The 56,375-nt window shown below is 64.7% G+C and carries 53 protein-coding genes (2 of these 53 running past the window's edge); 26 read left to right on the forward strand and 27 right to left on the reverse strand.

Features of this window, described 5'->3' with window-relative positions; genetic code table 11:
* On the reverse strand, positions 1-148 hold the start of the coding sequence (locus tag ACMV8A_RS07175; RefSeq protein ID WP_495325078.1) for a UDP-2,3-diacylglucosamine diphosphatase. The gene continues 656 nt to the left of window position 1, outside the view; 148 of the gene's 804 nt are visible here — the first part of the coding sequence; it begins with the start codon at positions 146-148; its stop codon lies beyond the left edge, outside the window.
* Between the two features lie 189 nt (positions 149-337).
* On the opposite strand from ACMV8A_RS07175, the gene ACMV8A_RS07180 reads away from it, so the two are divergent.
* Together ACMV8A_RS07180 and ACMV8A_RS07185 are read left to right on the forward strand one after the other, a co-directional pair.
* Entirely contained in the window at positions 338-2,131 is a 1,794-nt protein-coding gene (locus ACMV8A_RS07180; RefSeq protein WP_495325079.1) for a bifunctional lysophospholipid acyltransferase family protein/GNAT family N-acetyltransferase, read from the forward strand.
* A gap of 330 nt (positions 2,132-2,461) precedes the next feature.
* Positions 2,462-2,878: a hypothetical protein gene (locus tag ACMV8A_RS07185; RefSeq protein ID WP_495325080.1), complete on the forward strand. Its 417-nt coding sequence runs from the start codon at positions 2,462-2,464 to the stop codon at positions 2,876-2,878.
* Between the two features lie 141 nt (positions 2,879-3,019).
* Here ACMV8A_RS07185 and ACMV8A_RS07190 read toward each other — a convergent pair whose 3' ends face one another.
* Both ACMV8A_RS07190 and ACMV8A_RS07195 read right to left on the reverse strand, forming a co-directional pair.
* A complete protein-coding gene (locus ACMV8A_RS07190) occupies positions 3,020-3,217 on the reverse strand; it encodes a transposase (protein WP_495325147.1) in 198 nt (65 codons plus the stop codon).
* A 3-nt stretch (positions 3,218-3,220) separates the two neighbouring features.
* Positions 3,221-3,379 (reverse strand): transposase, encoded by a 159-nt coding sequence (locus ACMV8A_RS07195; RefSeq protein ID WP_495325081.1) that lies wholly within the window; start codon positions 3,377-3,379, stop codon positions 3,221-3,223.
* 39 nt (positions 3,380-3,418) lie between these two features.
* Between ACMV8A_RS07195 and ACMV8A_RS07200 the strand changes: the two genes are divergently transcribed.
* Both ACMV8A_RS07200 and ACMV8A_RS07205 read left to right on the forward strand, forming a co-directional pair.
* The gene (locus ACMV8A_RS07200; protein WP_495325082.1) at positions 3,419-3,646 is read left to right on the forward strand and encodes a hypothetical protein; all 228 of its coding nucleotides are present in this window, start codon (positions 3,419-3,421) and stop codon (positions 3,644-3,646) included.
* 26 nt (positions 3,647-3,672) lie between these two features.
* Positions 3,673-4,479: a hypothetical protein gene (locus ACMV8A_RS07205; protein ID WP_495325083.1), complete on the forward strand. Its 807-nt coding sequence runs from the start codon at positions 3,673-3,675 to the stop codon at positions 4,477-4,479.
* Between the two features lie 459 nt (positions 4,480-4,938).
* On the opposite strand, the gene ACMV8A_RS07210 is transcribed toward ACMV8A_RS07205, so the two are convergent.
* The gene (locus ACMV8A_RS07210; RefSeq protein WP_495325084.1) at positions 4,939-5,961 is read right to left on the reverse strand and encodes a GSU2403 family nucleotidyltransferase fold protein; all 1,023 of its coding nucleotides are present in this window, start codon (positions 5,959-5,961) and stop codon (positions 4,939-4,941) included.
* Between the two features lie 201 nt (positions 5,962-6,162).
* On the opposite strand from ACMV8A_RS07210, the gene ACMV8A_RS07215 reads away from it, so the two are divergent.
* Entirely contained in the window at positions 6,163-6,426 is a 264-nt protein-coding gene (locus ACMV8A_RS07215; RefSeq protein ID WP_495325085.1) for a hypothetical protein, read from the forward strand.
* Positions 6,426-7,907 (forward strand): type II toxin-antitoxin system HipA family toxin, encoded by a 1,482-nt coding sequence (locus ACMV8A_RS07220; protein ID WP_495325086.1) that lies wholly within the window; start codon positions 6,426-6,428, stop codon positions 7,905-7,907. Before ACMV8A_RS07215 ends, ACMV8A_RS07220 begins: the two co-directional genes overlap by 1 nt.
* 90 nt (positions 7,908-7,997) lie before the next feature.
* Here ACMV8A_RS07220 and ACMV8A_RS07225 read toward each other — a convergent pair whose 3' ends face one another.
* The gene (locus ACMV8A_RS07225) at positions 7,998-10,100 is read right to left on the reverse strand and encodes a flagellar assembly protein A (RefSeq protein WP_495325087.1); all 2,103 of its coding nucleotides are present in this window, start codon (positions 10,098-10,100) and stop codon (positions 7,998-8,000) included.
* 107 nt (positions 10,101-10,207) lie between these two features.
* Here ACMV8A_RS07225 and msrB point away from each other — a divergent pair, with 107 nt between their 5' ends.
* Genes msrB through ACMV8A_RS07240 form a run of 3 tightly spaced genes read left to right on the forward strand, consistent with a single transcriptional unit; the run spans position 10,208 to position 11,696 of the window.
* Positions 10,208-10,612, forward strand: a complete 405-nt coding sequence (gene msrB / locus ACMV8A_RS07230) for a peptide-methionine (R)-S-oxide reductase MsrB (RefSeq protein WP_495325088.1) — start codon at positions 10,208-10,210, stop codon at positions 10,610-10,612.
* Complete coding sequence (locus ACMV8A_RS07235) at positions 10,609-11,220, forward strand: TetR family transcriptional regulator (protein ID WP_495325089.1); 612 nt, start codon at positions 10,609-10,611, stop codon at positions 11,218-11,220. Before msrB ends, ACMV8A_RS07235 begins: the two co-directional genes overlap by 4 nt.
* Before the next feature lie 41 nt (positions 11,221-11,261).
* Entirely contained in the window at positions 11,262-11,696 is a 435-nt protein-coding gene (locus ACMV8A_RS07240) for a DUF4426 domain-containing protein (RefSeq protein WP_495325090.1), read from the forward strand.
* Positions 11,697-11,789: 93 nt separating this feature from the next.
* On the opposite strand, the gene ACMV8A_RS07245 is transcribed toward ACMV8A_RS07240, so the two are convergent.
* A complete protein-coding gene (locus ACMV8A_RS07245) occupies positions 11,790-12,398 on the reverse strand; it encodes a hypothetical protein (RefSeq protein WP_495325091.1) in 609 nt (202 codons plus the stop codon).
* Between the two features lie 251 nt (positions 12,399-12,649).
* Between ACMV8A_RS07245 and nosD the strand changes: the two genes are divergently transcribed.
* Positions 12,650-13,864 (forward strand): nitrous oxide reductase family maturation protein NosD, encoded by a 1,215-nt coding sequence (gene nosD / locus ACMV8A_RS07250; protein WP_495325092.1) that lies wholly within the window; start codon positions 12,650-12,652, stop codon positions 13,862-13,864.
* Positions 13,865-13,875: 11 nt separating this feature from the next.
* On the opposite strand, the gene ACMV8A_RS07255 is transcribed toward nosD, so the two are convergent.
* Positions 13,876-14,478 carry an arylesterase gene (locus tag ACMV8A_RS07255; RefSeq protein WP_495325093.1) on the reverse strand — a complete coding sequence of 201 codons (603 nt, stop codon included), beginning with the start codon at positions 14,476-14,478 and terminating at the stop codon, positions 13,876-13,878.
* Between ACMV8A_RS07255 and ACMV8A_RS07260 the strand changes: the two genes are divergently transcribed.
* Both ACMV8A_RS07260 and ACMV8A_RS07265 read left to right on the forward strand, forming a co-directional pair.
* Positions 14,477-15,163, forward strand: a complete 687-nt coding sequence (locus tag ACMV8A_RS07260) for an ABC transporter ATP-binding protein (RefSeq protein WP_495325094.1) — start codon at positions 14,477-14,479, stop codon at positions 15,161-15,163. The genes ACMV8A_RS07255 and ACMV8A_RS07260 overlap by 2 nt on opposite strands.
* Before the next feature lie 3 nt (positions 15,164-15,166).
* Positions 15,167-17,662, forward strand: a complete 2,496-nt coding sequence (locus tag ACMV8A_RS07265) for an ABC transporter permease (protein WP_495325095.1) — start codon at positions 15,167-15,169, stop codon at positions 17,660-17,662.
* A gap of 5 nt (positions 17,663-17,667) precedes the next feature.
* Here ACMV8A_RS07265 and ACMV8A_RS07270 read toward each other — a convergent pair whose 3' ends face one another.
* Both ACMV8A_RS07270 and ACMV8A_RS07275 read right to left on the reverse strand, forming a co-directional pair.
* A complete protein-coding gene (locus tag ACMV8A_RS07270) occupies positions 17,668-18,417 on the reverse strand; it encodes an HPP family protein (protein ID WP_495325096.1) in 750 nt (249 codons plus the stop codon).
* A gap of 14 nt (positions 18,418-18,431) precedes the next feature.
* Positions 18,432-18,770, reverse strand: a complete 339-nt coding sequence (locus tag ACMV8A_RS07275; protein WP_495325097.1) for a TusE/DsrC/DsvC family sulfur relay protein — start codon at positions 18,768-18,770, stop codon at positions 18,432-18,434.
* A 127-nt stretch (positions 18,771-18,897) separates the two neighbouring features.
* On the opposite strand from ACMV8A_RS07275, the gene ACMV8A_RS07280 reads away from it, so the two are divergent.
* Complete coding sequence (locus ACMV8A_RS07280) at positions 18,898-19,755, forward strand: LysR family transcriptional regulator (protein ID WP_495325098.1); 858 nt, start codon at positions 18,898-18,900, stop codon at positions 19,753-19,755.
* A 9-nt stretch (positions 19,756-19,764) separates the two neighbouring features.
* On the opposite strand, the gene ACMV8A_RS07285 is transcribed toward ACMV8A_RS07280, so the two are convergent.
* Genes ACMV8A_RS07285 through soxX form a run of 3 tightly spaced genes read right to left on the reverse strand, consistent with a single transcriptional unit; the run spans position 19,765 to position 21,625 of the window.
* Positions 19,765-20,430, reverse strand: a complete 666-nt coding sequence (locus tag ACMV8A_RS07285) for a hypothetical protein (RefSeq protein WP_495325099.1) — start codon at positions 20,428-20,430, stop codon at positions 19,765-19,767.
* Positions 20,431-20,432: 2 nt separating this feature from the next.
* Complete coding sequence (gene soxA / locus ACMV8A_RS07290) at positions 20,433-21,188, reverse strand: sulfur oxidation c-type cytochrome SoxA (RefSeq protein WP_495325100.1); 756 nt, start codon at positions 21,186-21,188, stop codon at positions 20,433-20,435.
* Entirely contained in the window at positions 21,185-21,625 is a 441-nt protein-coding gene (soxX, locus tag ACMV8A_RS07295) for a sulfur oxidation c-type cytochrome SoxX (protein WP_495325101.1), read from the reverse strand. Before soxX ends, soxA begins: the two co-directional genes overlap by 4 nt.
* Positions 21,626-21,808: 183 nt before the next feature.
* Here soxX and ACMV8A_RS07300 point away from each other — a divergent pair, with 183 nt between their 5' ends.
* Positions 21,809-22,477, forward strand: a complete 669-nt coding sequence (locus ACMV8A_RS07300) for an adenylate kinase (RefSeq protein ID WP_495325102.1) — start codon at positions 21,809-21,811, stop codon at positions 22,475-22,477.
* Between the two features lie 68 nt (positions 22,478-22,545).
* Here ACMV8A_RS07300 and efp read toward each other — a convergent pair whose 3' ends face one another.
* The 5 genes from efp to ACMV8A_RS07325 form a co-directional block, all read right to left on the reverse strand.
* The gene (efp, locus tag ACMV8A_RS07305; RefSeq protein ID WP_495325103.1) at positions 22,546-23,103 is read right to left on the reverse strand and encodes an elongation factor P; all 558 of its coding nucleotides are present in this window, start codon (positions 23,101-23,103) and stop codon (positions 22,546-22,548) included.
* Between the two features lie 36 nt (positions 23,104-23,139).
* On the reverse strand, positions 23,140-24,291 hold the full coding sequence (gene earP / locus ACMV8A_RS07310; RefSeq protein WP_495325104.1) for an elongation factor P maturation arginine rhamnosyltransferase EarP: 1,152 nt from the start codon (positions 24,289-24,291) through the stop codon (positions 23,140-23,142).
* A 2-nt stretch (positions 24,292-24,293) separates the two neighbouring features.
* Positions 24,294-24,611 carry a DUF1840 family protein gene (locus tag ACMV8A_RS07315; RefSeq protein ID WP_495325105.1) on the reverse strand — a complete coding sequence of 106 codons (318 nt, stop codon included), beginning with the start codon at positions 24,609-24,611 and terminating at the stop codon, positions 24,294-24,296.
* Between the two features lie 120 nt (positions 24,612-24,731).
* On the reverse strand, positions 24,732-25,169 hold the full coding sequence (locus tag ACMV8A_RS07320) for a rhodanese-like domain-containing protein (RefSeq protein WP_495325106.1): 438 nt from the start codon (positions 25,167-25,169) through the stop codon (positions 24,732-24,734).
* 358 nt (positions 25,170-25,527) lie between these two features.
* Complete coding sequence (locus ACMV8A_RS07325; RefSeq protein ID WP_495325107.1) at positions 25,528-25,734, reverse strand: hypothetical protein; 207 nt, start codon at positions 25,732-25,734, stop codon at positions 25,528-25,530.
* A 387-nt stretch (positions 25,735-26,121) separates the two neighbouring features.
* Between ACMV8A_RS07325 and ACMV8A_RS07330 the strand changes: the two genes are divergently transcribed.
* A complete protein-coding gene (locus tag ACMV8A_RS07330; protein WP_495325108.1) occupies positions 26,122-27,036 on the forward strand; it encodes a Dyp-type peroxidase in 915 nt (304 codons plus the stop codon).
* A 15-nt stretch (positions 27,037-27,051) separates the two neighbouring features.
* Here ACMV8A_RS07330 and ACMV8A_RS07335 read toward each other — a convergent pair whose 3' ends face one another.
* Positions 27,052-27,822 carry a TSUP family transporter gene (locus tag ACMV8A_RS07335; RefSeq protein ID WP_495325109.1) on the reverse strand — a complete coding sequence of 257 codons (771 nt, stop codon included), beginning with the start codon at positions 27,820-27,822 and terminating at the stop codon, positions 27,052-27,054.
* A gap of 63 nt (positions 27,823-27,885) precedes the next feature.
* The gene (gene metH, locus ACMV8A_RS07340; protein WP_495325110.1) at positions 27,886-31,668 is read right to left on the reverse strand and encodes a methionine synthase; all 3,783 of its coding nucleotides are present in this window, start codon (positions 31,666-31,668) and stop codon (positions 27,886-27,888) included.
* 150 nt (positions 31,669-31,818) lie between these two features.
* Here metH and ACMV8A_RS07345 point away from each other — a divergent pair, with 150 nt between their 5' ends.
* Positions 31,819-34,218, forward strand: coding sequence for a M48 family metallopeptidase (locus ACMV8A_RS07345; RefSeq protein ID WP_495325111.1), 2,400 nt, complete (start codon positions 31,819-31,821; stop codon positions 34,216-34,218).
* Between the two features lie 400 nt (positions 34,219-34,618).
* Positions 34,619-37,126, forward strand: coding sequence for an HD domain-containing phosphohydrolase (locus ACMV8A_RS07350; RefSeq protein ID WP_495325112.1), 2,508 nt, complete (start codon positions 34,619-34,621; stop codon positions 37,124-37,126).
* Between the two features lie 5 nt (positions 37,127-37,131).
* Here the strand turns inward: ACMV8A_RS07350 and ACMV8A_RS07355 are convergent, their stop codons facing one another.
* From ACMV8A_RS07355 to ACMV8A_RS07365, 3 genes are read right to left on the reverse strand one after another with little or no spacing between them, the layout of a single operon-like run.
* Positions 37,132-37,452 carry a DMT family transporter gene (locus ACMV8A_RS07355; RefSeq protein WP_495325113.1) on the reverse strand — a complete coding sequence of 107 codons (321 nt, stop codon included), beginning with the start codon at positions 37,450-37,452 and terminating at the stop codon, positions 37,132-37,134.
* Complete coding sequence (locus tag ACMV8A_RS07360) at positions 37,452-37,898, reverse strand: NfeD family protein (protein WP_495325114.1); 447 nt, start codon at positions 37,896-37,898, stop codon at positions 37,452-37,454. Before ACMV8A_RS07360 ends, ACMV8A_RS07355 begins: the two co-directional genes overlap by 1 nt.
* A gap of 4 nt (positions 37,899-37,902) precedes the next feature.
* Complete coding sequence (locus ACMV8A_RS07365) at positions 37,903-38,835, reverse strand: SPFH domain-containing protein (protein ID WP_495325148.1); 933 nt, start codon at positions 38,833-38,835, stop codon at positions 37,903-37,905.
* A 79-nt stretch (positions 38,836-38,914) separates the two neighbouring features.
* Between ACMV8A_RS07365 and ACMV8A_RS07370 the strand changes: the two genes are divergently transcribed.
* Positions 38,915-39,688: a tRNA 2-thiocytidine biosynthesis TtcA family protein gene (locus ACMV8A_RS07370; RefSeq protein ID WP_495325115.1), complete on the forward strand. Its 774-nt coding sequence runs from the start codon at positions 38,915-38,917 to the stop codon at positions 39,686-39,688.
* Between the two features lie 2 nt (positions 39,689-39,690).
* On the forward strand, positions 39,691-40,563 hold the full coding sequence (locus ACMV8A_RS07375; RefSeq protein ID WP_495325116.1) for a lysophospholipid acyltransferase family protein: 873 nt from the start codon (positions 39,691-39,693) through the stop codon (positions 40,561-40,563).
* Between the two features lie 123 nt (positions 40,564-40,686).
* Here ACMV8A_RS07375 and ACMV8A_RS07380 read toward each other — a convergent pair whose 3' ends face one another.
* From ACMV8A_RS07380 to ACMV8A_RS07390, 3 genes are read right to left on the reverse strand one after another with little or no spacing between them, the layout of a single operon-like run.
* Positions 40,687-41,625 (reverse strand): lysophospholipid acyltransferase family protein, encoded by a 939-nt coding sequence (locus tag ACMV8A_RS07380; RefSeq protein WP_495325117.1) that lies wholly within the window; start codon positions 41,623-41,625, stop codon positions 40,687-40,689.
* A gap of 1 nt (position 41,626) precedes the next feature.
* Positions 41,627-42,508 carry a fructosamine kinase family protein gene (locus ACMV8A_RS07385; protein WP_495325118.1) on the reverse strand — a complete coding sequence of 294 codons (882 nt, stop codon included), beginning with the start codon at positions 42,506-42,508 and terminating at the stop codon, positions 41,627-41,629.
* The gene (locus ACMV8A_RS07390; protein ID WP_495325119.1) at positions 42,505-43,500 is read right to left on the reverse strand and encodes a glycosyltransferase family 9 protein; all 996 of its coding nucleotides are present in this window, start codon (positions 43,498-43,500) and stop codon (positions 42,505-42,507) included. Before ACMV8A_RS07390 ends, ACMV8A_RS07385 begins: the two co-directional genes overlap by 4 nt.
* A 144-nt stretch (positions 43,501-43,644) precedes the next feature.
* Between ACMV8A_RS07390 and ACMV8A_RS07395 the strand changes: the two genes are divergently transcribed.
* The 6 genes from ACMV8A_RS07395 (at position 43,645) to ACMV8A_RS07420 (ending at position 53,095) form a co-directional block, all read left to right on the forward strand.
* Complete coding sequence (locus ACMV8A_RS07395) at positions 43,645-44,196, forward strand: pyridoxamine 5'-phosphate oxidase family protein (protein ID WP_495325120.1); 552 nt, start codon at positions 43,645-43,647, stop codon at positions 44,194-44,196.
* Between the two features lie 102 nt (positions 44,197-44,298).
* Entirely contained in the window at positions 44,299-45,750 is a 1,452-nt protein-coding gene (locus tag ACMV8A_RS07400) for an HDOD domain-containing protein (protein WP_495325121.1), read from the forward strand.
* A 401-nt stretch (positions 45,751-46,151) separates the two neighbouring features.
* A complete protein-coding gene (locus ACMV8A_RS07405; protein ID WP_495325122.1) occupies positions 46,152-48,341 on the forward strand; it encodes a primosomal protein N' in 2,190 nt (729 codons plus the stop codon).
* 101 nt (positions 48,342-48,442) lie between these two features.
* Entirely contained in the window at positions 48,443-50,203 is a 1,761-nt protein-coding gene (argS, locus tag ACMV8A_RS07410; protein WP_495325123.1) for an arginine--tRNA ligase, read from the forward strand.
* 4 nt (positions 50,204-50,207) lie between these two features.
* Positions 50,208-50,822: an SPOR domain-containing protein gene (locus ACMV8A_RS07415; RefSeq protein ID WP_495325124.1), complete on the forward strand. Its 615-nt coding sequence runs from the start codon at positions 50,208-50,210 to the stop codon at positions 50,820-50,822.
* Between the two features lie 251 nt (positions 50,823-51,073).
* Positions 51,074-53,095: a methyl-accepting chemotaxis protein gene (locus ACMV8A_RS07420; protein WP_495325125.1), complete on the forward strand. Its 2,022-nt coding sequence runs from the start codon at positions 51,074-51,076 to the stop codon at positions 53,093-53,095.
* A gap of 44 nt (positions 53,096-53,139) precedes the next feature.
* On the opposite strand, the gene ACMV8A_RS07425 is transcribed toward ACMV8A_RS07420, so the two are convergent.
* On the reverse strand, positions 53,140-53,649 hold the full coding sequence (locus tag ACMV8A_RS07425) for a hypothetical protein (RefSeq protein ID WP_495325126.1): 510 nt from the start codon (positions 53,647-53,649) through the stop codon (positions 53,140-53,142).
* Between the two features lie 2 nt (positions 53,650-53,651).
* Positions 53,652-55,553, reverse strand: coding sequence for a biosynthetic arginine decarboxylase (gene speA, locus ACMV8A_RS07430; protein WP_495325127.1), 1,902 nt, complete (start codon positions 55,551-55,553; stop codon positions 53,652-53,654).
* A gap of 84 nt (positions 55,554-55,637) precedes the next feature.
* Here speA and speE point away from each other — a divergent pair, with 84 nt between their 5' ends.
* Positions 55,638-56,375, forward strand: partial view of a polyamine aminopropyltransferase gene (gene speE, locus ACMV8A_RS07435; protein ID WP_495325128.1) — the 5' portion only. Its footprint extends 123 nt past the window's final position; 738 of the gene's 861 nt are visible here — the first part of the coding sequence; it begins with the start codon at positions 55,638-55,640; its stop codon lies beyond the right edge, outside the window.

Below are 56,375 nucleotides of genomic sequence, written 5' to 3' on the forward strand. Positions count from 1 at the left end.
CCTTCCAGAAGTCAACGATGTCGCCGAGCAGGTAGAGATACTCGCTATCGGTATGGCGCAGAAAATCCAACAGGTGCTCGGCCTGCGCATCACGCGTGCCGAGATGAACATCGGAGATGAAGATGGCACGTAACTGCACTCTGCTCATGGCGGCACTCCCCGTGGCATGCGTTGTGCGCACTGTGCCTGCCGAATGTTGCCGGGAAGCTACGGGTGGGTTAAGAAACGGTTTCGTTTCACGTCTCGATACTCAAAACTGAAGCACTCCCGTCATCCCGTCGTCACACGCCTGCTCTACCGTTACGCCATCGTACTTATATAGCGATGGAGAAACGTCATGACCGCGTGCCCGCGCGCCCACCCCTTCAGCCTCAACGGCAGCCTGCGTCTCACCCACCATGAGCCGTTGAATCGTCTGTTGGAAGGAACCGTGGAACATACCTTCGCCCTGGCACGGCTGGGCCGCATGTATCAGGCCCTGCCCCCCACCATTGACTGCGATCACTTTCTGCAACAGACACTGGATGCATTTCACATCCGCGTACACTGCCCGGAGGAGGCCTTGCAGCGCATACCGGCCAGCGGGCCGCTGGTAGTGGTCGCCAACCATCCCTTCGGCGCGCTCGAGGGCGTGATCCTGGCGCAGCAACTGCGCCGCGTGCGCCCCGACGTGAAGATCCTCGCCAATTACTTTCTGGAACGCATTCCTGAACTGCGTGAACTGTTCATCAGCGTCGACCCGTTCGGCGGCGAGGGCGCCGCCGGTCGCAACCTGCGCCCGCTCAAGCAGGCCATGGCGCATCTGCAGCAGGGCGGACTGCTGGTGATCTTCCCTGCCGGGGAGGTGTCCCGTCGCCGTCTCGATGGTGCCACCATCGATCCGCCGTGGCATAACACTGTGGCGCGGCTGGTGCGCCGCACGGCGGCGCCGGTGGTGCCGGTGTATTTCCCCGGCGGCAACAGCCTGCTGTTCCACTTGGCCGGCCTGCTGCACCCGCGCCTGCGCACGGCCCTTCTGCCACGCGAGCTGCTCAATAAACGCAACCGCACCATCACACCGCGCATCGGCGCAGCGATTCCGTTTGCCAAACTCAAGCCGCTGGATGATGACGTCATGACCGCACAACTGCGGCTACGCTGCTATGCACTGTCTGCGCATACCAAGCGTGCCCCGGAGCGAGTTTCCGGGGGGCAGCCACAGGACGAAATTTCCACTGAGGTGGCAGCGTCCCTGCTCAGCGCCGAGGTCGCAGCCCTGCCACAGGAGCAGCAACTGGATCAAAGCGGCGACTTGCAAGTGTGGTACGCCAAGGCCGACCAGATCCCCTGGCTGCTGCAGGAGATTGGCCGCCTGCGCGAGATCACCTTTCGCGCCGCCGGCGAAGGCACTGGCCGCAGCCGCGATATCGATTTGTACGATGCCTACTACTTACATCTGTTCATCTGGGATCGGGGAAGCAATCAGTTGGTCGGCGCCTATCGTCTCGGGCTGGCGGACGAGATCGTGCGCCACTTCGGCGTCAAGGGGCTCTACACCCACTCGCTGTTCCGCTACCGCGCCCATCTGCTGCAACAGATCGCCCCGGCCATCGAACTGGGCCGCTCCTTTGTGCGTCCCGAATACCAGCGCAGCTACTCGCCGCTGCTGCTGCTGTGGAAGGGCATCGGCCAGTTCGTGGCGCGCCACCCGCACTACCGCACGCTGTTCGGCCCGGTGAGCATCAGCGGCGATTACGCCACACAGTCACAACAGCTGCTGGTGCAATTTCTGCGCGCCAACAATTATCTACCGCAGTTGGCGCGCTATGTGCGGCCACGACGCCCGTTCCGTGCCCCGTGGCGTCCCGGCTGGCTGCATGGTCAGGCGACGCCCGCCGATCTGGAGCAGCTGTCGGAGCTGGTTTCCGCCATGGAAGAGGATCAGAAGGGTGTGCCGGTGTTGCTGCGCCAATATCTGAAGCTGGGCGGCCACATTCTGGGGTTCAACGTGGATCACGCCTTCAATAACGCCCTCGACGGCCTGATCATGGTCGACCTGCGCCAGACCGACGCCAAGGTCCTGGCCAAGTACATGGGCCGGGAGCAGGCAGAACAATTCCGCGCGCTGCATGGCATGGAGAGAGAATCATAAGGAAGGTCTGAATAAGTCCATCCTGGACTTCTAGCCCACGCGAATCGAAAAATGGGCCTACTGGATAGCGCCATGGGCATCATGGTCAGAAAGCTGACCGACTGCTCAAAGCAGCTCGCCGATCGGTTTGTTGCTGGCCTCGGCGAATTGGGGGATGCCATCAACACCTAGAAGGCAGAGCGATACAATCGCGAGCTGGCACGCGCCGCCGAACCCGCCCCTGACGCCTGTTACGCCGCCGCCGTTGCCCGCGCCAACCAGGCCGCCACCGGCAAGGCCCACGAGAACACGGCCGTCGACGCTATCCGCCTCAGTGCTCACTTCGGCAGCATGACCACCAAGGAGTCCGTCAGGGCGCGTCGCGTCCATGCCTCCAAGCTGGTGCATACCTACGGCAAGGGCGCTCCGCGTGAGGGCAAGGACCGCAGCGCCGAGTTCCTCTCCATGACACAGATCGGCAGCTCGCCCGACAGCTCCGACCCCGACGTGCAGGACGCCATGGCATTCATCGAAAATGTCGGTGGCGACACCCTCTACCAGACCCTCGCCGTCGACGAACACACCGCGGGCACCACCAGCACCATCCCCTACGAGTCGGCCCGGGCCACCGATGCTGCCCGCCGCTCCATCGGACTGATGCCCTTCCTGGCCTCCAAGAACGCCCGCCTCGCCGCCAACACCGACACCCCGTCCGAGCGCGACAGCCTCTACGAGGAGGTCGCGCGCACCTACGGCAATGAGAAGTAACTGGAGGGCTACGGCCACGGCAAGCAGCCGGCCGTGGAGGCCTGCAAATTGACCCTGCTGCATAACAAGCTGCTGCTCAAGCAGGTGGAGATGATGGAGCAGGGCAATCTGGTCCTCGCTACCGTCATCCTTGAAGGGGCATCACTGATTCGAGTGGGTTGAATCACCGATCCCCACCTGAGCGTGGTATAGGTCAAGGCCGCCGAGATGGAAGTAGATCGCATTGCGGAAGCGCGCCCGATTACGGAAACCCCGCGCCCGGCTCTTCATGCGCTGGATGCGGCTATTGATGCTCTCGGCATGACCGTTATGTACCTTCAAGACAACGGCATTGATGATGCCCTACAGGTGTTTCTTGATGGTCGCAGCCGTTTTCTTCACTGGCTCCAGCCGGCTGCGTACCGCCCAGGACAGCCAGCGTGTCCAGTCCTTGGCCGCCCAGGTGCGGCTGCTGTAATGCCACAGGCCCATGGCGAATTCCTTGAAGGGGTTGCTCGGCAAGGGATTTGCGCGCAGCGCCGGGCGCGTAGAGAGGCCGCCATGACTGTCGTCGACCTGCCCACCCGCATCCTCGAAGTGCTTGACGAACACCCGGCACTCTCCGATATTGAGGTCAGCCGGGCCATCTTCGGCCCGGACGCCGGCTATCATTACCTGTCGGTCTATGGCGAACTCATCCGCCTGAAGAACGAACAGAAACTGCGTTACCGTGCCAGCGACATCCCCGGCGTCCCGCACTGGTACCGGCCGGATCGGCGTTTCATATAGTACTTAAGCGATACAAGGAGGGCAGCATGAAAGAGCTTTTCATTCCAATGATGTTCGACAACAGCCAGGCACTTCAGGATGCCGAGGAGATCGGCCGGCTGACCGCCCAAGTCCGGAATCTCTCGCACCAGCTGGCCAACCAGCAGGCAATCGCGAACAATCTGCGCAACGATCTGGCCTACTCCCAGCAGGCCGCCCAGAGCTACGCCGAACTCGCCGAGAGCTACCGGTGTCGTCACAACAATCTGTGTGACACGAATAACAAAATGTTCGAGGATCCGCACGGGCTACAGGCCTGGGTGCAGTACAGTCTGCTCAATATGCGCGGCCGGCTCGCCACGAAGCCCGAGAACAACTACACCGACGCCGAGCGCCGCGAGATAAACAAGGGCCTGGTGGCCTTCGCCTACGTCCTGTGGAAGGGCATGACCCGCTTCATGCGCCTCTATGTCGAGGCCGAGGGGCAGCTGCAGGCGCTGCTGGATCGCGTGAAGAAGAAAGAGGACATCCCGGAAGGCGAGCTGGGGCGCATCTTGTTCGACGTGACCCAGTACATGGTTTTGGCCCAGGATCTCCGCCTGCCGAGCTGGCCGGGTCTGGGTTGGAACCCGAGCAGCACCAACCCCACCCTGCGCGAGCGGATCCTACAGGCCCAGCAAACCCTCAAGAATGAAATGGAGGGGGGCGGGACTTGTATGAAGGGAGGGGAGGTCATCTTTGAGCCGAACGGCAACCGCCTGATCCCTGGTCCTGTCAGCACGCGCTGGAAGGGTGGCATCCGCACCATGCTTGAAGAGGACTGGGGCTACATCATGGGCAAGCAGTTCAAGTAACCCCGACGCCCGCGCATATCTACTTGTTTTTTTGTTTGTTGTCCTTTACTTTTCGTTTATCGTAATAGAAAGGACAATTCCCGGTGGATTGCCGCCCCTTGGATGTGGAACACTACCTTGGGCTGTCGTTCGATGATGAGTGCCTGACCGTCTTTCCGGCCAGAATCCGCGCATTGGTACGCGATTTGCGCCCGACAAGGCCCATCTCGACAGTCCCATCATCACTTTCACCGTAACGGTGTGCACAAGCCTCGATATTCTTCCTGTAGAGGAGAGAACGATGCCCCCGAAATCACCTCTCACCCAGCAACGCCCCCAGCGGCCACGGGCACGCCGCATGGCTGCAGTGCCGACACCCCCTGCCGTGGAGCCTGTCCGGGGCGAATGGGGGTGGTCCACCCGGCTTCTATTGAACCAGATTGACCGCCTTCTGCTGACCGAAAGTCGCTAACCGCCTATTCAAGGCGCCAAATCATTGTCCCGTGAAAACACCCGCACAGATTGCGGAAACATGCGCTCTGCGTTTGCATCAAGGTGCATGTGTGGAAACTTGTCTCGCACCAGACTGATCGTCGCCTTCGCCTGCAGTTCGTCGCGGCGCCGTTTGGCAGGCTCCCGATCCGGGCGCTGACTCAGCCACAGTTTGTAGACCGCAAACGCCCGCGGATCAGGGCATACCATAGGTGCCGGAAGCCCGTCCTGCCCGATCACGACAGCATGAAATTTCTCACTGGCGAGCAGCCACTGGATATTCGGCAGCCACGACGGCTTGAGGTCATTGACGGCAAGTTGCGCTGGGTCACCCTGTTTCCAGGGTGGATTTGGTGTAGGCCGAACCAAATCTACGAGAAACCCCGCCTTGTTCACCGCCCTGAAGCTCCCTTTGTCCGACAGAGGAGCGAACGAGCTGTCCACCTTCTTCAGAACCCCCAGTACGCCAGCATCAGCGACCGCCTCGTCAAACAGCGCGAGCTTCAAGCGAGACCCGGCATCCCACAGAAGATCCATGTCTGTCGTGGCCAAGAGCCCCACGTCGAAGTTCACCCCGGCCATCGCCTCGTAGGCGTACATGGCGTTGGTGCCGATCACCATCAGGTTCTTGCCAAGTAGCCCGTAGTCATCGAGCCTGCGCAACGTGGCGGCCACAACCGTTGGGACACGGTTGACCAGCACTCCACGCGCCATACCTCCCAACTCCCGAAGTGATTGCGCGAGAGCCGCCTCACGCTCCTTGGCGCGGGCCTTGCCCGCAACAAACTCCTGGTAAACAACCTCCGTTTCTGGTGACCGCGGCCCCAGACTCTTGGTGCCACCGCGACGATTGATGACTTTGACGAGGTATTCGTGTCCGGCGACCTTTTTCCAGGCCATCCCTCCCGCATATTTGGCTGCGTTGCGTCGCGCCTCACGGTACGCCTCGTAGGTCTGCCTCAGATCAATGGCGACACGCAGCTGATTAAGCGATAACTCTTGGTATTCCATCGCATTTCCTTTCATTTGCCATTTCTTGGCATGGTGAAAGGAAATGTCTCTACTGTCAATCCGTTATAGTGATATGCGCCATTAACGCAACCCAGCGGGGTTGCTGGCCTCCGTGCCGGCACAGAGTCTCGCACTCATTGACTATTTACGCAATCACAACCAGACTTAACCCATGGTTCCTAGTTAATTGCGTATATAGTCATGGCGCGACGCGCTTTTCATGAACCCGAAGCCTTTCAGGGGGTGCTGGAGCAGATCCTCAAGGCCGCCGAAGCGCAGGGCATCGACGAGAGTGCCCTGGCCCGGCGTGCGGGCGCGCGACCGGAAACCCTCTCCCGCATGAAGACCCGCGGCAACGGCGACTTCGGGCTGTTGGCCAAGCTGGCACGCGTCGTCGGCCTGCGCCTGACGGTCGTGCCGGACAGTGAACCGCTCGACGCCCTCCGGCGCGGGGAGTTCTTCTGATGGCCGACTATCACGCCGTCGTCTGGACCCGCCTGCCCACCGGGCCGCTCAAGATGGGCGACCTGGTGGTGACGCCGCAGGAAACCCGCTTCAGCTACACCACCGAGTTCCTGGCCCTCGGGCCACAGGCGGCCGGGCTGTCCCTCCTCTCCTCGTCGCAGCTGTATGGCCGTAACCCGGTGGTCTTCCCTGCCCGGGACACTTTCCCTCTCCACCCGCGCCTCATGGCGCTGATCCCCGGTGAGGGGCGTGGCAACCTGCAGCGGCGACTCTACACCCGTCTCCTCCAGACCCGCCCCGTACCACCTGCCCCCGGATTCGAGACGGACTGGGAGTTGCTGCTGCTCACCGGCCACAACGGCATCGGCCACCTCGATGTGTTCCGCGATGACCGTGCCGTGGTGGAGGCCTACGCGCGCACAACCCCTGCCCCAACCAACCGCGCCGACCGCTCGCGCTTCTGGCAAACCATTCGTGACGACGTGGCCCTGAATGTGGAGTTGATGGATACCGCGGTGGTGGCCGAGCTGCTCGGGCCGACACCCTCCGCCGGCGGCATGATCCCCAAGCTATTGGTGGCCATCCCCGATGCGCCCGACTGGGACGGTACCTTCGCCCGGCCCGGCACTCGCGCGGTAGACGGCCGCCCCTTCGTCGATGTGGTACTCAAGATTGAGCCGGCCGAATACCAGGGTATCGCCGAGCTGGAGGCCCTGTGCCTGCAGCTGCACCGGGAGGCCGGGTTCGAGGTGCCCCGCTTCTGGCGCGTGAGCCTTGATGGCCTGGAGCTGCTGGCCATCGAGCGTTTCGACCGCACACGCGACGGCCTGCCCATCCCGATGGAAACTCTGTTCTCGGTATTTGCCACCGGCAACCGCCGCTTCAGTTCCAACCAGGACACAGACCTTGCCGAGATGGCGCTCTGGCTGGAGAAGCTCGCCACCGTGACGGCGCTCGACGTACGCGCCACCCAGCGGGAAATATACCGGCGGCTGTGTTTCGCGGTCGCCACCGGCAACGGCGACATGCACCTGCAAAACCTGTCCTTCCTGGGAGGGCCGGCCGACGTGCGACTCTCCCCTGTCTACGACCCGGCACCGATGCGGGCCTGGCCGCGGCACGATGTCCGCTTCGCTATCCCTCTGGACTTCGATGATGCCATCGGGGGCTTCCGCGCCAACCTCATCGCCCTGGGAGTTCACTATGGCCTGACACGAACCCAGGCCGAGGAGATGTTGGCGTGGGCATTGGATCAGACCGCTGATTATGTGGACCGGGTGCAGGCCCTGAAAGGCGTCCCCGCAGAACGGCGTGCGCGACTGGTCTCAGTGGTAGCTGCCGAGCGCCAACGCCTCACCGGCGCCAGCCTCTCTCTACCTCCCCCGGCCCCACCATCCTCATCCGGAACTTCGCCTCCTACTTCGAGCACACAAAACAAACCGATAGGCGGCAGGGGCGCGGGTAGCTGTAAGCCGAGATAACAACTAGCAGGTATCTTTTTAATCTATCATCGCTGGAAGACGGCGGCACATCCCTGTGCCGCGGGCGCTCTGAACTTATTCAGAGCGCCCCTAACCCTTGGGCACCAACTGCCAGGCGGTGTCGCCCTGCGCACTGGTCACCTCACGCTCCTCCAACCAGAGCAGCTTTTTGTCTTCCTGCAATTTCGTTTCACTGTGGGGAGCGCGAATGACGGTGCCCTGGTAGGTCGTTTTCTGCACCTTGAGCTCCGCACGCCCGGGCGTTTCCTGCATCCACTCACGCAGGCGCACGATCTCCGCGCGTAGCGCAGCGATCTCCTCCTGCGTTGCCGCCTGCCGCGTCTGTAGCGCGGCCAGGGCGGTTTCCGCGGCATCCTGCTCATCAAACAGCGTGTTGATCTCCTGCTCGGTCACGGCACTCTGCTGCGCCAGCCGTTCCAGTTGCTGCTGTGCCGCGCCATCGCCACGCCGCGCCGCCTTTTCCAATTCGCGTTGCTGCACCAGCGCCTTGTCCTGCACCTGCGCCAGCGCGGCGATACGCGGCTCCAGCGCATTGCGCTGCTGGACCAGCATCGCGTTCTCCTCATCCATGGCGAGCAGGGTCTGCTCCAGCGCGGCGATGGCCGCCTCATGCTGCGTTATCTGATTCAATACGCGCTCATCAATACCGATGCTGATGTGGCAAGGCGGCGATGAAATGGAACCGACCTCCTGCACGATCACACCGCCTTTGGCCGAGACCGTGGAGGCCAGCAGGGTGCAGGTCTCGCCGTGGAATACACCGCTGGTCTCGATGCCAGACTCAACCACCTCGCGCTGCGCCACCACGTCGCCCATCGCCTCCACATGGCTGGTGTGGAAGTATTTCGCCTTCACCACACCGTCGGCGCGTATGCGCGCACCGATGACGCCACCGGCGACGACCACATCGCCTTCGGCTTCGATTTCGCCGCCCTCGATCTCCTTGGCCACCAGTTCGCCGCACTTGACGTGAAAGCCCGGCTGCACGGTGCCATTGACGATGACGCGGCCGGCAAAATTCACATGGCCGGTGTTGTAACCAAGGTCGCCTTCAATGCGGTATTCCGGGTGCACGGCGATCACTCCGGAGGCGGTGAGTACCGGATGACCGGCCACCTGCGCCGCCACCGTCAGGCGATCCGGCTCCAGTTGCGCGCCATTGCCCGCCTGCAGGCGCGCATCCTTGACCTTGGCCACCTTGAGCACCCGGCCATGCACGTCGCGTCCCGGCACACCATCCACCGCCGGCTGCTTGCGCGCCAGTACCGTGCCTACCGCGACTTGGGGTATGTCGCCACGGTCCTTGAAGTCCATCGCATCGTCGCTCTCGCGCCCCGCCTTCAGGGGATGCAGGTCAAACAGGTATTCAACCACGGCATCCTGTCCCGGCTGCGGTGCCTGCCCCTGGGCCAGCGGCAATGCCTTGTTCAGGGGTGCCGCCGGATCGCAGGCCTGTTGCAACGCCGCCTCATCGATGCCGTATTCGATGTGCGCCTTGTGCAAGGCCTCGCGCACGGTATCCGCTGTCGGCCGTTGGGCGGCATTGCGCAGGGTAATGAAGGCGGTGAGATTGTCCGGGGCAATGCTGATGGTATACGCCTCACCCGCCGGCGCGGATTCCGGGGTAAGGGTGGCCGGCGGCGGGGTCGCAGCGGACTCGGTGCCAGCGGGCAATGCCGTAGCCATCGGCGTTGCAGGTGCGGATGCAGGTGCAGGTGCCGAAGCCTGCGCAGCGTGCGCCGTGGTGATCTCCTCCTGCCGCGCCCGGTGCTGCACCTTGAGCAGGATGTCGCGCTGTTCGGCGGTGATGACGTGTTGGCGCACCAACATCTCACCGATGAGCACCTCCTTGTGCTCCTTCATGAACAGGATCTTCTGCACCTCCATAGCGGCATTGATCTGCTCATGGGTGGCCCAGCCACGGGCAATGGCCAGATCACCGAAGCGCTTGTCGCTGATGCGCACCGACTTGAAGCGCCGCACCGTCTCCACATAGTCCAGCTGGGCACGGCTGAGCATCCCTTCTTCCACATAGACCAGGCCCGGATCGTGCTCATCGTCCAGCGGCTTGGCCGCGCGCGCGGCCAGCGCCGCCTGCACCTGCGCCTGCGTCAGCAGGTGCAGGCGTTCGGCCACCTCACCGATCTCGCGTGTCAACTCCAGCGCCGTCATGGGCACACTCCCCCGCATGAATTCCGTACGGTCTTTGCGTCTTATAACAGAAATGCCCCGCGGCCGCCCTTGACCTAAACTTGGGAAAACCAGCGGAGGCGACAGCCATGAATGACAAGGTACACAAGAGCGAAACCGAATGGCAGGCGCAGCTGAGTCCGGAACAGTACCGCGTGCTGCGCCAGGCTGGCACCGAGCGGGCTTTCAGCGGTGCGCTGTATCACCATCACGGCAGCGGTATCTACCACTGCGCCGCCTGCGGCGCCGCGCTGTTCCGCTCGGCGCAGAAATACGACTCCGGCAGCGGCTGGCCCAGCTTCTGGGCGCCCATCGACGGCGCCCTGGAGACGCGCACCGATACCGGCCACGGCATGGTGCGGGTGGAAGTGCGTTGCGCGCGGTGCGAGAGTCATCTTGGCCATGTATTCGAAGACGGCCCCCCGCCCACCGGCCTGCGCTACTGCATCAACTCCCTGGCACTGGCCTTCGAAGAGAAGGAGGACTCACCATGAGCGACGAACTGGCCCGTCACATCATCAACACCGCGCTGGAACTGGCCAACCAGCGTTCGTGGGAGGAGATACGGCTGCACGAAGTCGCGGCGGCGGCCGGCATCAGCCTGGAGGATATCCGCCACCACTTCCGCGAAAAGGATGCGCTCATCGACGCCTGGTTCGATCGTGCCGATGCCGCCATGCTGGCAGAGGCCGCGCAGGCGGACTTCACGCCGCTGCCGGCGCGCCAGCGCATCGAGCGCGCCCTGTTCGCCTGGCTGGGCGCCCTGCAACCCTACCGCCGCGTCACCCGCGAGATGATCCTGTCCAAGTGCGAACCGGGCCATATCCATATCCAGTTTCCCGCCATCATGCGCATCAGCCGCACGGTGCAGTGGCTGCGCGAGGCGGCCGGGGTCAAGGACGCCTTTGCGCGGCGCGCACTGGCCGAGACCGTGCTCACCGGCATCTATCTGACCGTTTTCATCCACTGGTTGAACGACGATTCGGCCGCGGCCGAGCGTACCCGCCGCCTGCTCGCTCGGTTGCTGGCCCAGGCCGAATGGGCGGCCCGCCTGCTGCCCGGCTTCGCTGCCGCAGAACACCCGTTGGCAGGACAGTCCTGAGCTATGGTTGATCGCATGAGTAGGACAAGGGAGGGTTCATCATGCCCAGACTGATCACCGCGGTACTGGGCAGCGCGCTGTTGCTGGCGCTGTTCCCGCTGCAGGCAGACAACGTCGAGCGCTTCGACGGCTACGTGGTCCACTACAACGTCTTCAACGCCGACATGCTGGATCCGCGCGTGGCACAGACCTACCGGCTGCGCCGCGGCTGCGGCGACGGGGCGCTCACCGTCGCCGTGCGCAGCGAAGGCGGTGCGGCGGTGGCCGCCGACATCAAGGCCACGATGATCACGCTGGTGGGACAGCGCACGGTGGTTGCCATGCAGGAGGTGAGGGACGGCCGGAGCGTGTACTACGTTGGCGGCTTCCCCATCACCGCCGACGCGGAACCCCTGAAATTCAGCCTCAGCCTGCGCCCCGAGGGCAGCCCGCGCGAACGCAGTCTCCAATTCAGCCGCCAGCTGTTCCGCTGTTAGGGAAGGTTTGAAGAAGTCGACCCTGGACTGGTCGTTGGAACATGGCGGCACATCCCTGTGCCGCGGAGACTCTGAACTTACTTCAGGGCTTACTTAACGCTTCTTGCTTGGCGCGTAATTGCCATAGCCGCGGCTGACCAACTGACCGTCACGTACCAGCTGATCCAGTACCTTGCTCAAGTCGGTCGCGGCAACGCCGCGGGCACGCAGCTGCTCCTTGAGCAGGCTTTCGCTGATGGACTGGCGGGTGGCCATGATCTCCATCACCACATCGGCCAGCTCGTCCAGCCGCGAGGGCTTGTCGCTGACCCGGCGTACCGGGGCGGGCTTCTCCGGCGCCGGCTCGGGCGCCGCTGCGGCCGGGCGGCTGGCAGGGGCCGGCTTGGGGGCAGACTTGGCCGCGGGGGCTTCACCGCCGCCCATGTCCTGCTCCAGCTCGGTCAGCGTCTTGTCGACCAGGGCCAGAGCCGCCTGATGCTTGGTAATGAGCTGCTCGCGTTGCTTTTGCAGCGCCTGCAACTCCTTGTCGTTGGCCGCCAGCGCCTGCTCATACTCCCGCATCAGTTGCTCGCGGCGCTTGCGCACCTCGCCGATGCGCTCCTGGGCAGCGGCGCGCCTGGCCGCCTCCTCTTCCGCGTGTTTCTTCTTGTTTGCCAGCTCGAACAGCTGTTCGGCCGACATGTCCTCGATATTCACCAGCATATGAACAATCCTTGGTTCCTGGGCCAGCGGCCCGTCCTGCTGGGACCGGCGCCGGCCAAAATGATTCCGGCGGCGATTCTACTCCACTCGCCCGGCCGACAAAACGTGGCAGCGCAAGGCGCGTCGCCGTCGACCCGGGCCAACCGGCTTTGTTCTGGATCAAGGATCAGGGCCGGCAACTAGGGATATAGTAGGCAGCAAATCTGTATCACGCCCTGTGCGTAGGGCCACTTCCGGACGACCCGCCTTCCATGATGAATCGGCTCTGGCTCATGGCCGGACTGCTGACCGGGCTGCTTGCTGCGGTGCCGGCTTATGCCCTGCCGCCGCTGCAGATGTTCATCGACATTACACCGCCCGGCGGCGTAGTGCGACCGCCGCCGGGCAGCTATGCAGGGCCGGTGGTGATCCGCCGCCCCCTCACCCTGGAAGGGGAGGGCCGCATCACCATCGATGCGGGCGGCCGCGGCACCGTGCTCAGCATCCTGGCCGACGGCGTCACCGTGCGCGGCCTGCGCCTCACCGGCTCTGGCGAGTCCCACGACAGCGTGGATGCCGGCCTCCTGGTGGAGGGCAGCGACAACCTCGTCGAGGACATCGCCATCGACAACGCCCTGTTCGGCATCCACCTGCGTCAGGCCCGGCGCAACACCTTGCGCAACAACCGCATCAGCTCCAAGTCCCGCGAGGTGAATCTGCGCGGTGACGGCATCCGCCTGTGGTACAGCAGCGACAACCTCATCGAGGGCAATGTGCTGCGTGACGTGCGCGACATCTTCCTCATCAACTCACCGGACAACCGCATCCTCGGTAATGACGTGCGCGACAGCGGTGTCGGCATCCAGCTGGTCTACGCACCGGGCAATCTGCTGGAGGACAACCGCATCGAGGCCAATACCACTGGCATCGTGCTGGTCTATTCCGACGACAACATCATCCGCCGCAATCGCCTGCACCACCTGCGCAGCGCCTCCGGCTCCGCTCTGGCGGTGAAGGAAAGCTCCGGCATCCTGATTGAAGACAATGACATCCTGCACTGCGCCATCGGCCTCCTCGCCAACGCCCCGATCCATCCGGAGAATACGCTGGAGTTAAGGAACAACCGCTTCGCCTACAACGACGTGGCCATGTATTTCTACGGAGAGAAGGGCGGTCACACCATTCAGGGCAACCGCTTCGAACAAAACCTGCAGGACATCGCCGTCAGCGCCGCCACCAGTGCGCGCGACAATCACTGGCACGGCAACTATTGGGATCAGTACACGGGTTTCGACCGCGACGGCGACGGCACCGGCGACCTGCCGCACGAGATATATCTCTACTCGGATCGTATCTGGATGGACCGCCCCATGACCCGCTTCTTCCGCGGCTCGCTGATGCTCGACCTCATCGACTTCATCGAGCGCCTCGCCCCATTCAGCGAACCGCCGCTGGTGCTGCGCGATCCAGCGCCGCGCGTGCGCTGACCACCGCTCGGTCAGCGCAGCAACGGCTCCAGCACCGGCCACACCGTATCGAGCAGCAAAGGCTGCGCCAGCGCGTTGGGATGCAACTGATCCGCCTGGATCAGCGTGGGGTCGAGGGCCACCCGCTCCATCAGAAACGGCACCAGCGGCAATTGGTGTCTGGCGGCCAGCTCCTGGTAGACGGCGGCGAAGCGCTCGGTGTAGACCCGGCCATAGTTGGGCGGGATCTGCATACCGATGAGTAGCACCTTGATCCCGCGTGTCTTGGCCCGCATCACCATGGCATCGAGGTTGTCGCGCATCGCCTGGAGCGACAGGCCGCGCAGGCCGTCATTGGCGCCCAGCTGCAACAGCAACCAATCGGGGCGGTGCTGGTCCAAGGCCGCATCCAGCCGCGCCAGCCCGCCGGCCGTGGTCTCGCCGCTGATGCTGACATTCACCACCCGGTGCGGCAGGCCGCGCTGTTCCAGCCGCTGCTGCAGCAGCACCACCCAGCCCTGCTCCGGCTCCAAGCCGTAACCGGCGCTGAGGCTGTCGCCCAGCACCAGCAACGTGCCTGCCTGTACATTGCAGGCGACAATGAGCAACAGAATTGAAATCAGGAAATTGCGCATGATGGAACCGATTGTCTCCGCCGAGCAGGTGGGCAAGCAAGTGGAAGTGGCCAGCGGCATGCTCACCATCCTCGAGGCGGTGAGCTTCAGCGTGGCTGCCGGCGAGAGCCTGGCCATTGTCGGCGTCTCCGGCTCGGGCAAGTCCACCCTGCTCGGCCTGCTCGCCGGCCTCGACCTGCCGACGAGCGGCCGCATCCGGCTCGCCGGCAAGGAACTGAGCGCCCTGGACGAGGACGGCCGCGCCCGCCTGCGCGGGCAGAAGGTGGGCTTCGTGTTCCAGACCTTCCAGCTGCTGCCCGGTCTCACCGCGCTGGAGAACGTGATGCTGCCGCTGGAGCTGGCGGGTAACGCGGCAGCCGCCGCCCAGGCGACACAACTGCTGGAGCGTGTCGGCCTGGCGCAGCGCCTCGATCACTATCCCAAGCAGCTGTCCGGCGGCGAACAGCAGCGCGTGGCCATCGCCCGCGCCTTTGCCGGCGGCCCGGCATTGCTGTTCGCCGACGAGCCCACCGGCAACCTGGATGCCGCCACCGGCGGGCGCATCATCGACCTGCTGTTCGCGCTCAACGCCGAACAGGGCACCACCCTGATCCTGGTCACCCACGACGACAAGCTGGCCGCCCGTTGCGGCCGCCGCCTGCACCTGGACGCCGGCCGCGTGGTGGCCGACGAGCGCAAGGACTGACCCATGCCACACCGACTCAAACTGGCGTGGCGTCTGCTACTGCGCGACTGGCGCGCCGGCGAGCTGCGCATCCTGTTCGCCGCCCTAGTGATCGCCGTCGGCGCCACCTCGGCCATCGGCTTCTTCACCGATCGCCTGCAGCGGGCCATGGGCAGCCAGTCGGCGGAACTGCTCGGTGCCGATCTGATCCTGCAAAGCCCGCGGCCCATCGAGGCCGCCTGGCTCAGGCAGGCGCAGGAGGGCGGCCTGCGCCACGGCGAGGCGCTGGAGTTTCCCAGCATGGTGCTGCGCGGCGAGGAGATGCGCCTGGCCGGCATCAAGGCGGTGCAGGAGGGCTATCCGCTGCGCGGCAGTCTGCGCATCAGCGACACCCCCTGGGGCACGGAGCGCGCCGCCGCCGGCATCCCGCCACCGGGCGAGGCCTGGGCGGAGGCGCGCCTGCTGCCCTTGCTCGGCATGGAACTGGGCGAGTCCCTCACCCTGGGCGACCTCGAACTCAAGGTGACCCAGATCGTGGCCTTCGAGCCGGGCAGCGGCGGCAATTTCGCCGCCCTGGCGCCACGCCTGCTCATCAACCAGGCCGACATCGGACGCGCCGGCATCCTCGGCGCCGGCAGCCGCATCACCCGTCACTATCTGTTTGCCGGCGAACCCGCCGCACTGGAGCGCTACAAGCACTGGCTCACGCCGCAGCTGGAGCCCAGCCACCGCCTCATCGACGTGCGCGAGGGCCGGCCCACGGTGGGCGCGGCGCTGGAACGGGCGGAGCGCTATCTCGGCCTCGCCAGCCTGGCCGCCGTGCTGCTCGCCGGCGTCGCCATCGCCATGGGCGCGCGCCGCTACAGCGAGCGCCACTTCGATGTCAGCGCCATGCTGCGCTGCCTGGGCGCCAGCCAGGACGACATCCTCGCCCTCTACCTGCCGCAACTGCTGCTGCTCGGCCTGTTCGGCAGCGGCGTTGGTGTCGCCCTCGGCGCCCTGGTGCAGGCCGGGCTGTTCGCGCTGTTACAGGAGCTGCTGCCTGCGCGCCTGCCGCCGCCCGGCCTGCTGCCCGCCCTGCTGGGCCTGCTCACCGGGCTGGTGGTGCTGGCGGGCTTCGCCCTGCCGCCGATCCTGCGCCTGCGCCAGGTCCCGGCGCTGCGCGTGTTGCGCCGCGAGCTGACGCCGCTGCCGCTGCGCGCCTGGCTGGTGTATGGCGCCGCCATCGGCGCCATGACCCTGCTGATGGGCCGCTACACCGGCAGCGCCACCCTCACCCTCAGCGTGCTGGGCGGCGCCGCCGTGGCCCTGCTGCTGCTGGGCGTGCTGGCCTGGCTGCTGCTGCGCGCCAGCCGTGCCCTGCGCCACGGCGCCGGCGTGGCCTGGCGCTATGGCCTGAACAATCTGTGGCGGCGGCCCTGGGCCGCCAGCGGCCAGATCCTCGCCTTCGGCCTGACCCTGATGGCGATGGCCCTCATCGCCCTGCTGCGCAACGACCTGCTCGCCACCTGGCAGGCGCAGCTGCCGGAACGCGCACCCAATCACTTCGTGGTCAATGTACTGCCGGGCGAGGTGGAACGCTTCGAAGCCTTCCTGCATGACCACGCCATCGCCAGCGCCCAGCTCTATCCCCTGGTGCGCGGCCGCCTCACGGCGGTCAACGCCACGCCGGTGGAACAGGTGCTGACGCCGGGCGACGACGGCGGCGGCGCCGTCAACCGCGAGCTGAATCTCACCTGGAGCAACACCCTGCAGGAGGACAACGCCATCGTTGCCGGCCGCTGGTGGACCGCGCAGGACGCCGGCCAGCCACTGGTGTCGCTGGAGGCCAAACTGGCCGAGCGGCTCGGTGCCCGCGTCGGCGACACATTGGTATTCACCTTCGGCGGCGGCAGTGAACTGGCAGTGCGCGTCACCAGCCTGCGCACGGTGAAGTGGGATTCCTTCAAGCCCAACTTCTTCGTCATCTTCGCCCCCGGCGTGCTGGATGCCCAGCCGGCCACCTGGATGACCAGCCTGTATGCGGCACCGGAGCAGCGCGCGGCCATGGCGCAGATGGTGCGCGAGTTTCCGGCGGTGACGGTGATCGATCTGGAGCGGCTGATGGAACAGGTGCGCCGCATCATGGAGCAGGTGACGCTGGCGGTGGAGTACGTGCTGATCTTCGTGCTGCTGGCCGGCTTTGCCGTGCTCTACGCCGCCCTGCAGGCCAGCCTGGACGAGCGGCTGTATGAAGGCGCGCTGCTGCGCACCCTGGGCGCCAGCCGCTACCAGCTGCGCGCCGGTCACCTGGCTGAATACGCCCTGCTCGGGGCACTGGCCGGCCTGTTTGCCGCCGCCGGCAGCGAACTCATCGCCTGGCAGTTGTATACGCGGGTGTTCCAGCTCGACTATGTCTTCAAATGGCCGCTGTGGCTGCTGCTGCCGCCCATCGGCGCGCTACTGATCGGCGCCGCCGGTTACTGGGGTACGCGCCACGTGGTGCGGCGCAGCCCGCTGGCCGTGCTGCGCGCGCTGTAGTCCCGTCAGGCCTTGCTCCCTGTCGGGGGCAACGCGGTCTCGGGCAGGGAGACCACGGCGGGTTCGCGGGCGTGGCGTACCGCCAGGGCGTAGATCTGCAACAGGTCTTCCTCGCTGACATCGATGTAGGAATCCAGCTCCGACAGGGCATATACCAGGTCGCTGTGGGCGATGACCAGCTTCTCGCCGGCCAGGGCTGGCACCGGCGCGGACCGCGGCGCCGACATCAGCGCGCGGGGATAACGGCGCCAGGGAAAGGCGTAATTGACCAGCACCGCCGCCAGCAACAGCACCAGCACATTCACCAATACCGGCTCGAGCAGAAAGCCATAACCCAGGGCATGGATCGGCGGCCCACCCACCACCGCCACCAGGGCCGTCGCCCCGCCGGGTGGATGCAGGCAACGCAGGTAGTACATCGCGGCGATGGACAGAGCTACCGCCAGCGGCGCGGCGAACAACGGATCGCCCAGCCACTGGGCACAGGTGACGCCCACCGCTGCCGACAACAGGTGCCCGCCGATCACTGGCCACGGTTGCGACAGGCTGCCGTGGGGCACGGCAAACAGCAGCACGGCGCTGGCCCCCATGGAGCCGACCACTAGGGCGGCGCCGTGCCAGTCGAGCACGCGACCGCTGACCCAAAGCACCAGCAGAATGCCGATGAACCCCCCCACGGCGGAGATCAGCTTCTCGCGGTGACTGGCCGGATGCTCATCGGTGACCCACCACTGCAACACAAATTTTTTCCACATCGGCCAATGCATCCTCAACCGGTACTCCAGGCGCGCGGGCGTTTCATGCCGGCGATCTTGCAGGCCTGTTTGACATAGCCATAGGGAAACAGCTTGAACAGATGGTTCTGCGCCTTGCGGCCGTAACCCAGTTCGTCGGCGAGAAATTTGATGGTAAAACGGGCATCGGGCGCGATTTGGTGTTCCTTGTAGTAATCGCGCATGAAGCGGAACACCTGCCAGTGCTCGTCGTTCAGCTCCAGTTGCTCCTGCCAGGCCAGCTGCTGCGCCACATGTTCGTCCCAATGTCCAGGCTCCACCAGATAGCCCTCGTCATCGGTCACCACGGTATAGCCCTCTTTGTCGGCAATCATGCTGCACCTCCTCCAACGCTAGTCACCGCCAGTTATTGACTTGGATCATCATATGGACGGGCAATTAATCGGACAAACGATATTTTTCGCATGTTAATATCTATAAATCCGATACATGGACACGCACATGGACATCGAATTCGCCCGCACCTTTCTCGCCGTCGCCGCCGCCGGCAACTTCGTCGGTGCAGCCAGCCGCCTGCATGTCACCCAATCCACGGTGAGCGCGCGCATCCAGGCACTGGAAGGCCAGCTGGGGGCACGCCTGTTCCGCCGTGGCCGCAGCGGCGCCGAACTCACCCCGGCCGGCAAGCGCTTCCTGCGCCACGCCAAGACCCTGGTGCAGACCCTGGAACAGGCGCGCCACGAGGTCGGCCTGCCGGCCGGTTTCCGCGGCAGCCTGACCGTCGCCGCGCGCATTGCCCTGTGGGAAGGCTATCTGCCGCACTGGGTGGGCTGGATGCGGCAGGAGGCGGCCGACATCTCGCTGCGCATGGAGATCGGCATGGAGGAGGAGATGATGCAGGGGCTGGTGCGCGGCACGGTGGACATCGGTGTGATGTATACGCCGGAAAGCCGCCCCGGCCTCGGCATCGAGCGCCTGTTCGACGAAACGCTGGTACTGGTAAGCACCCACCCGGCGCGCGGCTGGCCGGATCCCGGCTATGTCCACATCGACTGGGGCCAGGAGTTTCACGCCCAGTTCAGCACCCACCACGCGGACATCCCGCCGCTGGCCCTCACCGCCAACATCGGCTGGCTGGCGCTACAGTGCCTGCTGCACAACGGCGGCTCGGCCTATCTGCCGCTGCGTTTCGTGCGCCAGATGCTGCATGAGGAGCACCTGTATCTGGTGCCGGGCAGCCCCCTGTTCGCCATGCCGGCCTACATGGTGTATCCCACCGATCGGCGTGAAACGCATCTGGCCACGGCGCTGCGCGGCCTGCGCCTGCTGGCGGCCGAAGAACAGCGTTGGGCGAAGTGATGGAACGCCTTACCTGGCGTGGAAGCGCACCTCGGTGTGCAAGCGCCCCTCGAACAGGGCGTCTAGCGTAAGCCAACCGGCCGACTGCCGCACCTGAAAGCCGGGTTGCGCCGGCGGCTCGATATGCACCACCTCCAGCCGCTCGGCGGGATACTCCAGTTCGACGGTGACGCGCAGTGGAAAATAGCCGTCGAAAAAACGGCGCTGGAACGGGCCGTTGCGCAACACATAGGCCTCGCCCTCGCGCCGCAGCAGGCGCACCTGGGCGGCGACGCACAATGCGGCACCACGTTCGATATCCTGCAATTGCACCGACTGCCCCTCTACCCAGGCAAGGCCGATGCCGTGCGCCGCCGCCACGCGCAACCCGCGCATCTCGCGGTAGCTGTACACCACCTCGGCCAGCGGCACCGGGTCCAGTTCCTCGTGACATTGCATCAGCTCCAGCCAGCCGTCATCGACGCTGGATGGTGTGACGCGCAGGCGGGTGCGCGAATGGGGAATGCGCTTGTCCGGCGCCACGGCCAGAAACGTCAGCTCGCCGCTGTTGACATTGAAATCGTAGGGATGGCTGCGGCTGTCGTCCTCGAACCAGCGCTCGAGTTCTTCCGGCGTCAGCTCCGCCGCCGCCAGCGGCAGGTTACACAGCAATCCCAGCAGCAGCGGACGCCACATGGTCAGCGCCTTATGCCAGGCGTTTCGATGGCCAGGCCATTGCCGCGGGCGTTGAGGTAGACCTCCAGCGCGATGAACTCCGCCGAACCCACTTCATAGGGCAGGGCGCGCAGGGTGGCGTAACAGTCACGGAATTTGCCGTGCAGGCTGGAAACATTGCCGCTGAGCAGACGGTGGGCGGGAAAGGCATTGCTGTGCCCCTGATTGAGCACCTGATCGCGCAGGTTGAGATCGACATAACGATCGTGGCAATGATGGCATCCCATGTCGAGCTGTCCGATGCGTGTGTGATACAGCACCTTGCCGGTTTCATACCAGGCACGCAGCGGCCCCTGCACGTCGACATTCACCTTCTCGCCGCGAGCCCGATGGCGCACGAAGGTCTCCAGTTTGATCAGTGCCGGGTCATCATAGGTGAGCGGAAACTCATCAAGATGATGTTCGCGGCAATCATTGATGCGTTGCTGCAGGGTGAGCGGGCCTTTGTGCGCAGCGCTGTATACCGGATAGCGCGCAATGGCCTTGACGTCGAGTTTGCTGCCATTGGTACCATGACAATCGGCGCAGGAATGGCCGTTGTAACCGGGTGCGTGAAACAGCGCGCCGCCCTCTTCCACGGTAAACATGCCGGGGTTCTCGAACGGGTCGTCCTGCATCGCCTGTATCTGCTCCGGCAGATAGGCATAGCCCGACACCGGCGTATCCCAGGCAAGGGCAGAGAGCGGCAGCAGCAGACAGGCAAGCGCGAGAGGCCTCATCGCAGCGTCACCAGATAGGCCACCACATCCTCCACCTCCTGCGCGCTGAGGATGGTGGTGGCAAAGTCGGGATGGGGGCGGTGATAGCGCGCCGGATCGCGGTAAAAGGCCGGCATGATGGTCTCGGGATTGATCAGCTTCTCATCCACCACCCGCAGGCGCAGCTCACCGGCGGAAAGGCGCGCACCCACGCCGAACAACGGCGGCGCCAGCGTGCCGTGCAGGGGATGCTCCGGGATGGGCAGCCTATGACATGCAAGACAGTTACCCTTCTCGCGCGCGGCGGCAATCTCCCGCCCGCGTGCCGCATCACCGCGCAGGCCGCCGAGCGGCTCGGCGATGGCGTAATTCTCTGCACGCCAGGACAGATAGGGCTCCTGCGCCGCCAGCGGGGCGGCGAGACAGAGCAGCAGGGAAAACAGCGCAGCGTATTTCATCGGCAGACTTGGACCAAGTACAGGGTCCAGTGTAGTGCATATGGGCAGGCAATGAACCCACTGCAATTCTGCTTATGCGCCGATAACGATTATTTGCCGTCATCTTCGGCCCCCAACCGTTAGAATCCGTGTTCAGCCATCGGCTATACAACAAAATAATTCATACACTCGGAGACCAAACACATGCGATTGATTCTTCTGGGCGCCCCCGGCGCCGGCAAAGGCACCGTGGCCAAGATGCTCACCGCCCTCGACGGTTCGGTACAGATTTCCACCGGCGACATTCTGCGCGGCGCAGTCAAAGATGGCACCGAACTGGGCAAGAAGGCCGACGCCTACATGAAGGCCGGCGATCTGGTGCCCGACGATCTGATCCTCGGCATCATGGCCGAACGCCTGCAGCAGCCGGACTGCGCCAAGGGCTTCCTGCTGGATGGTTTTCCGCGCACCATTCCGCAGGCCGAGGCCTTGGGCGGCATGCTGGCCAAGCTGGGCATCAAGCTGGATTTCGCCGTGAATCTGGATGTGCCGCGTGAGGTGATCCTCGATCGCCTGACCACCCGCCGCACCTGCTCCAACCCGGCCTGCCAGGAGATCTACAATGTCAAGAGCAAGCCGACCAAGGTCGCGGGCAAGTGCGACAAGTGCGGCAGCCCGGTGATCCAGCGCGATGACGAAACCGAAGAGGCCATCAGCAAGCGTCTCGACACCTACAACGAAAAGACCGCGCCGCTGGCCGACTACTACCGCAAGGCCGGCCTGCTGCTCGACGTCAACGCCACCTCCAGCGACACCGTCGTGGCCACCATCAAGAGCAAGCTCGGCGTCGGCTGCTGCGGCAGCTGCGCGTAGGTCCTCTGTACAAACAAAAAGGGGCAGCCTCACGGCTGCCCCTTTTTGTTTGCTGCAACGCGGCGCGCTTACTTGGCGCGGGCGCGGTACTCGTCGGTGCGGGTGTCGATTTCGATCTTGTCACCGATCTCGACGAAGGCCGGCACGGAGATCTCGTAACCGGTATTGAGCTTGGCCATCTTCATCACCTTACCGGAGGTATCGCCCTTGGCAGCCGGTTCGGTGTAGACGATTTCGCGCACCACGGTGGTAGGCAGGTCTACGGAGATCGCCTTGCCGTTGTAGAAGGTCACCTGGCACGCCATACCGTCTTCCAGGTACTTCAGCGCGTCGGTCATGTTCTCGGCTTCGATCTCGTACTGGTTGTACTCCTCGTCCATGAACACATACATGGGGTCGGCGAAGTAGGAGTAGGTGACGTCCTTGGTCTCGAGGATCACGGTCTCGAACTTGTCGTCGGCGCGGTACACGGTCTCCATGCCGGCGTTGGTGAGCAGATTCTTCATCTTCATCTTCACCACGGCGGCGTTGCGGCCCGACTTGTTGAACTCGGCCTTCAGCACGACCATGGGGTCATTGCCAACCATGATGACCTGGCCGGCGCGGATTTCCTGTGCGGTTTTCATAGTAGGGGTACTGTCTGGGTGGAAAAGAGGGCGGGATTATAAAGGTTTTCGGCAAAAGAACACCAGATTTGCCGCCAAATCGCCCAAAGCCGACATTTGCCGCCGCCACAGCTCGGCATGGACCGCATAGGCGGCGCGGTGGGCGAGGAAACCGTCCCAGTGCGCCGCCATGCCCTCCTCGCGGTTCCAGGCCTGCCACAGGTCGCGCAGTGCCGCGGCCTCCGGCGCCCCCAGCCCGGCGCAGTAAAGGTGCAGAAAGGCGTTCAGCTTGCCGGTATGGACGTCCTCTTCCTGGCGGTAGGGCTGCCATACCAGCGGCCGGCCGGCCCACTGCGCGCGCACGAAGGAGTCCTCGCCACGCACGAAATTGATGTCGCAGGCCCACAGCAGGCGGTCGTAGCGATCCTGCTCCAGGAAGGGCAGCACGTGCACCGAAAGTGAGCCGGCGCCGCAGATCGCCCCCGCCCCTGCCGCCACCAGGCCATAGTGAGCGCCGATACGCCGCGCCAACGCCCCCTCCGGCACCAGCACGCGCAGCGGGCGGGCGGCGTGTTCCCAGTGGTGCAGCAGCGGGGCGATGTGGGCGCAGTCGTAGGCGAACAACGACAGGCGCAGTTCATCCTCCCTGGCCGGCGGCAGCCCGAGATCGGCCCAGAAGGCCGCCTGCGCGGCAGCGTCGGCCTGGAAGGCGCGGCGCGCCTCCAGCAGACCCTGCTCGCAGGGCAGGCCGCCGGTACCGGGCACAAAACCGGGAAAGAAGAAATGCCGGGTCAGCGGCAGACCGGGCTGCGGCGAGGGCAGGCCGTGACAGCCGGCCACCCAGTCTTCCGCGCTCAGGTGCTCCACGTTGACCCAGCGCGGCCTTTCCGCGCAGGCCGCCATGGCGTGTAGATAGGGTTCGGGCAGGGTACAGGCGAAGGTGTCGATGACGACCTCGGCAACGTCACCGGGTGCGACGGCAGGGAACGGCGTGGTCCACTGGCGCACCTCGACGCCGCGGCTGTGCTGTACCGCCTGCGCCGGGTCGATGTCCGGGTTGAGGCGGCGGAAACTGGCCAGGTCATCCACCCACAGACGCACCTGCAAGCCGTGTTCGCCGGCCAGCTGGCGCGCCAGCCGCCAACAGATGCCGATGTCGCCGAAGTTGTCGACCACCGAACAGAAGATGTCCCAACGCGGAGCGAGCACGCTCAGTCCCACATCACATCGCAGCCGGCCCGCGCCGAGGCATCGAGCAGGTCCAGCAGCGGCAGCGCGCGCAGACTGAGCGGTGTGGGCGGTTCCTGTTCTTCATTCTCCTCTGCGTCTTCGTCCCTGGTGTCCGAGGGTGGGGTAGCGTCGTGCGCCGCCAGCGCCGCCTGCAGACGCGCCCGTGCCGTCGGGATATCGGCGGCCAGCAGGGCGCCGGGCACGGTGGCGCTGTGCCCCATCATCTTCAGCAACGTCTGTGCGACATCGCCGAACAGCGTGATGTCGGCATAGGCGCGGCTATGGAAGGTCACCAGCATGAATAAGCGTTCCGGCTATCGGTTAGCGTAGGGCAGGCTGCGGCCCGCCAAGTGATACTACCAAAGATGCGCTACACCTTTTTTCCTCCCCCACAACCGTGGGGGAGGTCGGAGGGGGCGTCAGCAGCGCGTGCACTGCTCCACCGGCAGGCCGCGACGCAGCCAGCCGGGGCCGGCGGCGCTGCCGGCCATGCCTTCCTTGATGTTGTAGACCTGGGTGAAGCCCTGCGCCTCGAGAAATTTCTGCACCTGGGTGGTGCGGTTGCCGGTACGGCAAATCAGGCCGATGGGTGCATTCCTGTCGCCACCCACCCGCTGCAGCACGTCGCGGAGAAAGCCCTGCGCACCTTGCGGGTGGCGCATGTCGATCAGGCTGGCACCCTGCGCCACGCCCGTCTGCCGCCATTCCGGCGGGGTGCGGATGTCGATGATGGTGAGCCGGCCTGCGGCCGCAGCGGCCTGGGCCTCGGGCGCCGTCAGCGTTTCCCCGGCCGCCTGTGCCGCCCAGGGAACGAAGAAACTGACCAGCGACAACACCATGAATGCAAAACGCTTCATCGCCGATACCTCATGCATCTCGTTGCCGACTAAAGACTGTATCCATCCGAGCGAGTTCCCCTGCCCCACAAACAGCAAGGGGGCTTGCGCCCCCTTCTGTCGACACTCAGTCCTGTGAATTGCAGGTCTTCATCAACCGCGTAATCTTCACGCCGAGAAACGTGAACACGATGATCGAGCCGACGACAGAAAGAATGGCTCCGATGGCGGTGGCATCCATAATAAGACCTCTAGAGTAATTATAAGCAGGGTGTAGGGTGGATTTACCTTGAACGGCGGGCCGCAATCTATAGCAATGACCACACCCTGTAAACCTCAGGTTTTTTGCGTGTTCTCACCGTGCGGCTGCGCTGAAACATCAGCTGGCAGAGTCGAGCAGCGGCCGCAACACCTGTTCGTAACACTGCCGCTGTTTCGGCGACAAACTGGCGAGATTGCCATCATTGGCCAGTAACAACTTGGCCACGCCGATAACCTGCACCGGATCGAGGCCGCATTCGCAGGCCAGGGCACGGATCGCCGCCGGATCGTCGTCATGTAACAAATTGAGTTGGCGCAAATTCATGATCGATAGCCGCAAGAGAGATGCCGCAGCGTAACCGGTGGTTTTTTATCGTGCAAGCAATCGGTAAGCTGACCGTTGCAATTGATCATCGGGAGAACGCCATGTTTGAAAATCCTGAAGGTCTGCAGGTCCCCTTTGTCGCACTCCGTACCCACCGCAGCCACCAGTGGGGCGAGCTCACCAGCGACCATATCTGCAAGGACAAGACGGTCATCGTGTTCTCCCCGCCCGGCGCACCTGTTCCTCCTCGCATGTGCTGTGTTACAACGAGCTGGCGCCGGTGTTTCGTGAACACGCCGGCGGCTCCGACTAGCCGGAGGCGTGGCTGGCCCGCCACAACTGAATCCATCGGCCCCACAACCATCGTACCCACTTACGGAACCCACCATGCCCACGCCACAATCTGCCATCCTCGCCCTGGACGGTCCGCTCGGCCTGTTCCTGGTCTTGCATCTCAAGCCCGGCGCCGACGAGGCCGTGCGCCAGTCTGCCACCGCCTTCCCTGCCTTGCTGGACGATATTTCTTCTTCGGTACCGGAGGCGCAACTGGTCGGCACGCTGGCCTTTGGTCCGCAGCAATGGGATCGCCTGAGCAGAACGCGGCCGCAACGGCTCAAGCCCTTCGGCCCGCTCGACGGCGGCACGCTGCGCGCCCCGGCCACCGGCGGTGATCTGCTGCTGCACCTGCACTCGGCGCGCGCCGATCTCAACTATCTGGTGGCCAATCGCTTCGTCGCGGCACTCAAGCCCTGGATCGCTCGCGCCGAAGAAACTTCGGCCTTTCGCTATCTCGATGCGCGTGACCTCACCGGCTTCATCGACGGCACGGAAAACCCGCAGGAGCGGGACGAACGCAGCAAGGTGGCGCTGATCGGCGCCGAGGATGCAGAATTCGCCGGCGGCAGCTACGTCATCGCCCAGCGCTTTGTGCATCACCTGGAGCGTTGGAACACCATGTCGCAGCAGGAACAGGAAGGCATCATCGGCCGCAGCAAGCCCGACTCGGTGGAGCTGGACGACGACGTCAAACCGCCCACTGCCCACATCGCCCGCGTGGTGATCGAGGAAGATGGCGAGGAACTGGAGATCGTGCGCCACAGCCTGCCCTACGGTGACGTCACCGGCGAAAGCGGCCTGTTCTTCCTCGCCTACGCCCGCGACCTGACCATCTACGACAAGATGCTGCGCAACATGTTCGGCCTCAGTGGCGACGGCCTGCATGATCGGCTGATGGAATTCACCGCAGCGGTGAGCGGCGGTTATTTCTTTGCGCCGTCGGTGGAGCAACTACAGAAGCTGTGAATGCAGACGCGGCTACTACAGCAAGCTGCCGCTGTCCGCCAGCACCACCTTCAAGGTCAGCAGCAGCGACACCACCACCAACATCGGCTTCACCACCCGCGCCCCGGCGCCGATCACCACGCCGGCACCGAGCCGCCCGCCGATGAACTGCCCCACGGCCATGGGTAGCCCCACGGCCCATACCACCTTGCCGCCGAGGATGAACAACAGCAGCGCAGCAAAATTGCTGGTGAAGTTGAGGATCTTGGTGCGTGCCGTGGCAACACGCGCCGACAAACCAAGCAAGGCGATGCAGGCCAGCACGAAGAGCGATCCGGTGCCCGGCCCGAAGAAGCCGTCGTAGAAGCCGACGCACGTTCCGATCAGGAGTGCAAACGATCCATCGCTGATGCGACGCGCACCGTGGACATCGCCGACGCGCGGTGAGAACACAAAATACAGCGTTGCCAACATCAGCAACACCGGTACCACACTCCCCAGTAGCTCCCGCTCCAACACCTGCACCGCCAGCGCACCCGCCGCCGCGCCGACGAAGGTGCAGATGATGGCCAGGCGCATCTCGCGCCAGGTCACCAATCCGGCGCGCACAAAGTGCAACGCCGCGGCGAGACTGCCGAAACTCCCCTGCAGCTTGTTGGTAGCCAGCGCCTGTGCCGGTGGCAGTCCAGCCGCCAGCAGGGCGGGAACGGTAAGCAGCCCGCCGCCGCCGGCAATGGCGTCGACGAAACCGGCGATAAAAGCGACGACCGTCAGCAGCGCAAGGGCATCAACAGAAACGAAGTCCACGGGAATCACCGTGTCAAAGATCACGTGTACTGCATGGAAGCTGTGCGTCCCTGCACAGCCTCATCAGCGCTCGTAGCCGAGGATCGGTGCCAGCCAGTATTCAGCCTGTTCGATACTCATGCCCTTGCGCCTGGCGTAATCCTCCACCTGATCCTTCTGGATCTTGCCGACAGTGAAGTAGCTGCTGTCCGGGTGACTGAAATACCAGCCGCTCACCGAGGCGGTGGGGACCATGGCCTTGCTCTCGGTGAGACGGACGCCGGTGTTTTTCTCGGCATCGAGCAACTGCCACAGCAGGTCCTTCTCGGTGTGTTCCGGGCAGGCGGGATAGCCGGGGGCCGGGCGGATGCCCTGGTAGCGTTCGTTGACCAGCGCAGCGCCATCGAAGTGTTTGTTGTCGAGGCCATTGCGCGGGGTCCAGCGGCACTTGCCGTCGCCGCCTTTGGTGCGGCTGCGCGCGGTGGTCATCTGGCCGCTGATCTCATAGCCCCAGTTGAGGTGACGCACACGGTCGTGCATGTGCTCGGCAAAGGCCTCAGCCAGGCGATCGGCCAGGGCCTTGAGCATGATGGCGTGGTAGTCATCGTGCGTTCGCTCGAAGCGCTGCACGTGCTCGTCGATACCGATGCCGGCGGTGACCACGAAGGCGCCGATGTAGTCCCGCTTGCCACTTGCCTTGGGCGCGACAAAGTCGGCCAGACACAGGTTGGCTTTGCCTTCAGGCTTCACGGTCTGCTGACGCAGGTGGTGCAGGGTGGTGCGGACCTTCTTGCGGCTGTTGTCGGTGTAGACCTCGATGTCGTCGTCATTGACGCTGTTGGCCGGAAACAGGCCGACCACGGCGCGGGCACCTAGCCACTTCTCCGCGATGATCTGCTGCAGCATCCGCTGCGCATCGGCGAACAGCTTGCGCGCCTCCTCGCCTTTTTCCACATCGTCGAGGATCTTCGGGTAACTGCCCTTCATCTCCCAGGCGTGGAAGAACGGCGTCCAGTCGATGTAGGGTACCAAGAACTCCAGCGGCATGTCGTCGAACACCTGCACCAGCAGGTCGTTGGGCTTGGGCGGCGTGTAATGCTCCCAGTCCAGTTGCAGCCGGTTGGCGCGCGCCTGTTCCAACGTCAGGTACTTCGCCTCTTTCTGACGGCCGAGATATTCGTCACGCACCTGGGCGTATTCGGCGCGCAGCTGCGCCATGTAGGCGTCGCGGCCGCCGCTGGCGGAGATAAGGTTCTGCGCCACGCCGACGGCGCGGCTGGCGTCCTTTACCCATACCACGGCGCCGTCGTAACTGGGCGCGATCTTGACTGCGGTATGCGCCTTCGAGGTGGTGGCACCGCCGATGAGTAGCGGCTGCTGCATGCCTAGGCGCTGCATCTCCTTGGCCACATGGGCCATCTCCTCCAGCGACGGCGTGATCAGGCCGGACAGTCCGATAATGTCGGCATTATGCTTTTGTGCCTCTTCCAGGATGGTGACGGTCGGCACCATCACGCCCAGATCGATGACCTCGAAGTTGTTACACTGCAACACCACGCCGACGATGTTCTTGCCGATGTCGTGCACATCGCCCTTGACCGTCGCCATCAGGATGCGGCCGGCGGCGCGGCTGTCGGCATGTTTCTCTGCCTCGATGTAGGGCAGCAGGTAGGCCACTGCCTTCTTCATCACGCGCGCCGACTTCACCACCTGGGGCAGGAACATCTTGCCGTCGCCGAACAGATCGCCGACCACGTTCATGCCGTCCATCAGCGGGCCTTCGATCACCTCGATGGGACGGGCGAACTGCTGACGCGCCTCTTCGGTGTCGGCCTCAACGTAGGCATCGATGCCCTTGACCAGGGCGTGAGCCAGGCGCTGGGCCACCGGCCAGCCGCGCCATTCCTCGGTCTGTCTCTCCACTGCGGCGGTGCCGACGTTGTACTTGGGCGCGATTTCCAGCAGGCGGTCGGTAGCGCCGGGGTCGCGATTCAGCACCACATCTTCCACCGCCTGGCGCAACTCCTCCGGCAGGTCCTGGTACACCGCCAGCATGCCGGCGTTGACGATGCCCATGGTCATGCCGGCGTGGATGGCGTGGTAGAGGAATACCGAGTGGATCGCCTCGCGCACCGGGTTGTTGCCACGGAAGGAGAACGACACATTGGACACGCCGCCCGATACCATGGCATGCGGCAGATTGGTTTTGATCCAGCGCGTGGCCTCGATGAAGTCCACCGCGTAGTTGTTGTGCTCCTCGATACCGGTGGCGACGGCGAAGATGTTGGGGTCGAAGATGATGTCTTCTGCCGGAAAGCCTACCTTATTTACCAGAATGTCGTAGGAGCGCTTGCAGATGTCGATCTTGCGCTGATAGGTGTCGGCCTGGCCCTTTTCGTCAAAGGCCATCACCACCACCGCTGCGCCATACTTGCGCAGCTTTTGTGCGTGCTCGATGAAGGCCGCCTCGCCCTCCTTGATGGAGATGGAGTTGACGATGCCCTTGCCCTGCACGCACTTGAGGCCGGCTTCGATAATCTCCCACTTGGAGGAGTCGATCATCACCGGCACCTTGGCGATGTCCGGCTCCGAGGCGATGAGATTGAGAAAGGTGACCATGGCCTGCTTGCCATCGAGCATGGCGTCGTCCATATTCACGTCGATCACCTGCGCACCGCTCTCCACCTGCTCGCGGCACACATCCAGCGCCTCGCTGTACTTGCCCTCCAGCACCAGCTTCTTGAACTTGGCAGAACCCGCCACGTTGGCGCGCTCGCCGACGTTGACAAACAGCGAGTCCCTGGTGATGTTGCACGGCTCCAGGCCGGACAGGCGGCAGGCGGGCTCGATCACAGGCCGCGCACGCGGTTTGACGCCCTGCATCGCTGCAGCGATGGCCTGGATGTGCGGCGGCTTGGTGCCGCAGCAGCCACCGATGATGTTGAGGAAGCCGGAGCGGGCCCATTCGCCGATCTCGGCGGCCATCTGCGCCGGAGTTTCATCATAGCCACCGAAGGCGTTGGGCAGCCCGGCATTGGGATGGGCGCTGACGCCGCACTCGGCGATGCGCGCCATCTCTTCCACGTACTGGCGCAGCTCCTTGGCACCCAGCGCGCAGTTGAGGCCGATGGTGATCGGCTTGGCGTGGCGCAGCGAGTTGTAGAAGGCCTCGGTCACCTGGCCGGTGAGGGTGCGGCCGGAGGCATCGGTGATGGTGCCGGAGATCATCACCGGCAGGCGGATGTCGTGCTGCTCGAAATAGGTCTCCACCGCGAACACCGCCGCCTTGGCGTTCAGCGTGTCGAAGATGGTTTCGATCATCAGGATGTCGGCCCCGCCCTCCACCAGGCCGTTGGTAGCCTCCATATAGGCCGCCACCAGGTCATCGAAGCCGATGGCGCGGAAGCCCGGGTTGTTCACGTCGGGAGAGATGGAGGCGGTCTTGCCGGTGGGGCCGAGCACGCCGGCGACGAAGCGCGGCTTGCCGTCCCGTGCGGTGAACTCGTCTGCCACCGCGCGCGCCAGGCGCGCGCCCTCGACGTTCAGCTCGTGCACCAGGGCCTGCATGCCGTAGTCGGCCATGGATACGGCATTGGCGTTGAAGGTGTTGGTCTCGACGATGTCGGCACCGACCTCGAAATAGGCGCGGTGGATCGCCTGCACGATGTCGGGCCGGGTCAGCACCAGTAGGTCGTTGTTGCCCTTGAGGTCCGAGGGCCAGTCCCTGAAACGCTCGCCGCGGTAGTCAGCCTCCTGCAGCTGATAACCCTGGATCATGGTGCCGGTGGCGCCGTCGAGGATCAGGATGCGTTCCTGGAGGGACTGGACGAGCTGGGCGCTGCGCGCGCCGGTGTAGGTGTTAGGCATGGAATTTTGCGGTATATCTTATCAAAGGAGTGCGCAATTCTATCACGGGCCGGTCTCGGCAATAGGTGCAAGTTTGACCGTGTCGGCAGTATGCTTGTCTCTCGGTCGCTAGTATTTGTGCCCCTGCAGAATAAGGAGTTGGTGTCGCACATGGATAACAGCCACGCCTATCGCGTCGTTTTCTCCGGCCGCCTGCTGGATGGCTTCGAGCCCGCCGAAGTCAAACGCGGCCTGGCCAGCCAGTTGAATCTCACCCCGGAAAAAATCGAGGCCTTTTTCTCCGGCGAGAAACAGGTGCTGAAGCACGCCGACTCACTGGAGCACGCCACGCGCTACGTGCAGATGTTCGCCCGTGCCGGACTGGTGACCCTGGTGGAGCGGCCGCAGGACAAGGCACAGCGCAAACCCGCCCGCAAGGCCAAACCAGCCAAGGTCACCGCTGCGGCATTGCCACCGCTCAATCCGTGGCAGCGCACCTGGTTGTACCGCCCCGCCCTGACGCTCCTCGCTGTGTTCGAGGCCGGCACGATCCTGGCCTGGCTGGGGCTGACCCTCGGCCTGCTGGTGGTGCTGTTCCACCCGCAATTGCTGTCCGCGCTGATGCTCGGCTTCATCCCCTTCGCCCCCGTCGCCGCCTTTGCCTTCGCCTTCATCCTGGTGTTCGGCCTGCTGCTTATTACCCTGTTGCTCAAGCCCTTGCTGGCGGTACGCGTGGCCGATCACCCCACCATCGCACTGACCCCGGCCCAGGAGCCGGACCTGTACGCCTTCGTCGAGGACGTATGCGAGCGCGTCGAGGTGCCGCCGCCGGTGGAGATCATGCTGAGCCACGACGCCACCCTGGCGGTGCGCTTCCACCACGACATCAAGCGCGGCCTGATCAAGGGCCAGACCGTGCTGGTGCTGGGCCTGCCGCTGCTGGCCAGCCTCAACGTCCGCCAGCTGGCCGGTGCCGTGGCCCAGGCCATGCATGGCTTTGCGCCACGCGAGGCGCCGCGCACCGCGCGGCTCATCGAACATATCACCGGCTGGATGCAGCGCGCCGCCCATGAACCCGATCCCATGGATCGCTGGCTGGAGAAGCGGCGTGAACAGGCCACCCACAACGCCCACCTGTTCGCTGCCATGCGGCGTTTCATCACGCTGTCGCGCCTGCCCTTGTATATGAACCTGCGCCTGGCCCAACTGCTCGGCACACGGCTGTTCCAGCGCCGCGTCACCGCGGCCGACGCCGCCGCCCGGCGCCTGGCCGGCAATGATGATTTCCGCCGCATGCTGGAACAAAGCCGCGTCCTGGCCTATGCGGCGCACAAGACCCTGCCCACCCTGGCGCGCATGTGGCGCGACCGCAACGAGCTGCCGGACAACATCGCCATGGCGGTAGTGGCCCAGGCCTCGCACCTGCCCGATTCGGTGCATGGGCAACTGCGCGAACGCCAGACACATCACCTGGCACGTACCCGCGCCCTGCTGCCCAGCGACGACCAGCGCCTGAACTGGCTGGATCGGCAGCAGGAACAGGGCAGCTATTCCTGCACTTCCGACAGCGCGCTGCTGTTCCGCCGCTTCGGCAAGCTGATGCACAACATCACCATGCGCTATTACCACCACCATCTGCGCCTGCCGGTGACCACCAACCACCTGATCCGTACGCCGGCCAAGGGCAGTCGTGAATACGAGGCCAATCACTTCATCGCCTGCTATTTCGGCAGCCTATACGCCGACTTCACCCCACTCGGCTTCGAAACACGCTTCAGCCAGATGCCCGCCGACACCGAGGCCGCCATACAACACTGGACGCTGTCACTGGCGCTGATCGAAAAGGAGGGGCCCAAGGCACGCGCCGCGATGACCACACTGCACCAGTGTGACGACGACCTGATCACCGTCAGCAATCGTGAGGTGATGCATCGCGCCGGCTACGGCAGCTACCTGGGCGAGCTGCCGTTGCTGAAAAAACAGCATGAGGAGATCCACGAAACCTGCCGTGAGTACGAGGCCAAATACGAAGCGGCACTGGAAGATGCCGGCAAGGCGGTCACGCCCTATATCGGCCGCCTCGCCGCCACGCTGGCCCTGCTCACCATCCCGCAGGGGCAGGCCCGTATCGACAACGGTGCCCAGCTGCACACGGAGGCGGAGGCACTGGTGATCAAGGCCGGCGCCCGCATCGAGCACGTCTTCCCGCAATTGCGCGCCCTGCGCCTGCAAACCCTGCTGCTGGAGTCGCTGCTGAGCCACGACTCACCCCGTGCCAAGCGCAAACTGCGCGACCTCATCATCGAAAAGACCGATGACATCAACCGCACGCTGAAGGGCATCGAAGTCGCCCTGCGCGCCGTGCCTTTCCCCTTGCCCAGCAAACATAAGTACCGCAACGTGATGGAATGGGTTCTGCGCAACGCCCTGCCTGAAGGCGGTGCCAATGCGGCGCTGGATCGCGGCACCGACGCGGTGCAAAACCTCGCGCTGCTGCAGCGTCTGGTGGTCGGCCGCCTCTGCGCCATCGCCTTGCAGGTGGAGAAGGCCTTCGACCTCAAGGCGCCGTAATCCCCGCCACGCCATGGCGGGTGGGGGGGCTCCAATCTCCTTACGCTTGTCGCCCCTCGTTCCTTGCAATGCCTGGCGTACGCGTCAGCTTTAAGGAAGGTCTGAATAAGTCCATCCTGGACTTCTCAGCCCACGCGAATCGAAAAGTGTGATTTTCGATTCGCTTCATTTTCCAACGACTTATCGTCGTCGGAAAATGGCGGCACATCCCTGTGCCGCGGAAGCACTGAATTAATTCAGCGCTCTTTAAGAGTTTCTTCGTACCCCCGACCTCATGCCTAAGCATCCCGCTTGGTAGATATCCTTCCCCTGGGTAGCCACACTTGGTATAAGGGTGTGGCGCACCACGCTAAAACCATAATTAAAACAAGGATATATTGGCACAGGATGGGGCCACGGCATGCGACTGCAACACCAATGGCTTAGGAAGGGCGTGCTGCTGCCGGTGGCACTGGCGGTGATCGTCTCCAGCGTCATCCTGCTGGTGCTGCTCCTGGCGGTGCTGTCCCAGAGCGCCAAACAGGAGTTTGCGCGCGACTTTGCCGTGGTCAACAACCACTGGGACAGCCAGCTCACCCGCCACGCCACCAAGCTGCGCACCGTGGGGGAACTGGTGATCGCCGATATCCCCTTGCGCGCGGCACTCACCGCGGCCGACAGCGTCAGTCTTGGCCAGATTGCCCCACCCCTGTACGCGCGCTTGCAACGGGATTACCGCATCACCAGCCTCAGCCTGCTCACTGCTGACGGTGTCGTATTGCTCGGCCTGCACCACCCCACCCCTGCCGGCGAACGCCTGCAGTCCGCCGTGTTGCAGAATGCCATGGCCAGCGGCCTACCGCAGACCGGCCTGGAAATCGATCATTGGAACAATCTGCGCCTGTTCAGTGCCATCCCCTGGCGCCAGGATGGACATCTGCTGGGTTATATCGTGCTGGGCGAGGCGTTTGAAGAGCTGGCCGGTGAACTGGACAAATTGTTCACCATGCAGCATCTCGTGGCCCTGCGCATGCCGCATTCCATCACCATCCTGCCGGCCACCGTCAGCGCGCCACCGGGCGCATTACTGCAACTGCTCCACGCGGGCCGTATGCAGGAGCTGGAACAGGGCGTGGCGCTGGAACGGGCCGAAAAATGGTATTTCGCCGGCGCCATCCCGCTGGCCGATGCGGCCAATACTCCACTGGGCTGGCTGGTAACGCTGCGTGATGTCAGCGATGTGCGCGCCACCCTGCTGTTGAGCGCTGCGGTCATCGCTCTGGTCACCTGCGCCATCCTCGTCGTGCTGTTGTTCTTCCTCCACCACGTCACCCGTCACGCCGAGGGCTTGATGGCAGAGTCGGAACGCGAGCTGCAGCAGGCGATGGAGCAACTGGAAACAGCCCACGCCGAGTGGGTCGAATCCTTTGACGCCATCGAGCAACCGATCTTCATCCACGACGATCAGTTCCGCGTCATTCGCGCCAACCGCACCTATGCCGAACGGGCCGGCATGAACTTCCATGACCTGATCGGAAGACCCTACTGGCAGGTCTTCCCGCGCAACGGCGGCCCCTTGCCGGGCTGCGCCCGTGCCATGGGCAACGGCGGCGACCGCAACGAAGAAGAGGTGCGCCTGGACGACGGCAGCGTGTACATCTCCCGCGCCTTTCCCATCCGGGACGACAACGGCGACTACCGTTTTTCCATCCACGTCATGCAGGACGTCACCCAACTGGAACAAACCATGTCGGCCCTGCAACATGAGATGCGCGCGCGGCGCACCATCAGCGCCAGCAACCAGGCGCTTATCCACGCCGACAATGAAGAGGGACTGCTACAGGAGGTGTGTCGCATCGCCGTCGAGGAAGGCGGTTATCGCCTGGCATGGGCGGCGTACACCGGTAGCGCCGAGAATCACAGCCTGCGGCCCGTCGGCGCCTCCGGCATCGCGTTAGAGGAACTGCAGCACTGGCCGATGAGCGGGTCGGAACAGCCTGCGCAGCAACTGCTCTCGGCTCGCGCCATCCGCCACGGCGAGATACAGGTCGCACAGGACATTCAGCACGACGATGCCGCACCGGAGAATGCCGCCTTGGCGCGCAAGTACGGTTACGCCGCCGCCGCGGCCTTTCCCCTGCGCACCGGCACTGACACGCTGGGGGTGTTGTTCATTGCTGCCGACGCACCCCACGCCTTCACTGCCGCGGAGATCGACATACTGCACGAACTGGCCGGCGACCTGGCCTATGGCATCGACGCGCTGCGTGGGCGCCAGGAACGTGTCCGCATCGAGCATGCGCACGCCAGCACTCTGGAGCGGCTGAAAAACCTGCTCAGCAATACCGTGCTGGCCTTGTCCACCGCCGTGGAGGCCCGCGACCCCTACACTGCCGGCCATCAGCAACGCGTCATGGATCTGGCGATGGGCATCGCCCGCGAGCTGAGGTGGGAAGAAGAACGCGTGGAAGCGCTCGGCATCGCCGCCCTGGTGCACGACGTGGGGAACATCTACGTGCCGGCGGAGATCCTCAGCAAGCCCGGCAAGCTGTCGGCGGTGGAATTCGAGCTGGTGAAGAATCACCCGCACATCGGCTACAAGATTCTCAGCACCATCGACTTCCCCTGGCCCATCGCCGAAATGGTGCTGCAGCATCATGAAACCATCGACGGCGCCGGCTATCCCTCGGGCCTGAAGGACGGCGCCATCCTGCTCGAATCGCAGATCATCGGCATTGCCGGCATGGTGGAGGCCATGGCCTCACACCGGCCCTACCGGCCCGCCGTCGGCGTTGCCGCCGCACTGGAAGAGTTGCAGCGCGTGCGTGGCGTGAAGTTCGATGCGCGGCTGGTCGACACCTGCCTGCACCTGTTTCACCACAAGGGCTACCGCCTGGTGCACAGCGCCGATCACCCGCCCCTGGGCTAGGGCACTCAATCGTGGGCGATGAATTTCAGACCCGCGATGGAGCCGATGAGCGTGCAGAGAAAGAACGCGCGCCAGAAGGTGAGCGGATCCTTGAAGAACAGGATACCGATGATGGCGGTGCCGAAGGCGCCGATGCCGGTCCACACCGCATAGGCGGTGCCCAGCGGTATGGTCTGCATCGCCTTGGACAGCAGCCAGAAGCTGATGCCGCCGAACAGCAGGGTCGACAGTGTCGGCCCGAGGCGGGTGAACTGTTCCGACATCTTGAGGCTGGTGGTAAATCCCAGCTCGAAGAGGCCGGCCAGCAGAAGATAATTCCAGCCCATCAGACCACTTCCACCTGCAATACCGTGCCGTCCACACCGGTGACCTTCACCCGGCTGCCCGCCGCGCAATCGGCGCCGTTGATCTTCCAGGTCGAATCGTCCACGTGGATCTTGCCCTGGCCGTTGACGATGGGCTCTTCCAGGGTGAAGGTGCGGCCGACATACTGGGCGCCGCGGCGATTGAGCGTGGGCCGGTCGGTATGGATGGGACGCCTCTTCAGGTAATTACGCCCCAGCACGGTGGCGACCACGGCCAGCACGGCAAAACCCAGTACCTGATACTCCCAGCCCAACCCCGGCGCGATGAGCGCCACGCCGCCGATGACGGCGGCGGAGATGGCCATGAACAGGAAGAAGGTGCCGGGGGTGAACACCTCCAACACCACGAACAGCACGGCGAGGATCCACCAGTGCCAGTGATTGAGCTGCTGGAACATGTCGTCCATGGCCTCAGCCCCGCTTGGTCTGCTGCTGCGCCAACGAGTTCTTGGCCAGCTCGGCGATGCCGCCGATGGCGCCGATCACGCCGGAGGCCTCCAGCGGCATGAATACCACCTTCTGGTTGTCGGCCGCGGCGATGTGTTGCAGGGCCTCCACATACTTCGTGGCAACGAAATAATTGATGGCGTTGATATCGCCCTTGGCGATGGCCTCGGACACCATGAAGGTGGCCTTGGCCTCGGCCTGCGCCAGGCGCTCGCGCGCCTCCGCCTCGCGGTAGGCCGCCTCGCGCTTGCCCTCCGCTTCGAGGATGGCCGACTGCTTCTCGCCCTCGGCGCGCAGGATCGCCGCCTGGCGGTGGCCCTCGGCCTCCAGGATCGAGGCGCGCTTTTCGCGCTCGGCCTTCATCTGCCGCGCCATGGAATCCACCAGGTCGCGCGGTGGCGAGATATCCTTGATCTCGATGCGCGTCACCTTCACACCCCACGGCGTGGTGGCGTCATCCACCACATGCAGCAGTTGAGCGTTGATCTTGTCGCGCTGCGACAGCAATTCGTCCAGATCCATGGAACCCATCACGGTACGGATGTTGGTCATGGTGAGGTTGAGGATGGCGAGCTGCAGCTGGTTCACCTCATAGGCGGCCTTGGCGGCATCGAGCACCTGGAAGAACACCACACCGTCCACCCGCACCATGGCGTTGTCCTTGGTGATCACCTCCTGCGACGGCACATCGAGCACCGTCTCCATCATGTTCATCTTGGCGCCCAGGCGGTCGATCACCGGCACGATGAAGTGCAGCCCCGGCTCCAGCGTGCGGGTGTAACGGCCGAAGCGCTCCACCGTGTACTCCATGCCCTGTGGCACCGACTTGACGCCGAGGAACACCAGCACCACGGCCAGCGCGAGCAGGAACAGCACGAATGTGGCGAAACCTTCCATGGGGGACTCCTTGATGGTTATGGGATGCGCCATCCTAGCACCTGCCCGCGCCGGGCGGGAATGGCGTAAAATCCGCGCCATGAACATCAAGCCCCCCAAATCCCTGTTGCGCCTGGTCGGCCAGGCCATCGCCCACTACGGCATGATCCGCGAGGGCGACCGCATCCTGCTCGGCCTGTCCGGCGGCAAGGACTCGCTGTCGCTGCTGCATGTGCTGCGCCACCTGCAACGCGCTGCGCCGGTACACTTCGAGGTGGGCGCCATCACCGTCGACCCGCAGATTCCGGCCTTCAATCCGGCGGCCCTGAAACCCTACCTGGCGGAGCTGAGCGTACCCTACTTCTTCCAGGAACAGCCGATCATGGACGACGCCACCAAGCACGCCAGCGATCCCGGCTTTTCCTTCTGCGCCTTCTGCGCGCGCATGAAGCGCGGCATCATCTACAGCACCGCGCGGCGCGAGGGCTACAACGTCATCGCCCTGGGCCAGCACCTGGACGACCTGGCGCAGAGCTTCCTGATGTCGGCCATGCACCGTGGCCAGCTGCGCACCATGAAGGCCCACTACACCATCGACGCCGGCGACCTGCGCGTGATCCGGCCGCTGGTCTACGTGCGCGAGCGGCAGACCGCCGCCTTTGCGGCCGCCGCGGAACTGCCCATCGTGCCGGAGAACTGCCCGGCCTGTTTCGACATGCCCACCGAGCGCGAACACATGAAACAGTTGTTGCTTGGTGAAGAGGCTCGCTTCAAGCACCTGTTCCGCAACCTGCTGCACACCATGCGCCCGCTGATGGGCGAGCGTGTCGATGGCCGCGATGCCGTCGAGGACGGCGACACGGACGGCATGTAGTCGTGCATCCGCTTGCACTATTCCTGCTGCGCCTGGTGGTGCGACTGCCGCTGCCTTGGCTGCATGGCATCGGCGCCTTTCTCGGCTGGCTGTCCTGGCTCGTGCCCAATCCGAACAAGGCCGTTACGCTGCGCAATCTGGAACTGTGCTTTCCGCAATGGGATCGCGCAGCGCGCAATGCGCTGGCGCGGAGCACCCTGATCGAAACCGGCAAGGCGCTGCTGGAGACACCGCTACTGTGGTTGGCGCCGGGGGAACGCGTGCTAGGGCTGGTGCGCGAGGTGCGCGGGCTGGAACTGATGGAACAAGCGCTGGCTGGCGGCAGGGGGGTCATCGCGGTATCGCCACATTTGGGTAGTTGGGAACTGTGCGGCTTGTACCTGACGCGCTATGGCATCACCAGCCTGTACCGCCCGCCGCGCAAGCAGGCACTGGAAGAACTGATCCGCGGTGCCCGCGAACGCCTCGGCGCCACCCTGGTGCCCACCGACGCCCGCGGCGTGCGCGCCCTGTATCAGGCGTTGTCGCGCGGTGGCCTAATCGGCATCCTGCCGGATCAGGATCCGCGCGACGAGGCCGGTGCCTTCGCCCCCTTCTTCGGCATCCCGGCCAAGACCATGACCCTGCTGCCGCGTCTGGCGCACAAAAGCAGTGCCCCGGTGGTGTACACCTTCGCCGAACGTCTGCCCCGCGGCCGCGGCTTTTGCCTGCACTTTCTGCCGGCGCCGACAGGCATCGCCAGCGACGATATGATTACCGCCGTCACCGCGCTCAATCAGGGGGTGGAACAGTGCGTGCGCATCGCGCCGGAACAGTATCAGTGGGCCTACAAACGCTTCCGCACCCGGCCGGAGGGCGAGGCACCACTGTATTGAGGCAGCGATCTCAGTAAACTGCCGACGGCCACAGACTGGCTACGATCATGATGGTCATGGCGGCTCGGTAATGCATGGGTATGTCCTTTCGGACGGTTCATACCCCTTAATACCTTTCCGACTTCAGTACGGCCGCTCGCCCCCATCCGGCCGCGTCTGAAACAGGCGCTGGCCCCACATATATTGCTCCGGCGCCAGCATCACCAGCTCCTCGAAGGCCGCGTTGAGTCGCCCGGCATCGGCGACGTGATCGCCGCTCGGCACGCCGTGCAGCGGCGGCAGGATCTGCACCACATAACGCTTGTCGCTGGCGCGGTAATAAGTGGTGCAGGGAATGAGCTGCGCGTTGCACAACCGCGCCAGACGGAACGGCGCGGTGAGCGTGCACTTGGGCACGCCGAAAAAGGGCGCGAACACCGCCTCGCCGCCGTGGCCGTCCTCGTCCACCGGGTAGAAGAACACCCGCCCCGCCTTCACCTCGCGGATCACCGGGCGCATGCCCTCTTCGCGGGTATACAGCCGGCAACCGAAACGGGTGCGCCGGTGCGCCATCAGCCATTCGATGAGCGGATTGCGCATGCGGTTGGCGTAGGTCACCAGCGGCCAGCGACCGGATAGGGCGATGCCGCCGAAGTCCATGCCGTGGGAGTGCACCGTCACCAGGATCGCCCGGCCACCTTCGCTGAGCACCTGCGCCAGATGCTCTTCACCCTCGATGACGATGCGGGAAAAAAATCGCTGCCGGCTGGCCCACCAGAACAGGCCGAAATCCGCCAGCGCGGCGCCCTGGGAGCGGAAGCTCGCGCGCAGCACGGCCTCGCGCCGCGCAGCATCCCAGTGATTGAACGACCAGGCCAGATTGAGGCGGGCGATGCCGCTGCGCTTGGCGTTGCGGCGGTATGACTGCGTACCCAGCCATGCGCCGAGGCCGCGCCGCAACAGCGTCGGCAGCATGCCCAACAGCGCATGCAGACCCAGGCCCAGCCAGATGCCCCAATAGCGCGGCGCAAGAAACTCGCGCGGCAACGGCGGCGGATACATGTGGGAGGTGTCGTTGGCCATGTCAGCGCAGCTCACTGAGCAGTTGGTCGATCATGCGTTCCGCCTGGTTGCCATAGCTGCCGCCGAACATGTGATAGTGATTGAGCACGTGGTACAGGTTGTACAGCGTCTTGCGCACCCGGTAGCCCGCATCCAGCGGCCAGGCCGCGTTGTAGGCGGCATAAAAGCCGGGACCAAAGCCACCGAACAGCTCCGTCATGGCGATATCCGCCTCGCGGTCGCCATAGTACACCGCCGGGTCGAAGATCACCGGCTCGCCGGTGGCGGTCACGGCGTAGTTACCCGACCACAGATCGCCGTGCAGCAGCGACGCCTGCGGCGTGTAGCCGCTGAACAGGTCGGGCATGCGATCGAGCAGTTCCTCGCCGCGCCGGTGCAGCCGCCTGTTGCCGCCCTTTACCGCCAGGTCAAGCTGATGGCCCAGGCGCCGTTCGCACATGAACTCCATCCAGTCCATGCTCTGTTCGTTGGGCTGCGGCGTGGAGCCGATGGTGCTGTCGCGCCACCAGCCGTATTCCTCACGCACCACCCGGTGCATGGCCGCCAGTTGTCGCCCCAGCGTCTCCTGCGCACCCTGTCCCGACAGATCCAGCCACTCCAACACCAGAAACGCCTGCCCCGCAGCAACGCCATGACACAGCGGCTGCGGTACGCGCACCGTATGCGTGGCCGCGATCTCGTTCAGCCCATCCGCCTCGGCGGCGAACATGTCGTGCCGGTCGGCCGCATTGAGTTTGACGAACCAGCGGCGCGCGCCGTCATCGACCTCATAGGCGCTGTTGATGCAACCGCCGCCGACACTGCGCTGGCCGCGCAACACGCACGGCGCACCACTGGCGCGGCCGATGGCAGAGGCTATGCCCTCCCACAATGCCGCACTCATGCAGCCGCCTGCCAGCGCCGCAGCACCGCGTCGAACACCTCGTCCACCGTGATGAGTTGCATGCAGCGGTTGTCGGTGCAGGTCTTGTGGCGCGGGGTGCCGTAGCAGGGGCCGCACTCGATGTCGTGACGAATCAGCTGCACCTGCCCCGGCGCGCCATAGGGCGCTGTCTGTGTCGGCCGTGTCGGGCCGTACAGACCGAGCACGACGGTGCCGACAGCGGCGGCGATGTGGACCGGACCGGTATCGGTGCACACCAACAATTCGGCCCGCGCCATCACCCCGGCCATGGCCGGCAGGTCGGTGCGGCCGGCGAGGTTCAGGCCGCCGCCCGCCGCCACCTCGGCGGCCAGCGCCGCCTCGGTGGGCGCACCGGTGATCACCGTGGCAATGCCGGCGGCAGTCAGGCGGCGGTTCAGCTCCACCCAGCGCGCCGTGGGCCAGGCGCGGATGTTCACCCGACTGCCGCCGCTGTGGCTGTTGCCCGGATGCAGCACCACGAAACGGACGGGCAGGCCGGCGGGCGGCGCGGCCGGAACCAGATGCGGCAGGGCACCCGCGGCTTCGAAGCCGGCGACCGCCAGCACGGCGCGATGATTCTCCACCCCGTGCCGGTCCTGCCACTCGGCGCCATCGCCATAGCCCACCACCCGCTCTGCCCGCAACGCATGGGCGAAGCGGTGCATGTAGGCAGCGCACTCCAGATTGAGCACCAGGGCATAAGGGTCACGGCGCGAACTGCGCACCAGGGCGCGTTTCACCGACGACAGCCAGAGGGGCAGCTTGCGGTATTTGAGGCAATGCACCCGGGCAATGCGCCGGTCGGCGCCGAACAAGGCCGCCGAGCCCGGCGTGGCCAGCCATTCGATACGGGCATCGGGCCAGCGCGCCAGGATCGGATCGAGCACGCAGCTGGCCAGCACGGTGTCGCCCACCGCGCCGCAGCGGATCACCAGTACCCGTGGTCCCGTCGAATTTTCTGCCTTGGCCATCGTGCCCGCCCCAAACAAAGCGGCGATTATACGGCGAAACGCGTTGAGCCACGGCGGGCACGCAGAAAAGCCGCTCTGCCCATGCAGTACGATTGTGTGGTAACAATGACCCCGTACCCTCCGTCTCCTCCGTGGTTAAACAACATGGCCAAAGTACTGCCTGAAATCGACGCCGAGCTCGCCGCCTGGATGGCGGCCCAGCCCCTGTTCTTCAACGCCACCGCGCCGCTGGCCGCCGACGGCCACGTCAACCTGTCACCGCGCGGCCTGGACACCTTCCGCGTGCTCGGCCCGCTGGAGGTGGCCTGGCTCGACCTCACCGGCAGCGGCAATGAAAGCGCCGCCCACCTGGCGGAGAATGGCCGCCTGACGGTGATGTTCTGTGCCTTCAGCGGCCCGCCGCGCATCCTGCGCCTGTACGGCCACGGCGAGGTGGTGCTGCCCGGCAGCCCCGCCTGGGCGGAACTACGGCCGCGCTTTGGGGACTTCCCCGGCGTACGTCAGATCGTGCGCCTGGCGGTAGAACGGGTGCAGACCTCCTGCGGTGCCGGCGTGCCGCTGCTGGACTATCGCGGCCAACGCGAGGAGCTGCTGGCCTGGGCGCGCAACAAGGGCGAGGACGGCATGGCGGAGTACCGGCGGCAGAAGAATGCGCTCAGCATCGACGGCCTGCCGGCGCCGGGCACGGAGCGCTAAAGCCCCGCATCGGCCGTCGATGGCCACCGGAAGGCGGTCCTCTGCGGCGGGGTTTCCTTGTGTATACTGCATGACAAATCTCAACCTTTCCGGACACCCTCTTTGAAATCCGCCAAACGCAGCTCCCTGGACGAATGGGTCCGTCGCATCAGCGAAGAGGAGATGCCCATCTTCGGGCACACCGTGCAACAGGTGGTGAGCGTGGCCGAAAATGAGAACGCCTCCACCGCCGAACTGGCCCGCGTCATCCTGCAGGACGCCTCCATGACGGCACGCGTGCTCAAACTGGCCAACAGCGTCTACTACAACCCCCACATCCAGCAAATCAGCACCATCAGCCGCGCCGTGGTGGTGCTGGGCTTTACCACCGTGCGCAGCATGTGCCTGTCCATCGCCCTGGTGGACTCCTTCGTACAGGGCGCACCGCGCGACCGCCTCACCCGCGAACTGGCCCGCGCCATCCATGCCGCCGTGCAGGCCCGCACCATCGCCATGGCGCGCGAGGACGAGTCGCCGGAAGAGGTATTCATCGCCGCCCTGCTCTACCGCCTGGGCGACCTGGCCTTCTGGTGCTTCGGCGGCCCGGCCGGCGACCGCCTGGATACCCTGCTGCGTCAGCCCGGCATCACACCGGAACAGGCCGAAATGGAGGTGCTCGGCTTCCACCTGCGCCAGCTTACCGCCAGCCTGGTCAAGGAGTGGCGCATCAACGACCTGCTCATTGCCACCCTGAAAAATCCCGACAGCCAGGACGCGCGCATCCGCAACATCACCCTCTGCCACCAGTTGGCGCGGGCGGCGGAAAAGGGCTGGGAGAGCCCCAAGGTCCTGCAACTCACCCTGGACCTGGCCAAGATGACCGGCCAGAGCGACAAGGCCGTGAGCACCAACCTGCATCAGAATGCCCGTGACGCGGCCCGCATCGCCGGCTATTACGGTGCCGCCGCCGCCGCTGCGGTGATCCCCCTGCCGCGCGGCGAACAGGTGGTGAGCGAGGAGGAACTCAACGTCCCGGAGTACCCGGAGCCGGACGGCATGCTGCAACTGCGCATCCTGCGCGAGCTGGCCCTGCTGCTGGACGACCCCAAATCGGACTTCAACCTGGTGCTGGAGCTGGTACTGGAAGGCATCTACCGCGGCGCCGGCATGGATCGCACCCTGTTCGCCCTGTACACACCGGAGCGGCGCGGCCTGCGCGCCAAGTTCGCCCTGGGCGGCGAACGGGAGGCCCTCATGGGCGCCTTCCACTTCGATCGCCGCCCGCAGGAGGAGAACCTCTTCTTGCACCTGCTGGAAAAGCCGGTCGCCCTTTGGTTCGACCCTGCCAAACGGGCCGAACAGCGCCGCTGGCAGACACCCCAGCTGGCCGAGGCAGTGGGGCGGGCCCCGTTTTTCGTTGCCCCCATCATGGTCAACGGCAGTGCCATCGGCCTGTTTTATTGCGACCGCGCCCTCAGCGAGCGCCCCCTGGACGAGGAGAGCTTCGAGAGCTTCAAACACTTCGTCCAGCAGGCGGGACTGGGGCTGGGCCACCTGTCGCAGCGACGCCGATAACACAGCCACCCCCGCCCGACAAGCCCCGTTTCAGGCCCATGCAGAATTTTTATGCACAGTCAACAGGGCGGTAACAACAGCCCCCGCATCTTTTCCTGCTTACTCCATAAGCACCCGGCAATAACAAGTAACGCATTGATATCAATACATTTTTGTGGACGGTCAAATTCTCGCCAGTTTAACAAAACTGTAGCAGTGGCGCGGCCTAGGACCCATTTACCCCAACTCATCCACAAAGTTATCCACAGGTTTTGTGGATAATCCGTCTTCCGCTGGCGGCACAAGGAGTTAGCCGATATTTCGCAGATTCCCCCTCAAACAGCGCCGCTAACTACAGCCGCCTTTCGCGTGGCGATGCAATCCGTCTGCTTTCCCCGCCCCGCCTTCGGTAAACTCCGCCCATGCCCCGCCCCGTGCTCCACATCGCCATCCCGTCGCCATTGCGGCGCCGCTTCGACTACCTCGCCCCAGCCGCGACCGTGGCACCCGGCTGCCGGGTACGTGTCCGTTTTGGCAACCGTCCGCTGGTGGGCGTGGTCCTCGGCGCCGCCGAGCACAGCAACGTGTCCAGCGACAAGCTGCGGCCGGTGGCGGAGGTGCTGGACAGCGAGGCGCTGTTGCCTGCCGACATCCTGGAGCTGCTCGACTGGGCGAGCACTTACTATCACCATCCCATCGGTGAGGTCCTGGCAGCCGCCCTGCCCGTGGCCCTGCGCCAGGGCGAGCCGGCGCAGCCGCGCAGCCTGCGCCGCTACGCCCTGACCGAGGCCGGCCGCAGCGCCGATCCCGCCCAGCTCAGGCGCGCTCCGCGCCAGGCGGCCCTGCTCGCGCATCTGCAACGCCTCGCCGCCCCGGCGGGAGGCGACCAGCTGGCCGAGGTGGAGGGCTGGCAAGGGGCCATGGCGGGACTGGAGAAAAAGGGCTGGGTGGCCGTGGCGGAAACCCCGGCCCTGCCGCAGGCGGGCGCGGCCACGGATACCCCGCCGCCGCTGGGCGCGGCGCAACAGAGGGCGGTGGACACCGTCGCCGCCGCCTTCGGCCGGTATGTCGGCTTCCTGCTCGACGGTGTCACCGGCAGCGGCAAGACCGAGGTCTATCTGCGCCTCATCGAGCAGGCTCTCGCCACCGGCCGCCAGACCCTGGTGCTGGTGCCGGAGATCGGCCTCACTCCGCAGTTGCTGGAACGCTTCCGCCATCGCTTCGCAGTCCCCATCGCCGTGCTGCACTCGGGCCTGGCCGATGGCGAGCGTCTCAACGCCTGGCTCGCCGCCCGCGCCGGACTGGCGCCCATCGTCATCGGCACCCGCTCGGCGGTGTTCACGCCCCTGCCCCATCTCGGTCTCGTCATCGTGGATGAGGAGCACGACCCCTCATTCAAACAGCAGGACGGCTTCCGCTACTCGGCGCGCGACGTGGCGGTGGTGCGGGCGCAGAAGGCGGGCGTACCCATCGTGCTCGGCTCCGCCACGCCGGCCCTGGAGAGCCTGGCCAACGCCGCCACCGGCCGCTACATCCGGCTGGAACTTCCCGAGCGCGCCGGCAGCGCCATCCATCCGCAGCTGCGCCTGCTCGACATCCGCCACCAGCGCCTGGACGGCGGCGTCAGCGAGCCGCTGTACGGCCTGATGGCGCGCCACCTGGAGCGCGGCGGCCAGGTACTGCTGTTCCTCAACCGGCGCGGCTACGCCCCGGTGCTGCTGTGCCACGACTGCGGCTGGGTGGCGAGCTGCCTCCGCTGCGACGCCCACCTCACCTACCACGCCGGTCAGAAACGCATCCGCTGCCACCACTGCGGCACCGAGCGGGCCGTGCCGCAGCGGTGCGGCGGCTGCGGCAGCCACGACCTACGTCCCATCGGCCACGGCACCGAGCGGGTGGAGGAGGCGCTGCGCGCCCGCTTCCCGGACATCGGCATCGAGCGCATCGACCGCGACGCCACCCGCCGCAAGGGCAGCCTGGAGGCCAAGCTGGAACGGGTACACAGCGGGGAGGCGCGCCTCCTCATCGGCACCCAGATGCTGGCCAAGGGCCACCACTTCCCCGACGTCACCCTGGTGGGCATCGTCGACGCCGATCAGGGACTGTTCTCCGCCGACTTCCGCGCCGGCGAGCGCATGGCCCAACTCATCCTGCAGGTGGCGGGACGGGCCGGTCGCGCCGAACGGCCCGGCGAGGTGCTGATTCAGACCCACCACCCGGATCACCCTCTGCTGCGCCTGCTCATCGAGCAAGGCTACGGCGCCTTCGCCGCCGCCGCGCTGGACGAGCGCCGCCAGGCCGAACTGCCGCCCTATTCCTTCCTCGCCCTGCTGCGCGCCGAGGCGCCAGGCGCCGCCGTACCGCTGGCCTTTCTGGAAGAAGCACGGCAACTGGCCGAGGGACTCCAGCCCGCAGGCGTCATGCTGCTCGGCCCGGTCCCGGCGCCGATGGAACGGCGCGCCGGCCGCTACCGCGCCCAGCTGCTGCTACAGGCAGGGAACCGCGCCGCCCTGCACCGTCTGCTCGATCGCTGGCTGCCGCTACTGGAGGAAGCGAAGACCGGGCGCAAGGTGCGCTGGTCGCTGGATGTGGACCCAGGAGAGATGTTCTGAGTACCGCGGCAAACGGGGACAAGAGACAAGGTGAATCTGTATACTTCACCGCGCCGGCCCGTCTTTGATCTCTTTCCTCCTTTGCTCTTGTACCTGACCCCATGAAACACCACCTGCAACAGCTCATCACCGCCGCCCTCGACACCCTGCGCGCCAATGGCACGCTGGACTGCGCGCTGCCCGAGTCCATCGTCATCGAGCACACCCGCGACAAAAGCCACGGCGACTTCGCCTGCAACGTGGCGATGCCGTTGGCCAAGGCTGCCCGACGCAAGCCGCGCGAGCTGGCGGAACTGATCACTGGCGCGCTGCCGGCCTCCGCCAAGGTGAGCAAGGTGGAGATCGCCGGTCCCGGCTTCATCAATTTCTTCATGAGCCCCGCGGCCTTCACCGCCGTGGTGGGCGAGGTGCTGGAACGCGGCGCGGCCTTCGGCCGTTCCACTCTCGGCAATGGCAAGCGGGTGCAGGTGGAGTTCGTCTCCGCCAATCCCACCGGTCCGCTGCATGTGGGCCACGGCCGCGGCGCGGCCTACGGCGCCACCGTCGCCGACCTGCTCGCGGCGGTCGGCTTCAACGTGCACCGCGAGTACTACGTCAATGATGCCGGCCGCCAGATGGACATCCTCGGCACCTCGGTGTGGCTGCGCTATCTGGACCTGTGCGGCGAGGCCATCCCCTTCCCGGTCAACGGCTACAAGGGCGACTACGTGTGGGACATCGCCGCCACCCTGCACCGCGACCATGGCGATGCCTTCCGCCATCCCGCGAGTGCGGTGTTCCAGGACATCTCCCCCGACGAACCGGCCGGTGGTGACAAGGAAGTGCACATCGACGAACTCATCGCCCGCGCCAAGACGCTGCTCGGCGCGACGGCCTATCGCCAGGTGTTCGACCTCGGCCTCAACGTGATCCTGGCCGACATCAGGCAGGATCTGGAGGAGTTCGGCGTCGCTTACGAGGAGTGGTATTCCGAGCGCACGCTGGTGGAAAGCGGCAAGGTGGACGAGGCGATCCGTCGCCTGCAGGCCGCCGGCCATGTCTACGAGCAGGAGGGCGCCCTGTGGTTCCGCTCCACCGCCTTCGGCGACGAGAAGGACCGCGTGGTGGTACGCGACAACGGCGTGAAGACCTACTTCGCCTCCGACATCGCCTATCACATGGAAAAGCTGGAGCGCGGCTTCGAGCGCGTCATCGACGTGTGGGGCGCCGACCATCACGGCTACGTGCCGCGTGTGAAGGCTGCATTGCAGGCCATGGGCGACGACCCGTCCAAGCTGGATGTGCTGTTGGTGCAGTTCGCCATCCTCTACCGCGGCGGCGAGCGCGTGCAGATGTCCACCCGCTCCGGTTCCTTCGTCACCCTGCGCGAGCTGCGCGACGAGGTGGGCAACGACGCGGCGCGCTTCTTCTACGTGCTACGCAAGTGCGAACAGCACATGGACTTCGATCTGGATCTCGCCAAGTCACAGTCGGCCGACAATCCCGTCTACTACATCCAGTATGCCCATGCCCGTGTCTGTTCCGTGATGCGCCAGCTGGGCGAGAAGGGCCTGTCCTACGATCAGGCTGCCGGACTGAAACACCTGCACCTGCTCAGCGAGCCGCACGAACAGGAGTTGATTCAGGCGCTGACCCGCTACCCCGAGGTGGTGGAGGCGGCGGCACTCAGCCACGAGCCGCACCAGCTGGCCCACTACCTGCGCGAACTGGCCAACGGCTTCCATACCTACTACAACGCACACCAGTTCCTGGTGGACGACAGCGGCCTGCGCGATGCGCGCCTGGCCCTGATCAGCGCCGTGCGCCAGGTGATCGGCAACGGTCTGTCCCTGCTCGGCGTGTCCGCACCGGAGACCATGTAGCTTCATGGCCACCCGCGACTACAAGAAACGCTCCCAGGCCAAGCGCGCCCCCGCCAAAAAGGGCGGCGGCGCCCCCGGCTGGCTGTGGCTGCTGGCCGGCCTCGCCGTCGGTCTGCTGGTGGCCTTCCTCATCTGGCTGGAGAAGCTGCCCACGCCCAAGCCGGCGCCGGCCAAGACGGCGGTGGAAAAACCCGCACCGGCCAGGACCGAGACCAAGGACACGCGCAGCGTAAAGAAGGAGGCCGCGCCCAAGGCCCCGGACGCCCCGGCCAAGGACGAGCGCAAGCTGGCCTACGACTTCTACACCCTGCTGCCAGAGATGGAAGTGCCGGTACCCGACAACGAACCCACGGCGCGCGGCCTGCCGCCCGCCCCGGTGGCCCCCGGCAGCTATGTGGTGCAGGTGGGCGCCTTCCGCACCCTGAAGGACGCCGATGCCCGCAAGGCGGAGCTGGCCCTGCTCGGCATCGTCTCCTCCATCCAGGTGATCACCATCGACAACAACACCCTGCACCGCGTGCGCGTCGGTCCCCTCAGCGACATGAACCGCCTGGATCAGGTGCGCAGCACCCTCAAGCAGCACGACATCCCCTTCATGCTGTTGCGCGAGAAGAGCTGACCTGCCGTGGCCAAAACGGTACAGAGAATCGACGGGTCACAAAAAATTCATGCCCCCCCTTGGTGCGAACACCGTCACATTTTCTCCTAACCTTTTGATTTATTGATATTTATCAATTTTCTCCCCTTGCCCCTATTCCCGATTGGAGCTATAAAGAATCCGCTTATCCCGCCGTCCACCAGAAGACGTACACCATCGGGATAGCGGCATTCGGCGCCTGCGCCGGCGCTGTTGAACAAGGAGAGGGGAATATGGACATGGTCTTCAAGCCCGGCATCGGGCTGCTCAATCGTTTGCGTTACCCCCACAAATTCCTGCTCATCGGCGTGATCTTCCTCGCGCCGCTGGTGGTGATGGGCTATTTCCTCATCAACGAGGTAAACCAGCGCATCCGCTTCATGGAGCAGGAGCGGCTCGGCATCGAGTACATCGCCCAGTTACGCAAGCCGATCCAGGATATCCAGCAGCACCGTGGCATGAGTGCGGCCTTTCTCAACGGCGACGCCAGCTTCCGCGAGCGCATGGAGCAGCGCCAGGCGACCGTCGACAGCCAGTTCGCCAACCTGCGCAGCGTCGATCAGCGTCTGGGCGGCGCCCTCAAGACCGGCGACAAACTCGCCACCCTGGAGCGCGAGTGGGCCACACTGAAACGCGAGGTGACCGGTTATACCGCACCGCAAAGCTTCGAGCGCCACACCGCTCTCATCGATGGCCTGCGCGATTTCATCACCTATGTCGCCGACACCTCCAACTTGATCCTCGATCCGGAACTGGACAGCTACTACCTGATGGACCTGATGGTGGCGCGCCTGCCGGCACTCACCGAAGGCATGGGTCAGTCGCGCGCCATCGGCTCCGGTGTCGCGGCGCGGCATGCCTTCACGCCGCAATCCTGGGCACAACTGGCGATCCGCGTCGATCGCATCCGCGAGGCGGAAAAGGCCTTGGCATATAATCTGGACACTGCGATGCGGGAGAATCCGGCCCTGACGGGCAAGCTGAAACAGGCCGGCGCAGCGGCCACGGGGACCGTGGCCAGCTATGCCAGCCTCATCAGCGGCATGCTGGAAAAGGATCAGGTCACCGTCACCGCCGCCGAGATATTCGACCAAAGCACCCGCGCCATCGATGCCGTCTTCGGGCTGTTCGATATCATCGTCCCCACGTTGGATGAGCTGCTGACCCAACGCATCACCGACTACAACAACATCAAAACTCTGACCCTGGCCGTCATGCTATCGGTACTGCTGGCGATGGTGTACATCTTCTCGGCCTTCTATATGGCGGTGCTGCGCTCCATTGCCGATCTGAAGGACGCCATCCATCGCATGGCCGGTGGCGACCTGACCGTCCAGCTGACGCTGCATACGCGCGACGAGATCCGCCACATTGCCGATCAGATCAATGCCATGGGCAGCCGCTTCCGTGAACTGGTAGGTAACGTATTGCGCTCCACTCACCAGGTGGCGACTGCGGCAGAAGAGTTGTCTGCCGTCAGCGAGCAGACCAACCAGGGCATCAACGAACAACTGGCGCAGACCGATCAGGTGGCTACCGCCGTCAACCAGATGAGCGCCACCGTGCAGGAAGTGGCGCGCAGCGCCGCCTCCACCTCCGACGCCACCCGCAATGCGCAGGAAGAATCGCACACCGGCCACGGCGTGGTGCGCGACACCGTCCGCACCATCAACACCCTGGCGGAAGAGATCCGCAGCGCCGCCGCCGCCGTACGCAAGCTGGGTGATGACAGCGAGGAGATCGGCAAGGTACTCGACGTCATCCGCACCATCGCCGAACAGACCAACCTGCTCGCCCTGAATGCCGCCATCGAGGCCGCCCGTGCCGGTGAACAGGGCCGCGGCTTTGCCGTGGTGGCCGACGAGGTGCGCACCCTGGCCGGACGCACCCAGCAGTCGACCCAGGAGATCCAGGCGATGATCGAGCGCCTGCAATCGGGCGCACGTCAGGCCGTGCAGGCCATGGTGGCCAGCGAGAGCAAGACCGAGGAGGGCGTGGCCATGGCGGCCCGCGCCGGCAATGCGCTGGAATCCATCACTCGCTCAGTGGCCACCATCGCCGACATGAGCGCGCAGATCGCCGCCGCCGCCGAGGAACAGTCCACGGTCGCCGAGGAGATCAACCGCAACGTGACACAAATCGCCTCGGTATCGGATCAGAATGCCGCCGCCTCCACCCAGACCGCCTCGTCCAGCACTGAGCTGGCGCGCCTGGCCGAGGAACTGAGCGGCATGGTGGCGGTATTCAAGGTTTGAATTTTGCTACACCTGCCACGCTTGCGCGGCGGCTGACGACAGCGTCAGCCGCCGCGAAACGCGATGATGCCGAACAACACTGCCAGCACCACAATGACCGCTACACCGCCCACGGCCACGGAGTTGTAGGTCTGCGCCAGCTTGCGTTGCAGCCTTGCCACCTCCTGCCCCTGCATGACCAGTTCGGCTTCCAGTTCGTGCTCCCGTTGTGCCGCACGCTTCAGGTGCCGGCGTAGATCCGCGGCCTCTTCCTCCAGCTTTCTGCGCTCCTCATCCTGAGCAGCGGTAGCGACGTCATTCTCAGCCCCATCCTTGGCATCGCCCAGGATCACCATGCCTGGCTCCTGTTTCTTCAGAACGAAGTTGAGAGCGTGCTCATGGGCCCGCAGCTCGGCATACAGCCGCGCCGGCACCAGATTCATGTCGTGCATCCGGTCCTGAAGACGCTCCTTGGCCGCAGTGATCTCGCCTGGCGTATGCATGATCAGGCGCCGGTAGGTATCGATATAGGCCACGGCGTCGGCGGCCATGAATTTACGTACGGCGTCGGCCATGCTCACTCTTCCAGATAGGTGTAGCCGGCGAGACCGGCCTCCAGGGCATCGGTAAAGCTTGTGCGTTCGCTCGCGCTCAACTCGGCGGCCTCCAGCTTGGCCTGATAGGCGCTGCGCAACAATGCCGTATCGTAATTCACATAGCGCAATACCTTATCCACAGTATCGCCATGCTGTGGCGCGGACAGCCGGTAACTGCCGTCGGGCAGCAATTCGACATTTACCGAATCGGTATCGCCGAACAGGTTGTGCAGATCGCCAAGAATCTCCTGATAGGCGCCGAGCAGGAACATACCCATGACATAGGGTTCGCCCGGACGCAGGCCGTGCACCGGCAGCGTGGTCTCCAGGCTGTCGTGATCGATGTAGTGGTCGATACGGCCGTCGGAATCGCAGGTGATGTCCTGCAGCACGGCGCGGCGTACCGGCTGTTCATTCAGGCGATGCAGCGGCAGCACGGGGAATACCTGTTCGATGCCCCAGGCATCGGGCAGCGACTGGAACAGGGAAAAATTGCAGAAATATTTGTCGGCCAGTTTCTCGTTCAGGTCGTCCAACACCTCACGGTGGGCGCGCACGCCAGGCTGTAACCGGGCGCGCACCTGCTGGCAGATGGCGAAGTACAGCTCCTCGATGCGCGCGCGCTGCTCCAGCGTGATGACGCCGTGCTGGTACATACTGTGCGCCTCGGCCAGCCAGTACACCGCATCGTGGTAGCCCTCGACCAACGAGCGCGCGCTGCCACCATCACGCACATTGCACAGTCCCTGCCACAGGTTGTGGATGATTACCGGTTCGTCCGTCGCCGCCGGGGGCACGTCGCGCGGTGCGGGGGCCCGCTCCTGGTCGATTACCTGGGTGAACAAGGCGGCATGATGCGCCGTCATGGCGCGGCCCGATTCGGTGATGATGTGCGGATGGGGCAGGCTCTGTTCCTCGCAGATTTCCCACAGGGCATGCACCACGTCGTTGGCGTATTCCTGCACGCCATAATTCATCGAACAATCGCTGCGTGAGCGGCTACCTTCGTAATCTATACCCAGTCCGCCGCCCACATCGACATAGCGGATATCCACATCCATGGCGCGCAATTCCGCGTAGTGCCGCGCACACTCGCGCATGCTGCGCTGGATGTCGCGGATATTGGCCACCTGGGAACCCATGTGGAAGTGGATCATCTGCAGGGCGCCGATCATGTCGGCCTCCTGCAGACGCTGCACCACGCGCAGGATCTGCGCCGCCGACAGGCCAAACTTGGCCTTCTCGCCGCCGGTGTTCTGCCACTTGCCGGCGCCGATGGAGGCCAGGCGCACACGCACGCCGAGCAAGGGTGCGATACCGAGCGCCTGCGACTCCTCGATCACCAGCTCCAACTCGGACATTTTTTCCACCACGATGAACACGCGCAGACCGAGGCGAAGACCGATCAGGGCGAGACGGATGTATTCGCGGTCCTTGTAGCCGTTGCACACCACCGTGCCACCTTCTCGATCGGATAAGGCCAGCACGGCCATCAGCTCCGGCTTGGAGCCGGCCTCGAGACCGACGCGGCGCCCACCGTGGCGCAGGATCTCCTCCACCACGCTGCGCTGCTGATTGACCTTGATGGGATATACGGCCGTGTAGCCGCCACGATAGTCATCCTCTACCATGGCACGCTGAAAGGCATGGCACAGCACATCGACCCGATCGCGCAGGATGTCGGTAAAGCGCACCAGGACCGGCAGAGTGAGTCCTTCCTGGCGCAGCTTGCCGACCAGTTCGAAGCAATCGATACCGGCGTGGGCCTGATTGCGATCGGGGCGTGCGATCAGATGGCCGGCGGCATTGACATCGAAATAGCCGCTGCTCCAGTGCGGAATGCCGTAGGTCTCGCGCGCCTTGTCCTGATCCCAATCACTCATGCTGTCGCCGCCGCTGTTGAAGATGTCACGCCACCGGGAGACAATATAGGCGAATACTCACACACTGAATAGCGCGGAACAGCCATGGCCCTCGACGACAAGAACTGGTTCACCGAAAATCCCACCGCGGACGGCTCTACCTTCTCCCTCAGGATCACCGGCAAGCTGCATGAGGAACGGACGGAGTTCCAGCAGATCGAAGTCTACGGCACCGAGGGCTTCGGCAACCTGATGGTCATCGACGGCTACATCATGCTCACGGCGCGCGACAATTTTCTCTATCATGAGATGCTGGCCCATCCGGTGCTGTTCACCCATCCCAATCCGAAACGTGTGCTGATCATCGGCGGCGGTGACTGCGGCACGCTGCGCGAGGTGCTGCGCCATCCGGAGGTAGAAAAGGTGCAGCAGGTGGACATCGATGCCGGCGTCACGCGGGCATCGGAGCTGTTCTTTCCCGAACTGTGCGAGTCCAATGGCGATCCGCGCGCCGAGCTGCACTTCGCCGACGGCATCCAGTGGGTGAAGGACGCCACCCCCGGCAGCTACGACGTGATCATCGTCGACAGCACCGATCCGGTGGGGCCGGCCATCGGCCTGTTTTCCGAACCCTTCTTCCGCGACTGCCACCGGGCCCTGGGCGCGGATGGCATCATCGTGCAGCAGAGTGAGTCACCCTTGCTCAACATGCAAATCCTCACCGACATGCACAAGGCCATGCGTGGCGCCGGCTACGCCGACGTGCAAACCCTGCACTTCCCGCAGCCGGTCTATCCCTCCGGCTGGTGGAGTTGCACCATGGCCGCCAAGCATCCCTTCAAG

This window comes from Sulfurivermis sp. (genome assembly GCF_059410345.1).

Bases quoted from the DNA above. Each gene is read 5' to 3' on its own strand.
- ACMV8A_RS07180 (WP_495325079.1), top strand. From the start codon at position 338: ATGACCGCGTGCCCGCGCGCCCACCCCTTCAGCCTCAACGGCAGCCTG.
- ACMV8A_RS07185 (WP_495325080.1), top strand. From the start codon at position 2,462: ATGACCACCAAGGAGTCCGTCAGGGCGCGTCGCGTCCATGCCTCCAAG.
- ACMV8A_RS07200 (WP_495325082.1), top strand. From the start codon at position 3,419: ATGACTGTCGTCGACCTGCCCACCCGCATCCTCGAAGTGCTTGACGAA.
- ACMV8A_RS07205 (WP_495325083.1), top strand. From the start codon at position 3,673: ATGAAAGAGCTTTTCATTCCAATGATGTTCGACAACAGCCAGGCACTT.
- ACMV8A_RS07210 (WP_495325084.1), bottom strand. From the start codon at position 5,961: ATGGAATACCAAGAGTTATCGCTTAATCAGCTGCGTGTCGCCATTGAT.
- ACMV8A_RS07215 (WP_495325085.1), top strand. From the start codon at position 6,163: ATGGCGCGACGCGCTTTTCATGAACCCGAAGCCTTTCAGGGGGTGCTG.
- ACMV8A_RS07220 (WP_495325086.1), top strand. From the start codon at position 6,426: ATGGCCGACTATCACGCCGTCGTCTGGACCCGCCTGCCCACCGGGCCG.
- ACMV8A_RS07225 (WP_495325087.1), bottom strand. From the start codon at position 10,100: ATGACGGCGCTGGAGTTGACACGCGAGATCGGTGAGGTGGCCGAACGC.
- msrB (WP_495325088.1), top strand. From the start codon at position 10,208: ATGAATGACAAGGTACACAAGAGCGAAACCGAATGGCAGGCGCAGCTG.
- ACMV8A_RS07235 (WP_495325089.1), top strand. From the start codon at position 10,609: ATGAGCGACGAACTGGCCCGTCACATCATCAACACCGCGCTGGAACTG.
- ACMV8A_RS07240 (WP_495325090.1), top strand. From the start codon at position 11,262: ATGCCCAGACTGATCACCGCGGTACTGGGCAGCGCGCTGTTGCTGGCG.
- ACMV8A_RS07245 (WP_495325091.1), bottom strand. From the start codon at position 12,398: ATGCTGGTGAATATCGAGGACATGTCGGCCGAACAGCTGTTCGAGCTG.
- nosD (WP_495325092.1), top strand. From the start codon at position 12,650: ATGATGAATCGGCTCTGGCTCATGGCCGGACTGCTGACCGGGCTGCTT.
- ACMV8A_RS07260 (WP_495325094.1), top strand. From the start codon at position 14,477: ATGATGGAACCGATTGTCTCCGCCGAGCAGGTGGGCAAGCAAGTGGAA.
- ACMV8A_RS07255 (WP_495325093.1), bottom strand. From the start codon at position 14,478: ATGCGCAATTTCCTGATTTCAATTCTGTTGCTCATTGTCGCCTGCAAT.
- ACMV8A_RS07265 (WP_495325095.1), top strand. From the start codon at position 15,167: ATGCCACACCGACTCAAACTGGCGTGGCGTCTGCTACTGCGCGACTGG.
- ACMV8A_RS07270 (WP_495325096.1), bottom strand. From the start codon at position 18,417: ATGTGGAAAAAATTTGTGTTGCAGTGGTGGGTCACCGATGAGCATCCG.
- ACMV8A_RS07275 (WP_495325097.1), bottom strand. From the start codon at position 18,770: ATGATTGCCGACAAAGAGGGCTATACCGTGGTGACCGATGACGAGGGC.
- ACMV8A_RS07280 (WP_495325098.1), top strand. From the start codon at position 18,898: ATGGACATCGAATTCGCCCGCACCTTTCTCGCCGTCGCCGCCGCCGGC.
- ACMV8A_RS07285 (WP_495325099.1), bottom strand. From the start codon at position 20,430: ATGTGGCGTCCGCTGCTGCTGGGATTGCTGTGTAACCTGCCGCTGGCG.
- soxA (WP_495325100.1), bottom strand. From the start codon at position 21,188: ATGAGGCCTCTCGCGCTTGCCTGTCTGCTGCTGCCGCTCTCTGCCCTT.
- soxX (WP_495325101.1), bottom strand. From the start codon at position 21,625: ATGAAATACGCTGCGCTGTTTTCCCTGCTGCTCTGTCTCGCCGCCCCG.
- ACMV8A_RS07300 (WP_495325102.1), top strand. From the start codon at position 21,809: ATGCGATTGATTCTTCTGGGCGCCCCCGGCGCCGGCAAAGGCACCGTG.
- efp (WP_495325103.1), bottom strand. From the start codon at position 23,103: ATGAAAACCGCACAGGAAATCCGCGCCGGCCAGGTCATCATGGTTGGC.
- ACMV8A_RS07315 (WP_495325105.1), bottom strand. From the start codon at position 24,611: ATGCTGGTGACCTTCCATAGCCGCGCCTATGCCGACATCACGCTGTTC.
- ACMV8A_RS07320 (WP_495325106.1), bottom strand. From the start codon at position 25,169: ATGAAGCGTTTTGCATTCATGGTGTTGTCGCTGGTCAGTTTCTTCGTT.
- ACMV8A_RS07325 (WP_495325107.1), bottom strand. From the start codon at position 25,734: ATGAATTTGCGCCAACTCAATTTGTTACATGACGACGATCCGGCGGCG.
- ACMV8A_RS07330 (WP_495325108.1), top strand. From the start codon at position 26,122: ATGCCCACGCCACAATCTGCCATCCTCGCCCTGGACGGTCCGCTCGGC.
- metH (WP_495325110.1), bottom strand. From the start codon at position 31,668: ATGCCTAACACCTACACCGGCGCGCGCAGCGCCCAGCTCGTCCAGTCC.
- ACMV8A_RS07345 (WP_495325111.1), top strand. From the start codon at position 31,819: ATGGATAACAGCCACGCCTATCGCGTCGTTTTCTCCGGCCGCCTGCTG.
- ACMV8A_RS07350 (WP_495325112.1), top strand. From the start codon at position 34,619: ATGCGACTGCAACACCAATGGCTTAGGAAGGGCGTGCTGCTGCCGGTG.
- ACMV8A_RS07355 (WP_495325113.1), bottom strand. From the start codon at position 37,452: ATGGGCTGGAATTATCTTCTGCTGGCCGGCCTCTTCGAGCTGGGATTT.
- ACMV8A_RS07360 (WP_495325114.1), bottom strand. From the start codon at position 37,898: ATGGACGACATGTTCCAGCAGCTCAATCACTGGCACTGGTGGATCCTC.
- ACMV8A_RS07365 (WP_495325148.1), bottom strand. From the start codon at position 38,835: ATGGAAGGTTTCGCCACATTCGTGCTGTTCCTGCTCGCGCTGGCCGTG.
- ACMV8A_RS07370 (WP_495325115.1), top strand. From the start codon at position 38,915: ATGAACATCAAGCCCCCCAAATCCCTGTTGCGCCTGGTCGGCCAGGCC.
- ACMV8A_RS07380 (WP_495325117.1), bottom strand. From the start codon at position 41,625: ATGGCCAACGACACCTCCCACATGTATCCGCCGCCGTTGCCGCGCGAG.
- ACMV8A_RS07385 (WP_495325118.1), bottom strand. From the start codon at position 42,508: ATGAGTGCGGCATTGTGGGAGGGCATAGCCTCTGCCATCGGCCGCGCC.
- ACMV8A_RS07390 (WP_495325119.1), bottom strand. From the start codon at position 43,500: ATGGCCAAGGCAGAAAATTCGACGGGACCACGGGTACTGGTGATCCGC.
- ACMV8A_RS07395 (WP_495325120.1), top strand. From the start codon at position 43,645: ATGGCCAAAGTACTGCCTGAAATCGACGCCGAGCTCGCCGCCTGGATG.
- ACMV8A_RS07405 (WP_495325122.1), top strand. From the start codon at position 46,152: ATGCCCCGCCCCGTGCTCCACATCGCCATCCCGTCGCCATTGCGGCGC.
- argS (WP_495325123.1), top strand. From the start codon at position 48,443: ATGAAACACCACCTGCAACAGCTCATCACCGCCGCCCTCGACACCCTG.
- ACMV8A_RS07415 (WP_495325124.1), top strand. From the start codon at position 50,208: ATGGCCACCCGCGACTACAAGAAACGCTCCCAGGCCAAGCGCGCCCCC.
- ACMV8A_RS07420 (WP_495325125.1), top strand. From the start codon at position 51,074: ATGGACATGGTCTTCAAGCCCGGCATCGGGCTGCTCAATCGTTTGCGT.
- ACMV8A_RS07425 (WP_495325126.1), bottom strand. From the start codon at position 53,649: ATGGCCGACGCCGTACGTAAATTCATGGCCGCCGACGCCGTGGCCTAT.
- speA (WP_495325127.1), bottom strand. From the start codon at position 55,553: ATGAGTGATTGGGATCAGGACAAGGCGCGCGAGACCTACGGCATTCCG.